Source organism: Brachybacterium endophyticum, assembly GCF_003130585.1.
GTDB classification, from domain to species: domain Bacteria; phylum Actinomycetota; class Actinomycetes; order Actinomycetales; family Dermabacteraceae; genus Brachybacterium; species Brachybacterium endophyticum.
This window is the reverse complement of record NZ_QFKX01000004.1, coordinates 171,424-228,436: the sequence shown is the minus strand read 5'-3', so window position 1 is coordinate 228,436 and position 57,013 is coordinate 171,424. Positions and strand designations below refer to the sequence as shown.

51 protein-coding genes and 1 tRNA gene (2 of these 52 running past the window's edge) are annotated in these 57,013 nt (G+C 71.9%); 46 read left to right on the top strand and 6 right to left on the bottom strand.

Annotation, left to right across the window (positions count from 1 at the left end):
- Both DEO23_RS11525 and DEO23_RS11520 read right to left on the bottom strand, forming a co-directional pair.
- Positions 1–733: the 5' portion of an ABC transporter ATP-binding protein gene (locus DEO23_RS11525; protein WP_165831814.1), read on the bottom strand. Its footprint begins 170 nt before the window's first position; only the first 733 of its 903 coding nucleotides appear in the window; its start codon is at positions 731–733; its stop codon lies off the left edge, out of view.
- Between the two features lie 95 nt (positions 734–828).
- Positions 829–1,881, bottom strand: coding sequence for a glutathione S-transferase family protein (locus DEO23_RS11520; protein ID WP_109276175.1), 1,053 nt, complete (start codon positions 1,879–1,881; stop codon positions 829–831).
- A gap of 255 nt (positions 1,882–2,136) precedes the next feature.
- Here DEO23_RS11520 and DEO23_RS11515 point away from each other — a divergent pair, with 255 nt between their 5' ends.
- Genes DEO23_RS11515 through DEO23_RS11490 form a run of 6 tightly spaced genes read left to right on the top strand, consistent with a single transcriptional unit; the run spans position 2,137 to position 7,188 of the window.
- Positions 2,137–2,895: a helix-turn-helix transcriptional regulator gene (locus DEO23_RS11515; RefSeq protein WP_109276174.1), complete on the top strand. Its 759-nt coding sequence runs from the start codon at positions 2,137–2,139 to the stop codon at positions 2,893–2,895.
- Positions 2,892–4,322, top strand: coding sequence for a Fe-S cluster assembly protein SufB (sufB, locus tag DEO23_RS11510; RefSeq protein WP_109276173.1), 1,431 nt, complete (start codon positions 2,892–2,894; stop codon positions 4,320–4,322). The genes DEO23_RS11515 and sufB overlap by 4 nt, the downstream gene beginning before the upstream one ends.
- Entirely contained in the window at positions 4,322–5,638 is a 1,317-nt protein-coding gene (gene sufD / locus DEO23_RS11505; protein ID WP_109276172.1) for a Fe-S cluster assembly protein SufD, read from the top strand. The genes sufB and sufD overlap by 1 nt, the downstream gene beginning before the upstream one ends.
- Entirely contained in the window at positions 5,638–5,982 is a 345-nt protein-coding gene (locus tag DEO23_RS11500) for a non-heme iron oxygenase ferredoxin subunit (RefSeq protein WP_109276171.1), read from the top strand. Before sufD ends, DEO23_RS11500 begins: the two co-directional genes overlap by 1 nt.
- Positions 5,983–6,037: 55 nt before the next feature.
- Positions 6,038–6,796 (top strand): Fe-S cluster assembly ATPase SufC, encoded by a 759-nt coding sequence (gene sufC, locus DEO23_RS11495; RefSeq protein WP_109276170.1) that lies wholly within the window; start codon positions 6,038–6,040, stop codon positions 6,794–6,796.
- Positions 6,796–7,188, top strand: a complete 393-nt coding sequence (locus DEO23_RS11490) for a metal-sulfur cluster assembly factor (RefSeq protein ID WP_240613367.1) — start codon at positions 6,796–6,798, stop codon at positions 7,186–7,188. Before sufC ends, DEO23_RS11490 begins: the two co-directional genes overlap by 1 nt.
- Positions 7,189–7,260: 72 nt before the next feature.
- On the opposite strand, the gene ald is transcribed toward DEO23_RS11490, so the two are convergent.
- On the bottom strand, positions 7,261–8,376 hold the full coding sequence (gene ald, locus DEO23_RS11485) for an alanine dehydrogenase (protein ID WP_109276169.1): 1,116 nt from the start codon (positions 8,374–8,376) through the stop codon (positions 7,261–7,263).
- Positions 8,377–8,583: 207 nt separating this feature from the next.
- On the opposite strand from ald, the gene DEO23_RS11480 reads away from it, so the two are divergent.
- The 29 genes from DEO23_RS11480 to pyk all read left to right on the top strand — a co-directional run bounded on the left by DEO23_RS11480 (position 8,584) and on the right by pyk (position 41,496).
- Entirely contained in the window at positions 8,584–10,188 is a 1,605-nt protein-coding gene (locus DEO23_RS11480) for an ABC-F family ATP-binding cassette domain-containing protein (RefSeq protein WP_109276168.1), read from the top strand.
- A 172-nt stretch (positions 10,189–10,360) separates the two neighbouring features.
- Positions 10,361–10,987 (top strand): MarR family transcriptional regulator, encoded by a 627-nt coding sequence (locus tag DEO23_RS11475; protein WP_109276167.1) that lies wholly within the window; start codon positions 10,361–10,363, stop codon positions 10,985–10,987.
- A gap of 8 nt (positions 10,988–10,995) precedes the next feature.
- Positions 10,996–11,421, top strand: coding sequence for a hypothetical protein (locus DEO23_RS11470; RefSeq protein WP_109276286.1), 426 nt, complete (start codon positions 10,996–10,998; stop codon positions 11,419–11,421).
- A 262-nt stretch (positions 11,422–11,683) separates the two neighbouring features.
- A complete protein-coding gene (efp, locus tag DEO23_RS11465; RefSeq protein ID WP_109276166.1) occupies positions 11,684–12,241 on the top strand; it encodes an elongation factor P in 558 nt (185 codons plus the stop codon).
- Entirely contained in the window at positions 12,234–12,746 is a 513-nt protein-coding gene (gene nusB, locus DEO23_RS11460) for a transcription antitermination factor NusB (RefSeq protein WP_240613366.1), read from the top strand. The genes efp and nusB overlap by 8 nt, the downstream gene beginning before the upstream one ends.
- Before the next feature lie 103 nt (positions 12,747–12,849).
- The gene (pyrR, locus tag DEO23_RS11455; protein ID WP_109276165.1) at positions 12,850–13,470 is read left to right on the top strand and encodes a bifunctional pyr operon transcriptional regulator/uracil phosphoribosyltransferase PyrR; all 621 of its coding nucleotides are present in this window, start codon (positions 12,850–12,852) and stop codon (positions 13,468–13,470) included.
- Positions 13,467–14,447: an aspartate carbamoyltransferase catalytic subunit gene (locus DEO23_RS11450; RefSeq protein WP_109276164.1), complete on the top strand. Its 981-nt coding sequence runs from the start codon at positions 13,467–13,469 to the stop codon at positions 14,445–14,447. Before pyrR ends, DEO23_RS11450 begins: the two co-directional genes overlap by 4 nt.
- Complete coding sequence (locus DEO23_RS11445; RefSeq protein WP_109276163.1) at positions 14,444–15,778, top strand: dihydroorotase; 1,335 nt, start codon at positions 14,444–14,446, stop codon at positions 15,776–15,778. The genes DEO23_RS11450 and DEO23_RS11445 overlap by 4 nt, the downstream gene beginning before the upstream one ends.
- A 10-nt stretch (positions 15,779–15,788) precedes the next feature.
- Positions 15,789–16,448 (top strand): PH-like domain-containing protein, encoded by a 660-nt coding sequence (locus DEO23_RS11440; protein WP_205678953.1) that lies wholly within the window; start codon positions 15,789–15,791, stop codon positions 16,446–16,448.
- Complete coding sequence (gene carA, locus DEO23_RS11435) at positions 16,445–17,713, top strand: glutamine-hydrolyzing carbamoyl-phosphate synthase small subunit (RefSeq protein ID WP_109276162.1); 1,269 nt, start codon at positions 16,445–16,447, stop codon at positions 17,711–17,713. The genes DEO23_RS11440 and carA overlap by 4 nt, the downstream gene beginning before the upstream one ends.
- A complete protein-coding gene (gene carB, locus DEO23_RS11430) occupies positions 17,713–21,120 on the top strand; it encodes a carbamoyl-phosphate synthase large subunit (protein ID WP_109276161.1) in 3,408 nt (1,135 codons plus the stop codon). Before carA ends, carB begins: the two co-directional genes overlap by 1 nt.
- A complete protein-coding gene (pyrF, locus tag DEO23_RS11425) occupies positions 21,117–22,007 on the top strand; it encodes an orotidine-5'-phosphate decarboxylase (RefSeq protein ID WP_109276160.1) in 891 nt (296 codons plus the stop codon). Before carB ends, pyrF begins: the two co-directional genes overlap by 4 nt.
- Positions 22,008–22,268: 261 nt before the next feature.
- A complete protein-coding gene (gene mihF / locus DEO23_RS11420) occupies positions 22,269–22,595 on the top strand; it encodes an integration host factor, actinobacterial type (RefSeq protein WP_109276159.1) in 327 nt (108 codons plus the stop codon).
- A complete protein-coding gene (gene gmk, locus DEO23_RS11415; protein ID WP_109276158.1) occupies positions 22,592–23,206 on the top strand; it encodes a guanylate kinase in 615 nt (204 codons plus the stop codon). Before mihF ends, gmk begins: the two co-directional genes overlap by 4 nt.
- Positions 23,207–23,327: 121 nt before the next feature.
- The gene (gene rpoZ, locus DEO23_RS11410; RefSeq protein ID WP_109276157.1) at positions 23,328–23,693 is read left to right on the top strand and encodes a DNA-directed RNA polymerase subunit omega; all 366 of its coding nucleotides are present in this window, start codon (positions 23,328–23,330) and stop codon (positions 23,691–23,693) included.
- Positions 23,694–23,703: 10 nt separating this feature from the next.
- Positions 23,704–24,996: a bifunctional phosphopantothenoylcysteine decarboxylase/phosphopantothenate--cysteine ligase CoaBC gene (gene coaBC / locus DEO23_RS11405; protein WP_109276156.1), complete on the top strand. Its 1,293-nt coding sequence runs from the start codon at positions 23,704–23,706 to the stop codon at positions 24,994–24,996.
- Positions 24,993–26,201 carry a methionine adenosyltransferase gene (gene metK, locus DEO23_RS11400; RefSeq protein ID WP_109276155.1) on the top strand — a complete coding sequence of 403 codons (1,209 nt, stop codon included), beginning with the start codon at positions 24,993–24,995 and terminating at the stop codon, positions 26,199–26,201. Before coaBC ends, metK begins: the two co-directional genes overlap by 4 nt.
- Positions 26,198–26,641 carry a phosphoribosyl-AMP cyclohydrolase gene (gene hisI, locus DEO23_RS11395; RefSeq protein WP_109276154.1) on the top strand — a complete coding sequence of 148 codons (444 nt, stop codon included), beginning with the start codon at positions 26,198–26,200 and terminating at the stop codon, positions 26,639–26,641. The genes metK and hisI overlap by 4 nt, the downstream gene beginning before the upstream one ends.
- Entirely contained in the window at positions 26,638–28,227 is a 1,590-nt protein-coding gene (locus DEO23_RS11390; protein ID WP_109276153.1) for an anthranilate synthase component I, read from the top strand. The genes hisI and DEO23_RS11390 overlap by 4 nt, the downstream gene beginning before the upstream one ends.
- On the top strand, positions 28,224–28,832 hold the full coding sequence (locus DEO23_RS11385; protein ID WP_109276152.1) for a Trp biosynthesis-associated membrane protein: 609 nt from the start codon (positions 28,224–28,226) through the stop codon (positions 28,830–28,832). The genes DEO23_RS11390 and DEO23_RS11385 overlap by 4 nt, the downstream gene beginning before the upstream one ends.
- A gap of 33 nt (positions 28,833–28,865) precedes the next feature.
- Positions 28,866–29,105, top strand: coding sequence for an HGxxPAAW family protein (locus DEO23_RS11380; RefSeq protein ID WP_109276151.1), 240 nt, complete (start codon positions 28,866–28,868; stop codon positions 29,103–29,105).
- Positions 29,102–29,527 (top strand): DUF2752 domain-containing protein, encoded by a 426-nt coding sequence (locus DEO23_RS11375; protein ID WP_109276150.1) that lies wholly within the window; start codon positions 29,102–29,104, stop codon positions 29,525–29,527. The genes DEO23_RS11380 and DEO23_RS11375 overlap by 4 nt, the downstream gene beginning before the upstream one ends.
- A gap of 69 nt (positions 29,528–29,596) precedes the next feature.
- Entirely contained in the window at positions 29,597–30,478 is an 882-nt protein-coding gene (trpC, locus tag DEO23_RS11370) for an indole-3-glycerol phosphate synthase TrpC (protein ID WP_109276149.1), read from the top strand.
- Entirely contained in the window at positions 30,475–31,824 is a 1,350-nt protein-coding gene (gene trpB / locus DEO23_RS11365; RefSeq protein ID WP_109276148.1) for a tryptophan synthase subunit beta, read from the top strand. Before trpC ends, trpB begins: the two co-directional genes overlap by 4 nt.
- Positions 31,821–32,699, top strand: coding sequence for a tryptophan synthase subunit alpha (gene trpA / locus DEO23_RS11360; RefSeq protein WP_109276147.1), 879 nt, complete (start codon positions 31,821–31,823; stop codon positions 32,697–32,699). The genes trpB and trpA overlap by 4 nt, the downstream gene beginning before the upstream one ends.
- Positions 32,696–33,622, top strand: coding sequence for a prolipoprotein diacylglyceryl transferase (gene lgt, locus DEO23_RS11355; protein ID WP_109276146.1), 927 nt, complete (start codon positions 32,696–32,698; stop codon positions 33,620–33,622). Before trpA ends, lgt begins: the two co-directional genes overlap by 4 nt.
- 169 nt (positions 33,623–33,791) lie before the next feature.
- On the top strand, positions 33,792–38,360 hold the full coding sequence (gene gltB, locus DEO23_RS11350; protein WP_109276145.1) for a glutamate synthase large subunit: 4,569 nt from the start codon (positions 33,792–33,794) through the stop codon (positions 38,358–38,360).
- Positions 38,353–39,831, top strand: a complete 1,479-nt coding sequence (locus DEO23_RS11345) for a glutamate synthase subunit beta (protein WP_109276144.1) — start codon at positions 38,353–38,355, stop codon at positions 39,829–39,831. Before gltB ends, DEO23_RS11345 begins: the two co-directional genes overlap by 8 nt.
- 192 nt (positions 39,832–40,023) lie before the next feature.
- On the top strand, positions 40,024–41,496 hold the full coding sequence (pyk, locus tag DEO23_RS11340) for a pyruvate kinase (RefSeq protein ID WP_109276143.1): 1,473 nt from the start codon (positions 40,024–40,026) through the stop codon (positions 41,494–41,496).
- An 85-nt stretch (positions 41,497–41,581) separates the two neighbouring features.
- On the opposite strand, the gene DEO23_RS11335 is transcribed toward pyk, so the two are convergent.
- Positions 41,582–41,664: transfer RNA gene (locus DEO23_RS11335), tRNA-Leu, on the bottom strand.
- 235 nt (positions 41,665–41,899) lie between these two features.
- On the opposite strand from DEO23_RS11335, the gene DEO23_RS11330 reads away from it, so the two are divergent.
- Both DEO23_RS11330 and DEO23_RS11325 read left to right on the top strand, forming a co-directional pair.
- Positions 41,900–42,559 (top strand): ANTAR domain-containing response regulator, encoded by a 660-nt coding sequence (locus tag DEO23_RS11330; RefSeq protein WP_109276142.1) that lies wholly within the window; start codon positions 41,900–41,902, stop codon positions 42,557–42,559.
- 67 nt (positions 42,560–42,626) lie between these two features.
- A complete protein-coding gene (locus DEO23_RS11325; protein ID WP_109276141.1) occupies positions 42,627–43,994 on the top strand; it encodes an ABC transporter substrate-binding protein in 1,368 nt (455 codons plus the stop codon).
- 7 nt (positions 43,995–44,001) lie between these two features.
- On the opposite strand, the gene DEO23_RS11320 is transcribed toward DEO23_RS11325, so the two are convergent.
- Positions 44,002–44,511, bottom strand: coding sequence for a hotdog fold thioesterase (locus DEO23_RS11320; protein WP_109276284.1), 510 nt, complete (start codon positions 44,509–44,511; stop codon positions 44,002–44,004).
- 130 nt (positions 44,512–44,641) lie between these two features.
- On the opposite strand from DEO23_RS11320, the gene polA reads away from it, so the two are divergent.
- From polA to aroD, 7 genes are all read left to right on the top strand, one after another.
- Complete coding sequence (gene polA / locus DEO23_RS11315; RefSeq protein WP_109276140.1) at positions 44,642–47,359, top strand: DNA polymerase I; 2,718 nt, start codon at positions 44,642–44,644, stop codon at positions 47,357–47,359.
- 199 nt (positions 47,360–47,558) lie between these two features.
- Positions 47,559–49,046, top strand: coding sequence for a 30S ribosomal protein S1 (gene rpsA / locus DEO23_RS11310; protein ID WP_109276139.1), 1,488 nt, complete (start codon positions 47,559–47,561; stop codon positions 49,044–49,046).
- A gap of 146 nt (positions 49,047–49,192) precedes the next feature.
- Positions 49,193–50,023: an HAD-IIA family hydrolase gene (locus tag DEO23_RS11305; protein ID WP_109276138.1), complete on the top strand. Its 831-nt coding sequence runs from the start codon at positions 49,193–49,195 to the stop codon at positions 50,021–50,023.
- Between the two features lie 93 nt (positions 50,024–50,116).
- Positions 50,117–51,388, top strand: coding sequence for a chorismate synthase (aroC, locus tag DEO23_RS11300; RefSeq protein WP_109276137.1), 1,272 nt, complete (start codon positions 50,117–50,119; stop codon positions 51,386–51,388).
- Entirely contained in the window at positions 51,385–52,044 is a 660-nt protein-coding gene (locus DEO23_RS11295; RefSeq protein WP_240613365.1) for a shikimate kinase, read from the top strand. The genes aroC and DEO23_RS11295 overlap by 4 nt, the downstream gene beginning before the upstream one ends.
- The gene (gene aroB, locus DEO23_RS11290; RefSeq protein WP_109276136.1) at positions 52,041–53,123 is read left to right on the top strand and encodes a 3-dehydroquinate synthase; all 1,083 of its coding nucleotides are present in this window, start codon (positions 52,041–52,043) and stop codon (positions 53,121–53,123) included. Before DEO23_RS11295 ends, aroB begins: the two co-directional genes overlap by 4 nt.
- Before the next feature lie 4 nt (positions 53,124–53,127).
- Positions 53,128–53,919 carry a type I 3-dehydroquinate dehydratase gene (gene aroD, locus DEO23_RS11285; RefSeq protein WP_109276135.1) on the top strand — a complete coding sequence of 264 codons (792 nt, stop codon included), beginning with the start codon at positions 53,128–53,130 and terminating at the stop codon, positions 53,917–53,919.
- Positions 53,920–53,998: 79 nt separating this feature from the next.
- Here the strand turns inward: aroD and DEO23_RS11280 are convergent, their stop codons facing one another.
- A complete protein-coding gene (locus DEO23_RS11280) occupies positions 53,999–54,925 on the bottom strand; it encodes a trimeric intracellular cation channel family protein (RefSeq protein WP_109276134.1) in 927 nt (308 codons plus the stop codon).
- A gap of 100 nt (positions 54,926–55,025) precedes the next feature.
- On the opposite strand from DEO23_RS11280, the gene coaE reads away from it, so the two are divergent.
- Together coaE and uvrB are read left to right on the top strand one after the other, a co-directional pair.
- Positions 55,026–55,763, top strand: coding sequence for a dephospho-CoA kinase (gene coaE / locus DEO23_RS11275; RefSeq protein ID WP_109276133.1), 738 nt, complete (start codon positions 55,026–55,028; stop codon positions 55,761–55,763).
- A 70-nt stretch (positions 55,764–55,833) separates the two neighbouring features.
- Positions 55,834–57,013, top strand: the 5' portion of a protein-coding gene (gene uvrB / locus DEO23_RS11270) for an excinuclease ABC subunit UvrB (RefSeq protein ID WP_109276132.1). It continues 929 nt past the right edge of the window; only the first 1,180 of its 2,109 coding nucleotides appear in the window; it begins with the start codon at positions 55,834–55,836; its stop codon lies beyond the right edge, outside the window.

Sequence of the window (57,013 nt, the reverse complement as noted above, 5' to 3'; positions counted from 1 at the left end):
CGGCGTCCGGGGCGACGCCGCGCGCGCGAGCGGTCACGGTGAGCGTCGCATCGGGAGCGCGATGGGCGGCGATCACCTCGTCGACGGTGCCGGCGGCGACCGTCCGCCCGCCGGAGATCACGACGACCTGGTCGGCGAGCCCCTCGACGTCGTCCATCAGGTGCGTGGTCAGCACGACCGCGGTGCCGGTCCGCGCGAGGGCGCGGATCAGGTCGCGCACGGTGCGTCGGATGCCGGGGTCCATCCCGGCGGTGGGCTCGTCGAGGAACACCAGCTCGGGGCGACCGATGATCGCCAGCGCCAGCGCGAGGCGCTGGCGCTGGCCGCCCGAGAGCCGGCGCACCAGGGTGCCGCCGAAATCCGTGATGCCCAGGTGCTCGGCGACCTCGTCGGCCTCGAGGGGGTAGGCGTAGAGCGAGGCGCCGTAGTGCAGGAGCTGCAGGGCGGTCGCTCCCGAGGCGAGTCCGCCGTCCTGGATCATCACGCCCACCCGGGCGCGCAGGTCCGCTCCGGCCTGCCAGGGGTCCTCGCCGAGCACCTCCACGCTGCCACTGTCGGGCTTCAGCAGGCCGGTGGCGCAGCTGATCGTGGTGGTCTTGCCCGCGCCGTTGGGGCCCAGCAGGGCCGTGACCTCGCCCCGCCGTGCGCACAGACCCGCGCCGTCCAGGGCGCGCACCGAGCCGAAGCTGCGCGTGAGGTCGCGGATCTCGAGGGCGGGGGCGTGGTCGTTCATGTCGCCGACCATGCTAGGCCCCGGCGCCCGAGCGGAACCTGCACCTGTGACCTGGCTTCCGCCCGTGCCCGGAGATCCCGGAGGCGTGGGCCCGCTCAGCGCCCGCTCACGCGCAGAGGCGTGTGGGCCGGGTCGACGACCTCCTCGGCCTTCGGCGGCTGCGGGGCTGTGCCGCCGGGACCCCAGGTGTCGGTCTCGAAGCGATCGCGGTCGTGGTCCTCGAGGAGGATCGAGGCATCCGGGCCCACGGGCACGATCTGCGTGGGGTTCAGATCGGTCTGCACGACGTAGTAGTGCTGCTTGATGTGCTCGACGTCGACGGTGTCGCCGAAGCCGGGGGTCTGGAAGAGGTCCTTGGTGTAGTTCCACAGGTTCGGCATCGTGCGCAGCGGCTGCCGGTTCGCCTTGAAGTGCGAGAAGTAGACGAGGTCGAAGCGCACCAGGGTCGGGAACAGACGCACGTCGGCCTCGGTGATCGAGGAGCCCATCAGGTAGCGCGAGCGGGAGAGACGGTCCTCGAGCACGTCGAGGCTCTCCCACAGGTCGGTGTAGGCCGCCTCGTAGTCCTCCTGGGAGCCGGCGAACCCGGTCTTGTAGACGCCGTTGTTCACGTGGTGGAGCACCCAGTGGTTCAGCTCGTCGATCTGCGCGCGCAGCGGGACCGGGTACAGGTCCGGTGCACCCTCGCGGTGGTGCTCCGTCCACTCGGTCTCGAGATCCAGGGTGATCTGCGAGAAGTCGTTGGTGACCACGCCTCCGCTGGGGACGTCGACGAACGCGGGCACGGTGATGCCGCGCGGGTAGTCGGGGAAGCGGGCGAAGAACGCCTCCTGGAGGCGCTCGATGCCCAGCACCGGGTCGCGGCCGCCCGGGTCCAGGTCGAAGGTCCAGGAGCGCTTGTCGTGCGTCGGCCCGGCCACGGCCATCGAGAGCGCGTCCTCGAGGCCCAGCAGTCGCCGGACGATGATGGTGCGATTGGCCCACGGGCAGGCGCGCGAGACCGCGAGGCGGTAGCGCCCGGCCTCGACCTGCCATCCGCTCGAGCCGTCGGCCGTGATCCGGTCGTCGATGTAGTTCATGTCGCGGGTGAACGGCTTGCCGGCGTGGACGTACGAGCCGGTCTGATCGTGCGATTCCTGTGTGGTCATCGGACACTCCTGACGAAATCGGTGCCCCACCAGGCTAATTGAACGCTGAACTACCGGCAAGGACGGCCGGTGGGGAGCAGGGTGACGACGCGTCCTCGCGCGAGGACCTGAAGGGGCGTGCGGGAAGCCTTGCCTAACGTGCGCAGGCGCACGCCGAACCCGGCCTACCCCCTGCCTTTTCGCAACGTTACGGTTGTAAAATCGGACGGGTCGGCGTCGCCCACGCCGATGCCCGCGAGGGAAGGAGGGCATCCGATGGACTCCCACGACTCGGCTCATGCCACCTGCGGGGACCACCGTGCGTCGAGCGAGGCCCGCGACACCCGCGAGCGCCTGATCGACGCCATCTCCACGCACGGACCGATCTCCGCGCGCGCGCTCGCCGAGATGTTCGGTCTGACCAGTGCAGCCGTACGTCGCCACCTCTCCGCCCTCGAGGCCGACGGTGCGATCGAGGAGCACGAAGTGCCCGTCCACCAGCGCGGGCGCGGACGACCGTCCAAGAGCTTCGTGCTCTCGGCCTCCGCCCACGAGGACCTCGGCAGCGAGTACGACGATCTCGCGATGCTCGCCCTGGACGAGCTCTCCCGCCGTGGCGGGGGAGAGGCCCTCACCCACCTCGCCTGCGCGCGCGTGGCCCCCTGGGAGGCCGAGCTCGCCCAGCGCGTCGAGGAGCTCGAGGCCGCGGGCGAGCACGTCGACCGGGCACGTCGGGTCGAGCTGCTGGCCGACATCGTCACGGCGCGGGGCTACAACGCCACGGTGCGACCCGTGACCGTGACCATCCCGGCCTCGGGGAGCTCGGGCAACCCGCGTACGGTGGAGACGGCCCAGCTGGTCCAGGGCCACTGCCCCATCCAGGACGTGGCGGCGCGCCATCCCGAGCTCTGCGAGGCCGAGACCGCCGCCATCGGTCGGATGGCAGGAGCACCCGTCCAGCGACTCGCGACCCTGGCAGGCGGCGCCCACGCCTGCACCACCCATATTCCGCTCACGGAGGGAAGGACCGCATGACCACCACATCACCGGAGAAGGTGACACAGGAGGACGTCCTCGCGGCCGTCGGCGACTACGCCTACGGCTGGAGGGACGACGACACGGCGGGCCAGAACGCCCGGCGCGGTCTGAACGAGGAGGTCGTCCGCGACATCTCCGCCGCCAAGGACGAGCCCGAGTGGATGCTCGAGCGTCGCCTGAAGGCCCTCAAGCTCTTCGAGAAGAAGCCGATCCCCACCTGGGGCCCGGACATCTCGGGGCTGGACTTCGACGAGTTCAAGTACTTCGTGCGCTCGACGGAGAAGCAGGCCACCAGCTGGGACGACCTGCCCGACGACATCAAGGAGACCTACGACCGCCTGGGCATCCCCGAGGCGGAGAAGCAGAGCCTCATCGGCGGTGTCGCGGCGCAGTACGAGTCCGAGGTCGTCTACCACCAGATCCGTGAGGACCTCGAGGAGCAGGGCGTCCTGTTCCTGGACACCGACACCGCGCTGCGCGAGCACCCGGAGCTGTTCGAGGAGTACTTCGGCACCGTGATCCCCGCGGGCGACAACAAGTTCTCCGCGCTGAACACCGCCTGCTGGTCCGGCGGCTCGTTCGTCTACGTCCCCCCGGGCGTGCACGTGAAGATCCCCGTCCAGGCCTACTTCCGGATCAACACCGAGAACATGGGCCAGTTCGAGCGCACCCTGATCATCGCCGACGAGGGCTCCTACGTGCACTACGTCGAGGGCTGCACGGCGCCGGTCTACACGACCGACTCGCTGCACTCCGCGGTCGTCGAGATCGTCGTGAAGAAGAACGCCCGCGTGCGCTACACGACCATCCAGAACTGGTCGAACAACGTGCTGAACCTGGTCACCCAGCGCGCCACCGTCGAGGAGGGCGCCTCCATGGAGTGGGTCGACGGCAACATCGGCTCCAAGGTGACCATGAAGTACCCGGCCTGCTGGCTGATGGGTGAGCACGCCCGCGGCGAGACCCTCTCGGCCGCCTTCGCGGGCGAGGGGCAGCACCAGGACACCGGCGCCAAGATGGTCCACATGGCCCCGCACACCTCGAGCTCGATCGTCTCGAAGTCGATCTCCCGCGGCGGTGGGCGCTCGTCCTACCGCGGTCTCGTGCAGGTCATGCCGAAGGCCTCCCACAGCGCCTCGACGGTGCTGTGCGACGCGCTGCTGGTGGACCAGAAGTCCCGCACCGACACCTACCCCTACGTCGACGTGCGCGTCGACGACGTCCAGATGGGGCACGAGGCGACCGTCTCGAAGGTCTCCGAGGAGCAGCTCTTCTACCTGATGAGCCGCGGCATGGAGGAGACCGAGGCGATGGCGATGATCGTGCGCGGCTTCATCGAGCCCATCGCGCGCGAGCTGCCCATGGAGTACGCGCTCGAGCTGAACCGCCTGATCGAGATGCAGATGGAAGGAGCCGTCGGCTGATGACGAGCACCGATGTGAAGGGTCCCGAGAGCGCCGGTGACCCTGTCGCCAACGAGGTCGTGGGCGGTGCGGCAGGTGCCGCGCCCGTCCTCGCCCAGGAGGTCATCTCCGAGGAGGACCGCGGCCGCGGCAAGGGGCCGAAGCTGGAGGACGAGGGGATCGCCGTCAAGGACGGCAAGCCCTCGGCCGCGACCCGAGGTGAGCGCCACCGCTCCTTCGACGTCGCGGAGTTCTCCCGCCCCACCTCCAAGAACGAGGAGTGGCGCTTCACCCCGCTGCGCGTGCTCTCGCCCCTGTTCGAGGACCTCGCCACCGAGGACCGCGAGGGCGATCCGGCCGTCGACTACCAGGTGAGCGTGCCCGAGGGAGCCCCCGAGGTCGGGACCCTCGCGCCCGGCCAGTCCCCGCGCGGCGAGGCGCTCGTGCCCGAGGACATCACCTCCGCGGTCGCCTCCGCGCGCACCGATCAGGCCCTGCACCTGCGCGCACCGCGCAACGCCGAGCTCGCCGAGCCCTTCCGGCTGACGGCGCACGGACGGGACGCCGAGCGCCGCTCCAACGCGCACATCGTGCTGCAGACGGAGGAGTCCTCGACCGCGACCTTCGTGCTCGACCACACCGGCAGCACCCGGATGGCCGAGAACGTCGAGATGGTCGTCGGCGACAACTCGCAGATGACCGTGATCTCCCTGCAGAACTGGGAGGACGACGCCCTGCACATCGCGACCCACCACTCGAAGGTGGGTCGGGATGCCCGGCTCAAGCACATCGTGGTCTCCCTCGGTGGCCGCGCCGTGCGCGTCAACGCGATCGGCGAGTTCTCCGCCCCCGGCGGCGAGCTCGAGAAGCTCGGCCTGTACTTCGCCGACGAGAAGCAGTTCCTCGAGCACCGCATCTTCGTGGACCACGCGGCCCCGAACTGCACGTCGAACTCCGCGTACAAGGGCGCCCTGCAGGGCAGCGGCGCACGCTCGGTCTGGGTCGGTGACGTGCTCATCCGCCGTGAGGCCGAGGGCACGAGCACCTACGAGCTCAACCGCAACCTGGTGCTCACCGAGGGGGCGCGCGCCGACTCGGTGCCGAACCTCGAGATCGAGACCGGGGAGATCGAGGGCGCCGGCCACGCCGCCGCCACCGGTCGCTTCGACGACGAGCAGCTGTTCTACCTGCGCGCTCGCGGCATCCCCGAGCTCGAGGCCCGCCGTCTGGTCGTGCGCGGCTTCTTCGCCGAGCTGATCCAGCAGATCGACGTGCCCGAGATCCGCCAGGCCCTCAGCGACTCGATCGAGGACGAGCTGCAGCGGAGCATGAACTGATGAGCGACTCCTTCGTCCGCGTCGCGCGCCTGGAGGATCTCGGCCCCGGGGAGGTCCTCGGCAGCGAGGTCGCCGGTGTCGAGATCGCCCTCGCGCGCGATGAGGACGGGGGAGTCCACGCCCTGTCGGACGTGTGCTCCCACGACGACGTCGCTCTCTCCGACGGCGACGTCGAGGGCTGCACCCTGGAGTGCTGTAAGCACGGCAGCCAGTTCGACCTCCTCACCGGCCGGCCCCTGCAGCTGCCGGCCGTCCGCCCCGTTCCCGTCCATCCGGTCCGCGTCGACGCGGACGGCTCGATCTCCGTGGACCCCGTGCGATCCCTCGCCGGGGCCGACGGCTGAGCCTCCGCCCGCGACCGCCCACCACCTGATCCTCATTCCGAAGGAGACCACCGCCATGTCTGTCCTGGAGATCCACGACCTCCATGCCACCGTCGAGACCCCCGAGGGGACCAAGGAGATCCTCAAGGGCGTCGACCTGACGATCCGCTCGGGCGAGACCCACGCCATCATGGGCCCCAACGGCTCCGGCAAGTCCACGCTCGCCTACTCGATCGCCGGCCACCCCAAGTACGAGATCACCTCGGGCACCGTCACGCTCGACGGTGAGGACCTGCTCGAGATGAGCGTCGACGAGCGCGCCCGCGCCGGCCTCTTCCTGGCCATGCAGTACCCCGTCGAGGTCCCCGGCGTGACCGTCTCGAACTTCCTGCGCACCGCCAAGACCGCGGTCGACGGCGCGGCCCCTGCCCTGCGCACCTGGGTCAAGGACGTGCGCGGCGCCATGGACAACCTCAAGATGGACCAGGTGTTCGCCGAGCGCAACGTCAACGAGGGCTTCTCCGGCGGCGAGAAGAAGCGTCACGAGATCCTCCAGATGGAGCTGCTGAAGCCCAACATCGCGATCCTCGACGAGACCGACTCCGGGCTCGACGTCGACGCGCTGCGGATCGTCTCCGACGGCGTCAACCGCGCCAAGGAGTCGACCGACGTGGGCGTCATGCTGATCACCCACTACACGCGCATCCTCAACTACATCAAGCCCGACTTCGTGCACGTGTTCGTCAACGGCCAGATCGCCGAGCAGGGTGGCCCCGAGCTCGCCGACCGTCTCGAGGCCGAGGGATACGAGCGCTACCTCGCGGGAGCGAAGTGATGACCACCCCGAGCGGATCCACGCAGGACGCGCCGACCGAGGAGGCCGCGCCGGCCGCCGAGCAGGCCGCCGAGGAGCCCTCGGCGTTCGTCGGCGAGGCCGAGGTGATCGAGGCCCTGAAGGACGTCATCGACCCCGAGCTCGGCATCAACGTCGTCGACCTGGGTCTGGTCTACGGGGTCCATGTCGACAAGGGCGATGCCGTGGTCGACATGACGCTGACCTCGGCCGCCTGCCCGCTGACCGACGTGCTCGAGGAGCAGACCTTCGCGGCGCTGGACCCGATCTGCGAGTCCCACCGCATCAACTGGGTCTGGATGCCGCCGTGGGGCATGGAGATGATCACCGAGGACGGCCGCGAGCAGCTGAGGGCCATCGGCTTCAACCTCTGACTGCCTCCCGGGAACATCCCTGACGTGCATGTCTGCAGGTCAGCGGTGTTCTTCGTCCCGCGGGCGGCGCGCTCAGGCGAGGAGGTCGGTCACCTCGACCGTCTCGATGCCGTGCGCCTCGCCGACGCCGGCGTTGGTCAGCGTCCCGCCGTGGGCGTTCAGTCCCTTCGCGAGCGCCGGGTCCGAGCGCAGCGCCTCTCGCCACGGCGCGGAGGCGAGCCGCAGCACGTAGGGGAGCGTGGCGTTGGTCAGCGCCGCGGTCGCGGTCTGCGGGACGCTGCCGGGCATGTTCGCCACGCAGTAGTAGTTCGTGTCGTGGACCGCGAAGGTTGGGTCGTCGTGCGTGGTGGGGCGTGAGCCCTCGAAGCACCCGCCCTGGTCGATGGCGACGTCGACGAGCACGGAGCCGGGCTTCATGGTGCTGACCATGTCGTCGGTGACGAGCTTGGGGGCGCGTCTGCCGGGGATCAGCACCGAGCCGATCACCACGTCGGCCTCGCGGATCTTCTCGGCGAGGTCCAGACGCGTCGAGTAGCGGGTGAGGATCGAGCCCGCGTGCACGGTGGCGATCTCCTGCAGACGTGCGAGGTTCACGTCCATCACGGTCACGTCCGCGTGCAGGCCCATCGCCATCATCGCGGCCTGCTCGCCGACCACGCCGCCGCCGATCACCAGCACGTTCGCCTCGCGCGTGCCCGGCACGCCGCCCATCAGCACCCCCGAACCGCCCAGCGGGCGCATCAGGTGGTAGGCCGCGACCTGGGTCGCGAGACGGCCGGCGATCGCGCTCATCGGAGCGAGCAGGGGGAGCGAGCGATCGGCCCGCTCCACGGTCTCGTAGGCGATCGCCGTGGTGCCGGAGTCCAGGACCGCGCGGGTGAGGCCCTCGTCGGCCGCGAGGTGGAGATAGGTGAACAGGGTCTGCCCCTCGCGCAGGTACGGGCGTTCCTCGGGGAGCGGCTCCTTGACCTTCACGATCATCTCGGCCCCGGCCCAGACCTCGTCGGCGCTGCCGACGATGCGTGCGCCCGCGGTCTCGTAGTCCGCATCGGCGATGCCGGCCCCGAGACCGGCCGTCGTCTCCACGAGGACCTGATGGCCGGCATGGCACAGCTCGTGCACGCCCGCGGCCGTCAGGCCCACCCGGTACTCGTTGTTCTTGACCTCACGGGGGACTCCGATGATCATGCTGCTCCTTCGACGACGGGGAGTGCCCCCGGGCTGCACGCGGCCGGGCCGGCGGAGGACCACGATGTCCTCCTCACCACATCACAACACATCCGCGCAGTATTCGGGGGCGTCCGGCGGGGCTGACTGGCTAGGGTGGTCCGGGCCCCGACGCGGGGCCGCGATCGTGCCCGACACACCCCAGCCCCGTCCGCGAGGAGCCCCGCCGTGATCACCGTCTCCGACCTCGAGATCCGCCTGGGAGCGCGGCAGCTCATGAGCGGAGTGAGCTTCCAGGTGAGCCCCGGCGACCGCATCGGCCTGGTCGGCCGCAACGGCGCGGGGAAGACCACGCTGACCAAGGTGCTCTCGGGCACGCTGCAGCCCAGCGAGGGCCGCGTCGAGGTCAGCGGCGAGCTCGGCTACCTCCCGCAGGACACCCACACCGGTGACCCGCAGCAGCGGGTCGTCGACCGGATCCTCTCGGCCCGCGGCCTCGACGACATCATGGAGCGCCTCCACCGCGCCGAGAGCGACATGGCCGACATGACGATCTCGGACACCAAGCGCCAGAAGGCCATGGACCGCTGGGCCCGCATCGACGCCGAGCTCACCAGCCGCGGCGGCTACGGCGCGGAGTCCGAGGCGCGACGCATGGCCGCGAACCTGGGTCTCGAGGACCGCCTGCTCGAGCAGGAGCTGGGCACCCTCTCCGGCGGTCAGCGCCGCCGCGTCGAGCTCGCTCGGATCCTGTTCTCCCAGGCCGACACGATGATCCTCGACGAGCCCACCAACCACCTCGACGCGGACTCGGTGCTCTGGCTCCGCGACTACCTGATGGGCTTCAAGGGCGGTCTGATCGTCATCAGCCACGACGTCCAGCTCGTCGAGCAGGTCGTCACCAAGGTGTTCTACCTCGACGCCAATCGCGCCACCATCGACATCTACAACATGGGGTGGAAGCTCTACCAGCGACAGCGCGAGGACGACGAGAAGCGCCGCAAGCGCGAGCGCCAGAACGCCGAGAAGAAGGCCACCCAGCTCACCGCCCAGGCCGAGAAGATGCGAGCGAAGGCGACGAAGGCCGTCGCCGCGCAGAACATGCTGCGGCGCGCCGAGCGCATGCTCGACGGCGTCGAGGGCGAGCGCCAGAGCGACCGGGTCGCCTCGCTGCGCTTCCCCAAGCCCGCGCCGTGTGGGAAGACCCCGCTGATGGCCGAGGACCTCTCGAAGTCCTACGGGAGCCTCGAGATCTTCACCGGGGTGGACCTCGCGATCGACCGCGGCAGCCGCGTCGTCGTGCTCGGGCTCAACGGCGCCGGCAAGACCACCCTGCTGCGCGTCCTCGCCGGCGTCGACGCCCCGGACACCGGCGGCATCGTCCCCGGCCACGGCATGCGGGTGGGGTACTACGCGCAGGAGCACGAGACCCTCGACCCGGCGCGCACCGTGCTCGAGAACATGATGAGCGCCGCGGTCGAGCTGCCCGAGGTCGAGGCACGCAAGATCCTGGGCTCGTTCCTGTTCACGGGCGACGACGTCCACAAGCCCGCGGGCGTGCTCTCGGGCGGGGAGAAGACCCGGTTGGCCCTGGCCACCCTCGTGGTCTCGAGCGCCAACGTCCTCCTGCTCGACGAGCCGACGAACAACCTCGACCCCGCGAGCCGCGAGGAGATCCTGGGGGCGCTGGCCGCCTTCGAGGGTGCCGTGGTGCTGGTCTCCCACGACCCCGGCGCGGTGCGCGCGCTCGCCCCCGAGCGCGTCCTGGTGATGCCGGATGCCGTCGAGGACCTCTGGAACCAGAGCTACGAGGAGCTCATCGAGCTCGCCTGATCGCCGCTCACCTCCTCCCCGCGCCCGCAACCGCGGGCGGGGTCCCGTCGCGGCCCCTGCCCGAAGAGTCACGGCCGCTCGTGCACAGCGTTCATGGCGCGTGACGCTCAGGACAGCGTTTAGAGCGCGTACTGTGCGGCATCGACATTCCCGGGTGTCTAGACTGGGCGGCATGTTCGTCCTCACCGTCGACCAGCACGACAGTCGTCGCACGACCGATCGCGTCCCCGAGCTGCTGACGGCGCTCGAGGGTCTCGGGATGCGTCTGCCTCCCGAGCGCACGGCGGGTGACGAGGTGCAGATGCTGGCCGACTCCTCGGACGTCGCCCTGTCGGCGGTCCTGCGGATCCTGGAACTCGGGGGATGGAGCATCGGGCTGGGCATCGGCCCCGTGGAGCACCCGCTGCCCGGATCCGTGCGCGAGGGCCGGGGCGACGCGTTCGTCTCGGCGCGGCTCTCGGTGGAGACCGCGCGCCGCACCAGCTCGGTGCCGGTGAGCGTGCGCACCACCGATCCCCGGCAGCGGGAGCAGACGGAGGAGCTCGAGGCGCTGCTGCGCCTGATCGGGCGGGAGATCCTCTCCCGCAAGCCCGGGCAGTGGCGCGTGGTGCGGGCGATGCGGGAGGACCCGTCGGCGACCCAGGGGGACATCGCCGAGCGCCTGGGGATCACCCAGCAGACGGTCTCACGGGCGTACACCACGAGCGGCTGGCGCGAGGAGCAGATGGTCCACCCCCTGGCCCGCCGACTGCTGGCCATGCTGGACCTGACCTCCGACCGTCCCTCACCCGTGTCATGATCCCCGGCATGCTCGAGTCCCTGCTCGCCCTGCTCGTCGTGCTGCTCGCCCTCGCCGTCGCCTCGCTCGGCGGGTGGCCGGTCTCCGCGCTGGTCCTGCGCTGGTCCCGCTCCCCGCGGCGTGCCCGCCCGGAGCCCGCGACCCGGGAGCTGCCCGTGCTCGAGGTCCCCGAGCGGGAGTGGAAGACCCCGGAGCTGCTGCGCGGCGGCCTGTGGATCGGCCTCCTCGAACGCCTCGCGGTGACCGCCACGGTTCTCGCCGGCCACCCCGAGCTGATCGCCATCGTGGTCGCCCTCAAGGGGCTCGGGCGCTACCCGGAGCTGCGGGCGCACGCGGGCGCCTCCGAGCGCTTCCTCGTGGGCACCTTCGCCTCGATGCTGTGGGCCGTCGGCGTCGGCGCCGTGGGCGTGGCGGCGCTGCACGCGCTCGGCTGACGGAGCGCTCACAGGGGAGCGCACCCAGGCGCCGCACGGGAGTCCGCGCGGCATCCCGGGCGCCTGCTCGAAGGCGCCCGGGGCTGCCCGTCGTGCGAGCTTGGCAACGTCGGGGCGTCCGCGCGCGACCACGACGTCGGGAACAGTGGACGTGGGCGGTAAAGTGGGCGAGCCTGCGGCGTGAGCACCATCGCGCCGCATCCCACGCAAGGCGCGAGAGCGCACCGAGGGCAGCACCGCCCGACGACTCCCGAGGAGACCCATGGCCACGACCAACGACCTCAAGAACGGCCTCGTGCTCAACCTGGACAACCAGCTCTGGCAGGTCGTCGAGTTCCAGCACGTCAAGCCGGGCAAGGGCCCTGCGTTCGTGCGCACCAAGATCAAGAACGTGCTCTCGGGCAAGACCGTCGACAAGACCTTCAACGCCGGTGTGAAGGTCGAGACGGCGACGGTCGACAAGCGCGACATGCAGTTCTCCTACATCGACGGCGACCTGTACGTCTTCATGGACACCAGCACCTGGGAACAGACCAACGTCCCCGCCGACATCGTGGGCGACGCCAAGGACTTCATGCTCGAGGGCTCCGACGTCGTCGTCGCCTTCCACGACGAGAAGGTGCTCTACGTCGAGCTGCCCGCGAGCGCAGTCCTGGAGATCACCCACACCGAGCCCGGCCTGCAGGGCGACCGCTCCTCGGGCGGCACCAAGCCCGCGACGCTCGAGACCGGCCGGGAGATCCAGGTGCCGCTGTTCCTCGAGCAGGGCACCAAGGTCAAGGTCGACACCCGTTCCGGCGACTACCTCGGTCGTGCCTGACGTGCCCGATCCGCTGAACCTCCCCCTGCCCGGTCGCGAGGGCGAGGAGGTCGAGCTGCTGGAGACGCGCCCTGCCAATCCCAAGCGCCTGACCTCCCGCTCCCGCGAACGGGTGCGGGCCATCGACGTCGCCTTCGAGGCCGACGCCCGTGAGCGCGACCTGCTCGACGTGCTCGCCGAGCGCAGGCAGCGCACGGCCGCCCAGACCGCGCTGCCCGAGCGTGCGGTGCACCTGGTCGAGACCCTCGCCGCGCACGCCGAGGAGATCGACGAGCAGCTGTCCACGCACAGCCGCGACTGGCCGCTGCACCGGATGCCCGCGGTGGACCGCGCGATCCTGCGCACCGGCGCCGCGGAGATCCTCCACGACGCCCCGGCCGACGGCATCGGCGCGGTGATCGGGGAGTACGCGACGATCGCCCGCGAGCTCTCCACCGAGGACTCCCCGCGCTTCGTCAACGGCCTCCTGCAGCGGTTGGGAGAGCTTCGCGACATCCTGGGCTGAGACGCCTGCGCGGGCCACCGTCGCTCGCGCTACGATCATGCCGATCGCACCGATCCACCACCCTTTAACCTCGCGTCCCGTGAGACGCGGAAGGGAGAAGATCATGACCGCAGATCGACCGGGCACCACCGCGCCCGGGAGCGAGAAGACCGTCCTGTCCGGGGACGACATCTCCCGCTCCCTCGTGCGCATCGCCCACGAGATCATCGAGACCGGCCACGGCGCCGACGACCTCGTGCTGCTGGGCATACCCCACCGCGGCGTCCCGCTCGCGAGCAGGATCGCCCGCACCATCGCCGAGTCGGAGGGCACCGGGCGCGACCCCGAGTCCCTCGCCGGTTCCCTCGACATCACCCTGTACCGCGACGACCTGCGTCGCAGCCCCGCACGGCTCCCGCATCCCACGCACATCCCAGCCGGCGGGATCGACGGGAAGATCGTGGTCCTCGTCGACGACGTCCTCTACTCGGGCCGCACCGTGCGCGCCGCCCTGGACGCGCTCTCGGCGATCGGGCGCCCCGCCGTCGTGCGCCTCGCCGTCCTCGTCGACCGCGGCCACCGCGAGCTGCCCATCCGCGCCGACCACGTCGGCAAGAACCTGCCCACCTCGCGCAGCGAGAGGGTGGGCGTGCAGCTGGCGGAGACCGACGGCCTGGACGCCGTGGTGATCTCCGGCGCCGCGGCCGGCGGAGCGGATGCCGAGGCCACGGAGGTGCAGCGATGAAGCACCTGATCAGCATCGGCGACCTCGATCGCGCGAGCGCCATCGAGCTGCTGGACACCTCGAGCCGCATGGTCGCCACCCAGGAGCGACAGATGCGGAAGCTCCCCACCCTGGTCGGCACCACCGTGGTGAACCTCTTCATGGAGGACTCCACCCGAACCCGGATCAGCTTCGAGGCCGCCGCCAAGCGGCTGTCGGCCGACGTCATCAACTTCTCCGCCAAGGGGTCCAGCATCTCCAAGGGGGAGTCCCTGAAGGACACCGCGCTGACCCTGCGGGCGATGGGAGCGGACGCCGTCGTGGTCCGCGCTCCCTCCTCCGGCGCGGCGCACAAGCTCGCCCACTCGGGATGGATCGACGTCCCCATCATCAATGCCGGCGACGGCACCCACCAGCACCCCACGCAGGCTCTCCTGGACACCTTCACGCTGCGCCGCCACCTCGGCGGTGAACAGAAGCAGGGGGAGTGCTCGGGCAGCGTCGACGGCAGCGGCCTGGACGGCCTGCACGTGGTCGTCGTCGGCGACATCATGCACTCGCGCGTGGCCCGCTCGAACGTGCAGCTGATGACCCTGCTGGGCGCCCACGTCACCCTCGTCGCGCCGCCCTCGCTGGTCCCGGTCGGCGCCGACGTCTGGCCCTGCGACGTCCTCTACGACCTCGACGAGGCCATTGCCCTGCAGCCCGATGCCGTGATGATGCTGCGGGTGCAGCGCGAGCGGATGCTCGGCGGCGGGTACTTCCCGAGCGCCGCGGAGTACACCCGGCGCCTGCAGCTGACGACGGAGCGCGCCCACCGTCTGCCCGAGCACGCCATCGTCATGCACCCCGGCCCGATGAACCGGGGCTTCGAGATCGCCGGGGGCGTGGCCGACGGCCGCCGCAGCGTGATCGTCGAACAGGTCGCCGCGGGCGTCAGCGTCCGCATGGCCGTGCTCTTCCACCTGCTGGCCTCCAATGCGAGGGAGGAATCATGACCCCCACCGCCGCCGGCTCCACCGCCGACACCACCCCCGACGCCCTGCTGATCCGCGGCGCACGCCCCTACGGCGAGGAGGCCGCCGACGTCCTCGTGCAGGACGGACTGATCGCGGCCGTCGGCCACGATCTCGAGGCGCCGGACGGCGCCGAGGTGATCGACGCCGAGGGCTGCGTCCTGCTGCCCGGCCTCGTCGACCTCCACACCCACCTGCGCGAGCCCGGCGGCGAGGAGGCCGAGACCGTCGAGACCGGCACCCGAGCCGCCGCCCGCGGCGGCTTCACCGCCGTGCACGCGATGGCCAACACCACGCCCGTCGCCGACACCGCAGGCGTCGTCGAGCAGGTCCTGCAGCGCGGGGAGGACGCCGCCTGGTGCGCCGTCGTCCCGATCGGCGCCGTCACCGTGGGACTGGGCGGCGAGCGTCTCGCCGAGCTCGACGCGATGGCCCGCTCGCGGGCCCGCGTGCGGGTGTTCAGCGACGACGGCAAGTGCGTCTCGGACCCGGTGCTCATGCGCCGCGCGCTCGAGTACGTCAAGACCTTCGACGGCGTCATCGCCCAGCACGCCCAGGACCCACGCCTGACCGAGGGCGCCCAGATGCACGAGGGGCGGGTCTCCGCCGAGCTCGGGCTGACGGGATGGCCGAGCGTCGCCGAGGAGTCGATCATCGCCCGCGACGTGCTGCTCGCCGAGCACGTCGGCTCGCGCCTGCACGTGTGCCACCTGTCCACCGCGGGAAGCGTCGAGATCATCCGCTGGGCCAAGCAGCGCGGCGTCGACGTCACCGCGGAGGTCACCCCGCACCACCTGCTGCTGACCGACGACGAGGCCCGCGGCTACGACGCGGTCTACAAGGTGAACCCGCCGCTGCGCACCCGGGCCGACGTCGAGGCGGTCCGGGCGGGCCTGGCCGACGGCACCATCGACATCGTCGCCACCGACCACGCCCCGCACCCGCACGACGCGAAGGACCGCGAGTGGGACACCGCGGCCTTCGGGATGACCGGGCTGGAGACCGCGCTCGGCATCGTCCAGCACACGATGGTCGACACCGGGGCACTGACCTGGAGGGACGTGGCGAGGGTGCTCTCGGAGACACCTGCCCGGATCGCCCGTGACACGGACCAGGGACGCCCCCTCGAGGCCGGTGAGGTCGCGAACCTGCTGGTGTGGGACCCGCGCCCCTCGGCCGAGGTCGATCCCGAGGCGCACGCCTCACGGGGCCGCAACTCACCGGTCGCCGGCCGTTCCCTGCCCGGGGCCAACCGTCTCACCCTGCTCGGCGGGCGCCCCACGGTGCGCGACACCCAACTCGTGGCGCGCTGAGCGGCCCGGCATGGATCTCACGCGCTACCTCCCGCCCGTCCTCGCCCTGCTCGTCCTCCTGATCGTCCTGGTGCTGCTGGCCCTGTGGGGCTGGCGTCGCCGCGCCGCCCGACAGGGCGACCTCCCCGCACTCCCGCAGCCGATCGGCGGCGGGAAGGCGCTCACGGGGGAGCAGGGCGCCGTCGGCGCCTCCGGCGTCTACGTCGCCACCACCGTCGCCGGCGAGCCCCTCGAGCGGGTCACCGCCCGCGGGCTCGGGGCGCGCAGTCGCGCCGTGCTGGGTGAGGCCGAGGACGCCGGCAACGCCGTGCTGACCGTCGGTCGCCAGGGCGCCCCGGACTTCCTGATCCCCTGGGACGACGTCCGCTCGGTGCACACGGCCCCCGGCATGGTCGGCAAGTGGATCGGGGGCGACGGCCTCCTCGTGATCCGCTGGCAGCTGGGGGAGCGGCTCCTGGACACCGGCTTCCGCCCGGACAGCGCCGAGGACCAGGACCGCTTCCTCGCCCTCGGCCGGGAGCGACGACGTACGGACCTCGGAGGGGAGCGACGACCTGCCGCGCCCGCCTCCGAGGACCGCTCCGATCACCCCGCCACCCCCGACGCCTCCGCGCCGACCCCCTTCACGCCCGAAGCCCGGGCCCCGCAGCCCCGGAAGGAGCAGCCATGACCACCACCGCCCCCGACACCACCGTCGGCCGTGCGCGTCGTGCCGCCGACCCCGCCCTCCTCGTCCTCGAGGACGGCACCGTCCTGCGCGGGGAGGCCTACGGTGCGCGCGGCGCACGCCTGGGCGAGGTCGTCTTCGCGACCGGCATGACCGGCTACCAGGAGACCCTCACCGACCCCTCCTACGCCGGCCAGATCGTCGTCCAGACGGCACCGCACATCGGCAACACCGGAGCCAACGCCGAGGACATGGAGTCCCGCACCGTCTGGGTGCGCGGGTACGCCGTGCGCGAGGCCAGTCGCGTGGCCTCCAACTGGCGCAGCGAGCAGAGCCTGGACGACCTGCTGGCCGAGTCCGACGTCGTCGGGATCTCCGCCATCGACACCCGCATGCTCACCCGCATCCTGCGCGAGCACGGCTCGATGCGCGGCGGCATCTTCTCCGGCAGCACCCTGGCGGAGGCGAGCGAGCAGCAGCTGCTCGAGCGGGTCCAGGCCGAGCCCGCGATGGCGGGCGCGAGCTTCGTGGAGGAGGTGACGATCCCTCAGCCCGTGGTGCTGGAGCCCGAGGGGGAGGCGATCGGCACGGTCGCCGCCGTGGACCTCGGCATCAAGGGCGCGACCCCGCGCAACATGGTCGCGCGCGGCCTGCGGGTGCACCTGCTGCCGGCGACCACGACCCTCGAGGAGCTGCTGGCGACCGAGCCCGACGCGGTCTTCTTCTCCAACGGGCCCGGTGACCCGGCGAGCGCCGAGGACCAGGTCGAGCTGCTGCGCGGCGTCCTCGACGCCGGAGTGCCGTTCTTCGGCATCTGCTTCGGCAACCAGCTGCTGGGACGCGCCCTCGGATTCGGCACCTACAAGCTGAAGTACGGCCACCGCGGCATCAACCAGCCGGTGCTGGACCGCGAGACCGGCAAGGTCGAGATCACCGCCCAGAACCACGGCTTCGCCGTCGACGTCCCCCTCGAGGGCGAGCACACCGCGCCGCACGACGGGGGCCGCTACGGACGCGTGGTGGTCTCCCACGTGGGGCTGAACGACGACGTCGTCGAGGGCATCCGCTGCCTCGACCGACCCGCCTACTCCGTCCAGTACCACCCCGAGGCGGCGTCGGGACCGCACGACGCCTCGTACCTGTTCGACCGCCTCGTCGACATGGTCCGCGCGCGCCACGCCGATGCGTCCGCGTCCGACACCGGTTCCGGGGCCGCCACCGCCCCGGCCTCCGCGAACACCGCCGCCTCCGAGAAGAAGGACTCCTGATGCCCCGCCGCGACGACATCTCCTCCGTGCTCGTGATCGGCTCCGGGCCGATCGTGATCGGCCAGGCCGCCGAGTTCGACTACTCCGGCACGCAGGCCTGCCGCGTGCTGCGCGAGGAGGGCCTGCGCGTCATCCTCGTCAACTCCAACCCCGCGACGATCATGACCGACCCCGACATCGCGGACGCCACCTACATCGAGCCCATCGATCCCGACGTGATCCGCTCGATCATCGAGAAGGAGCGCCCCGACGCGGTGCTGCCGACCCTGGGCGGACAGACCGCGCTGAACGCGGCGATCGCCCTCGAGGACCGCGGCATCCTCGCCGAGTACGGCGTGGAGATGATCGGCGCCTCGACCGAGGCGATCCAGAAGGCCGAGGACCGCCAGCGCTTCAAGGACGTCGTGGAGTCCGTGGGCGGGGAGTCCGCGCGCTCACGGATCTGCCACACCATGGACGATCTCCTGGAGGCCGCCGAGGACCTCGGCTACCCGATGGTCGTGCGCCCGAGCTTCACGATGGGCGGGCTGGGCTCCGGCATGGCCTACGACGAGTCGGACCTGCGCCGCATCGGCGGCGACGGCCTGCACTACTCGCCGACCACCGAGGTGCTCCTGGAGGAGTCGATCCTGGGCTGGAAGGAGTTCGAGCTCGAGCTGATGCGCGACCGCAACGACAACTGCGTCGTGGTCTGCACGATCGAGAACGTCGACCCGGTCGGCGTGCACACGGGCGACTCCGTCACCGTGGCCCCCGCGCTCACGCTCACCGACGTGGAGCAGCAGCGCCTGCGCGACCTCGGCATCGGCATCATCCGCGAGGTCGGCGTGGACACCGGCGGCTGCAACGTGCAGTTCGCGATCCACCCCACCACCGGCCGGATCGTCGTCATCGAGATGAACCCGCGTGTCTCGCGCTCCTCGGCGCTGGCCTCGAAGGCCACCGGCTTCCCGATCGCGAAGATCGCGGCCCGCCTGGCGCTGGGATACACCCTCGACGAGATCCGCAACGACATCACCGGCACCACCCCGGCGAGCTTCGAGCCCACGCTCGACTACGTCGTGGTGAAGATCCCGCGCTTCGCCTTCGAGAAGTTCCCCGCCGCCGATCCCACGCTGACCACGACCATGAAGAGCGTGGGCGAGGCGATGGCCCTGGGCCGCAGCTTCACCGAAGCCTACGGCAAGGCCCAGCGCTCGCTGGACGTCGGCACCTCGACCGTCGACTACGCGGGGCCCGCGCCGGACGCCGCCGAGGTCGCCGAGCTGATCGAGTCCTCCCGCGTCCCCTCGGACACCCGCATGGTCGCCATCGCCCGCGTGCTGCGGGCCGCGGCGGCCGGCATCGTCGATCCCGCCGAGACCATCGAGCACCTCTACGACGCCACGGCCATCGATCGCTGGTTCCTCGACCAGTTCCTGCTGGTCGCCGAGATCGCCGAGGAGGTGCGCGGGGCGGACGTGCTGGACGTCGAGCTGCTGGCGCTCGCCAAGCGCCACGGCATCTCCGACGACCAGATCGGGCAGCTGCGCAGCGTCTCCGGCGAGGTCGTCAAGGGCGTGCGCGAGGCCCTGGGCATCAACCCCGTCTTCAAGACGGTCGACACCTGCGCCGCCGAGTTCGCCTCGGCGACCCCGTACCACTACTCGAGCTACGACCAGGAGAACGAGGTCGAGCCCCGGACGAAGCCCGCCGTGCTGATCCTGGGCTCCGGCCCCAACCGCATCGGTCAGGGCATCGAGTTCGACTACTCCTGCGTGCACGCCGCGATGGTGCTGGGACGCGAGGAGTCCGAGGGTGGCGGCGGCTTCGAGACCGTCATGGTCAACTGCAATCCCGAGACCGTCTCGACCGACTACGACGTGGCCGATCGTCTCTACTTCGAGCCGCTCACCTTCGAGGACGTCCTCGAGGTCTACGAGGCCGAGCGCGCCGTGGGCCCCGTCGCCGGGGTCATCGTGCAGCTGGGCGGCCAGACCCCGCTCGCCCTCGCGCGCCGGCTCGAGAAGGCCGGGGTGCCGATCATCGGGACCTCCCCGGGGGCGATCGACATGGCCGAGGACCGGGGCGCCTTCGGCGGCGTGCTCTCCCGCGCGGACCTGCCCGCCCCGCCCTACGGCACGGCCTGGGCGCTGGGCGACGCGATCGAGACCGCTCGCGAGGTCGGGTACCCGGTGCTCGTGCGCCCCAGCTACGTGCTGGGCGGCCGGGGCATGGAGATCGTCTACGACGAGGCGGGCCTGGTCGACTACGTGGGGCGCAACCTCCCCGAGGGCGGCCGCGCCGAGGCGCCGATCCTGATCGATTCCTTCCTGGACACCGCCACGGAGATCGACGTCGACGCGCTCTACGACGGCACCGAGATGTACCTGGGAGGCATCATGGAGCACATCGAGGAGGCCGGCATCCACTCCGGCGACTCGGCCTGCACCCTGCCGCCGGTGACGCTCGGCAGCGCCGTGATCGAGCAGATCCGCCGCTCCACCGAGGCGATCGCCGAGGGCGTGGGCGTGCGCGGGCTGCTCAACGTCCAGTACGCCCTGGCCCACGGGGTGCTCTACGTGCTCGAGGCCAATCCTCGTGCCTCGCGCACCGTCCCGTTCGTCTCCAAGGCCACCGGCGTCCACCTCGCCCAGGCGGCCTCGCTGATCATGGCGGGTCGCTCGATCGCCCAGCTGCGCGCGCAGGGTGCCCTCCCTCGCGAGGGCGACGGCGGTGCGCTGCCCGAGGACACCCCGATCAGCGTCAAGGAGGCCGTGCTGCCCTTCAAGCGCTTCCGCACCCGCACCGGCCACAGCGTCGACGCGCTGCTCGGCCCCGAGATGCGCTCGACCGGCGAGGTGATGGGGATCGACACCACGTTCCCCCTCGCCTTCGCGAAGTCGCAGCTGGCGATCTCCGGTCAGGGTCTGCCCACCTCGGGCAGCGTCTTCGTCTCGGTCTCGGACCGGGACAAGCGCGGTGTCGTGCTGCCGGTCGCGCGGCTCGCGGCGCTCGGCTTCGACATCATCGCGACGGTCGGCACCGCCGGTGTGCTGCGCCGTTCGGGGGTCCCCTGCCGCACGATCGCCAAGGCCTCGGACTCCGACGCCTCGGGCAGCGTGATCGAGCTGATCGAGGGCGGGCAGGTCGTGCTCGTGCTGAACACCCCCTCGGGTTCCGATGCACGCGCAGACGGCTACGAGATCCGCGCGGCCGCGACCGCGGTGGACGTCCCGATGATCACCACCCTGCAGGAGTTCCAGGCCGCGGTGCAGGCGATCGAGGCGCTGCCCAGCGGGTCCTTCGGCGTGCGCAGCCTCCAGGAGCACATCGGGGAGCTGGCCCGCCACCGCGCGGACCAGGGCGCGCCGTCGGCGCACGGCAGCTCCGAGCACGCCACCGCAGCCGGCACGGTGCGGGCATGAGCGGTGCGAAGGACTCGGAGACCTTCGGGCGGAGGCTGCGCGAGGCCGTCCGGGCGCGCGGGCCGCTCGTGGTCGGCGTCGACCCCCACGAGACCCTGCTGAGGGACTGGGGGCTGGCCGACGACCCCGCCGGCCTGCGCAGCTTCTCCCTGCGGGTGCTGGAGGCCTGTGCGGAGCACGCCTGCGCGCTGAAGCCGCAGTCGGCGTTCTTCGAGCGTCATGGTGCCGCCGGCATCGACGCGCTCGAGGAGCTCCTCGCGCTCGCCCGCGAGCGCGGTCTGCTGACCGTGCTCGACGTGAAGCGCGGAGACATCGGGTCGACCATGGCGGGCTATGCCGATGCCTACCTGCGGCCGGGGGCCCCGCTCGAGGCCGATGCGATCACGCTCAGCCCGTATCTGGGGTTCGGATCGCTCGCGCCCGCGCTCGAGCTGGCGGCGGAGCACGGCAAGGGCGTGTTCGTGCTCGCCCTGACCTCGAACCCCGACGGGCCCGAGGTCCAGCACGCCGTCACCGCGGAGGGCACGGCCATCGCGCGAGCGGTCGCCGAGAGCGCGGGCGAACGCAATCTCGCCGAGCTCTCCGCGACGGGCGCCGAGGACGAGCACGGGTGGGGGAGCACGGGGCTGGTGGTCGGCGCGACCGTCGGCGCCGCCCCGGCGGAGCTCGGCATCGACCTCGCGGCGACCAGGGCGCCCCTGCTCGCCCCCGGGTTCGGCGCCCAGGGCGCGGGGCCCCGGGAGCGTGACGAGGTCTTCGGGCCGGCCGCCGAGCGCGTGCTGGTGTCGATCTCGCGCGGCGTCCTCGCGGCCGGTCCCGCGACCGCGGCGCTCGAGGCCAGGACCCGTGAGCTCGCCGCCGCGTACGCCGTGCCGTCCGCCGGCTGAGGTACCGGATTTCGACACGACGACCCCGAGGAGCGTCAGAAAACGGCGTCTCCGAGCGTGCGAACTGGAGCGACGCGCCGAGAAGAGACGAAATCCGGCGTGCATCGGGTTACAGTCGTGCCACCGCTCCCGCCCGGGACGTGCAGGTCCGCGACGATCCGCGAGGATCAGGGCCGATCGGTCGGACGGCGCGGTGGGACCCGGTCCCCGGGACCCTGGCATCAGGACACCCGTCACCGAACCAAGAACTGAGGTACGACAGTGGCTCTCCCTCCTCTCTCCCCGGAACAGCGCGCCGAGGCCCTGAAGAAGGCCGCGGAGGCTCGCCGCGAGCGCGCCGCCATCAAGTCCCGTCTCAAGGAGTCCACCGGTCGCCGTGGCGAAGAGATCGCCAAGGTGCTCAAGGAGGCCGAGAAGAACGAGGTCATCGGCCGTCTCCGTGTCGCCGCCCTCCTCGAGGCCCTGCCGGGCGTCGGTAAGGTCAAGGCGCAGCAGATCATGGAGGAGATCGGGATCTCGCCCTCTCGCAAGGTGCGCGGCCTCGGCTCGCACCAGGCTGAGAAGCTCATCGCCCACTTCTCCGAGTGACGGGGGAGTCCGCGACCGGCGCCGAGGGCGCCCGCCGCGTCCCGGTGACGGTCCTCGCCGGGCCCACCGCCGTCGGCAAGGGAACCGTGTCCGCAGCCATGCGGGCACGGTTCCCCGACGTGTGGCTGTCGGTCTCCGCGACGACCAGGCCCCCTCGCCCCGGTGAGATCGACGGGGTGCACTACTCCTTCGTGAGCGAGGAGGAGTTCACCCGCCTCGTGGAGAGCGGGCAGATGCTCGAGTGGGCGGTCGTCCACGGCCGCCACCGCTACGGCACGCCCCGGGCGGCCGTCGAGCAGAAGATCGCGCAGCACCGGCCGGTGCTGCTCGAGATAGATCTCGCCGGCGCCCGCCAGGTCCGCGAGAGCATGCCCGAGGCCCTCTTCGTCTTCCTCGCCCCGCCGGACTGGGAGACGCTCGTGCACCGGCTCGTCGGCCGCGGCACCGAGAGCGCCGAGGAGCGCGAACGACGCCTGGCCACGGCCCGCGTCGAGCTCGCCGCCGAGAGCGAGTTCGACGTCACGATCGTCAACGACACGATCGAGGACGCCACGAACCGTCTCGCCACCCTGATCGGGATCCCACCCGCATCCGCCCCCGCCGACGACTGAGTCGCCGGCGTCGTGACCAACCCCGCCCCCGCACGCCTGGCCCCCCGACGTCACGGGGCGTATCCTGGGTGGTCGCACGCGGCACGTCCGTCGTGCACATCGTCAATCGAAGGGACCCTCCGTGTTCGGAACCGAAGCCCAGCCCGAGGGCATCACGAACCCTCCGGTCGACCGCCTCCTCGAGGACGTCGACTCGAAGTACGCGCTCGTGCTCTACTCGTCCCAGCGCGCCCGTCAGATCAACGCCTACTACTCGCAGCTGTCCGAGGGCCTGCTCGAGTACGTCGGCCCCCTCGTGGACGTCGAGAACCAGGAGAAGCCGCTGTCGATCGCGCTGCGCGAGATCGACGAGGGCCTGCTGGTCGCCCGCGAGATCGACGAGGCCGAGCTCGAGGCCCGGAAGCAGGCCGAGTCCGAGTCCTCGCTCGCCCCGCTGCAGCTCGGCGCGGACGCTCCCGAGCCGCCGGTGACCGACCTCTCCTTCTGAGGTCACGTCGATGACTCCCGACGCCGACGTCCTGCGCGGAGCGCGGATCGTCCTCGGCGTGAGCGGCGGTATTGCCGCGTACAAGGCCGCGCACGTGCTGCGCGGCCTTGATGCGTCCGGTGCCGATGTCCGGGTGATCCCCACCCGCAGCTCGCTGGAGTTCGTGGGCGCCGCGACCTGGGAGGCCCTCAGCCACCACCCGGTGACCACGAGCGTCTTCGAGGACGTCGACGAGGTCGCCCACGTGCGCATCGGTCAGCAGGCCGATCTGGTGTTGGTGGTGCCCGCCACCGCCGACCTGCTCGCGCGCGCCCGGACCGGACGTGCCGACGACCTGCTCACGGCGACCCTGCTGATGGCCGGGCCTCGCGCGATGATGGTGCCCGCCATGCACACCGAGATGTGGCAGCACCCCGCGACGCGCGAGAACGTCGCACTGCTGCGCGAGCGCGGAGTGCGTGTGCTCGAGCCGGAGGTCGGTCGACTCACCGGTCCGGACTCGGGACCGGGGCGGCTGCCCGAGCCCGAGGCGATCCTGGCGGCGGCGCGCGCTCAGCTGAGCGCGCCGCGCGACGAGCACGGGGGAGTGGTCCGGGACCTCGTCGGCCGACGGGTGCTGATCACCGCCGGTGGCACCCGCGAGGAGATCGACCCCGTCCGCTTCCTCGCCAACCGCTCCTCGGGCAAGCAGGGCTGGGCGCTCGCGCACGCCGCGCTCGCCCGCGGCGCCGAGGTCACCCTGATCGCGGCCAACGTCGGCCTGGAGACGCCCCCGGGGGCCCGCCGTGTGGACGTGGGCGACGCCGCCGAGCTCGCCGCCGCCGTCGCCGCCGAGCGGGAGAGGGCCGATGCGCTGGTGATGGCCGCGGCCGTGGCCGATTTCACCCCTGCCTCCCGAGCCGTCTCCAAGATCAAGAAGACGGGCGAGGACGACGTCCCCACCCTCGATCTCGTGCGCACCGAGGACGTCCTGGCGACCACGGTCCGCGCCCGCGAGGAGCAGCGGAGCCGACAGGGTGCCGATGTGTCCCCGCATGTCATCGTCGGTTTCGCGGCCGAGACCGGCCAGGAGGGCTCGAGCTCCCGTGAGCTCGCGGAGTCCAAGGCGCAGCGCAAGGGCGCCGATCTGCTGGTGTTCAACGACGTCAGCGCCGGGGTCTTCGGCGCCGAGGACACGGCGGTGGAGATCCTGGACGCCCGGGGCCAGGAGGTCGCCCGCGCCGAGGGCACCAAGACCGTGGTCGCCCACACCCTGCTCGCGCAGGTCGCGAGCAGGCTGGGGCACGTACCCTGGTCCGCATGACATCGCACGATCTGCGCAGCTTCACCTCCGAATCGGTCACCGAGGGGCACCCCGACAAGATCTGCGACCAGATCTCCGACGCGATCCTCGACGACATGCTCGGCCAGGACACGGGGTCGCGGGTCGCGGTCGAGACGATGGTGACCACCGGCCTGGTCCACGTCGCCGGGGAGGTCCGCACCTCGGGGTACACCGACGTGCAGAAGATCGTGCGCGACACCATCCGCCAGATCGGCTACGACTCCTCGGAGAAGGGCTTCGACGCCGACAGCTGCGGCATCGAGGTCTCCATCGGCTCCCAGAGCGCCGACATCGCCGCGGGCGTCGACTCCTCGTTCGAGCAGCGCGGCGGGGGTGCGATCGAGCGCTTCGCCGACCTCGGTGCGGGCGATCAGGGCCTGATGTTCGGCTACGCGTGCGATGACACCCCCGAGCTGATGCCGCTGCCGATCCACGCCGCCCACCGGCTCTCCGCCAACCTCTCGGAGTCCCGTCGCAACGGCGTCCTGCCGTACCTGCGCCCGGACGGGAAGACCCAGGTCACCATCGGTTACGACGAGGACGACGTCGCCCGCAGCGTCGAGGCGGTGGTGGTCTCCACCCAGCACGACGAGGACGTCGACGTCGCCGCGCAGCTCGAGCCCGGCATCCGTCAGGTCGTCGTGGCGCCGGTGCTCGAGGAGCTCGCCGGTCTGGGGCTGGACGTCAGCGACGTGAAGTACCACATCAACCCCTCGGGCCGGTTCGTGATCGGCGGGCCCAAGGGCGATGCCGGGCTCACCGGCCGCAAGATCATCGTCGACACCTACGGCGGCATGGCACGCCACGGCGGCGGCGCGTTCAGCGGCAAGGACCCCAGCAAGGTCGACCGCTCCGGCGCCTACGCGATGCGCTGGGTCGCCAAGAACGTCGTCGCCTCCGGGCTCGCCGCTCGCTGCGAGGTGCAGGTCGCCTACGCCATCGGCGTCGCCGCCCCGGTGGGCCTGTACGTCGAGACCTTCGGCACCGGCACGGTGCCCGACCACCAGATCGCCCGCGCGGTGCGCAAGGTCTTCGACCTCCGCCCCGCCGCGATCATCGACGCCCTGGACCTGCTGCGCCCGATCTACGCGCGCACCGCCGTGCACGGCCACTTCGGTCGCGAGCTGCCCGAGTTCACCTGGGAGCGCACCGACCGCGCCGACGAGCTCGCGAGGGCGCTGTGACGGCCGAGCGGCCCGCAGCGGGCCCCAGCCTCGACCCCGACATCGCCGCGCGCCTGACCCACGACGCGAACGGGCTGGTGGCGGCCGTCGTCCAGGACGCCGTCGACTCGCGTGTGCTGATGGTCGGCTGGATGGACGACGAGGCGCTGCGGCGCACGCTCGAGGAGGGACGCGTGAGCTTCTGGTCCCGCTCGCGCCAGGAGTACTGGCGCAAGGGTGACACCAGCGGCCACGTGCAGTTCGTGCGCTCGGTCGCCCTCGACTGCGACGGCGACACGCTGCTGGTGCGCGTGGACCAGGTGGGTCCTGCCTGCCACCGCGGCACCGAGACCTGTTTCGTGGGCGGCGAGCTGCCCGCGACGGTCCTGAGCCGAGCCGAGCGACGCTCCCACACGGATCCGTCCGAGCCGCCGAACCCGAAGGAGGACACCGCCCGATGACCACGACCGAGGAGTCCTCCCCGGAGGAGGGCGTCTACCCCGAGCTCGTCGCCGGGATCGAGGGGGACGCCCTGGGCGTCGTCCAGCCCGACCGAGAGACCTTCCGCGCCCTCGCGGCGCGCCAGCGGATCGTCCCGCTGACCCTGCGGCTGCTCGTGGACGAGGACACCCCGCTCTCGCTCTACCGTCGGCTGACCGATCCCGACGATCCGCGCGGCACGTTCCTCCTGGAGAGCGCGGGGGAGGGCGAGGGTTCCCGCTGGTCGATCATCGGCAGCAGGGCGAAGTCCGTGCTGACCGAGTCCGACGGCAGCGCCCGCTGGGTCGGCGAGACGCCCGCGGGCGTCCCCACCGACGGCGACCCGATGCAGGCGCTGGCCGCCCTCACCGATGCCTTCCGCTCCGCGCGCCTGCCGCAGCTGCCTCCGTTCACCGGCGGGCTCGTCGGCTTCGTCGCCTACGACGCCGTGCGGTACTGGGAGAAGCTGCCGGACGCCCCGGCCGACGAGATCGGCATCCCCGACATCTCCCTGCTGCTCGCGCAGGACGTGGCCGTCCACGACTCCCACGACTCGACCGTGCTGCTGGTCGCCAACGCCCTGAACCTCGACGGCACGGACGAGCGCGTCGACGAGGCCTACGACGACGCCCTCGCCCGACTGGGCGCGATGCGCGAGGCGCTGCACCGTGAGCTGCCGGCCCGCCCGGCGGTCTACGACGCCGTCTCCGAGGTCTCCCCGAAGGCACGCACCAGCCGGCTCGAGTACGAGGAGGCCGTGCGCGAGGCCGTGCGCGACATCGTGGACGGCGAGATCTTCCAGGTCGTGCCCTCCCAGCGGTTCTCGCTGCCCACGGCGGCCGATCCGCTGGACGTCTACCGGGTCCTGCGCCGGGTGAACCCGAGCCCCTACATGTTCCTGCTGCGCACCGTCGACGGGGAGGGCGCGCCGATCGACGTGGTGGGTGCGAGCCCGGAGGCCCTGGTGACCGTGCGCGGTCGCAGCGCCGGCACCCACCCGATCGCGGGCTCGCGTCCGCGCGGCACCTCTCCCGAGGAGGATGCGCGTCTGGCCGAGGAGCTGCTGGCCGACCCCAAGGAGTGCAGCGAGCACCTGATGCTCGTCGACCTCGCACGCAACGATCTGCAGAAGGTGTGCGAGCCCGGCAGCGTCACGGTGCGCGACCTCATGCACATCGAGCGTTTCAGCCACATCCAGCACATCTCGAGCGACGTCACCGGCGTCCTGCGCGAGGACGCGACGGCGTGCGACGCCCTGCGTGCGACCTTCCCGGCCGGCACCCTCTCGGGCGCCCCGAAGCCCCGCGCGCTGCAGATCATCGACCGTCTCGAGCCCGTGCGCCGCGGCGTCTACGGCGGCACCGTCGGCTACATCGACTTCGCCGGTGACATGGACATGGCCATCGCGATCCGCACCGCCGTGATCAAGGACGGCACCGCGCACGTGCAGGCCGGCGGCGGTGTCGTGGCGGACTCCCGGCCGACCATGGAGCACCGCGAGTCCCAGGCCAAGGCGGCGGCCGCGCTGCGTGCCGTCGCCTCCGCGCAGACGGTGCGTGAGGCATGAGGCGCCTGCTCTCACGGCGCGCCGTGGTCCTGCTCGCCCTGCTGGCCTCCCTCGTCCTGGCCGCGACGTCCCGGGCGACCTGGACCACCGCGAAGGCCGCCGGCTTCACGGGGACCCAGGAATCCGTCGCAGTCACCGGCCAGGACGCGGCCCCCGCCGTCCTCGCCCTCGCCCTGGTGGGCGCCGCGGCAGCCGTCGCGACCACCCTCGCGGCGCGGTGGGTGCGGTTCGTCGCCGGTCCCGTGCTCGTGCTCGTCGGCGTCGGCGCCGCGGTCAGCGCCCTCGGCGTGAGCACCGACACGGTCGCCGCGTCGCGGTCCGCCGTGGCGGAGAAGACGGGCGTCGTGGGCGGGTCGATCAGCGCCGGCGCCACCAGCTGGCCGCTGCTGGCCGTGATCCCCGCTGCGCTGCTGATCGCGACCGGTCTCGCGGTGCTGCTGGTGGGCGGACGATGGCCGCGTCGCCCCTCCCGCTATCAGCGCGACGCGGCCCGCAGCCGTGTGGCGCGCGAGACGGACCCGAGCGAGGACCCCGCCGCCGCCTGGGACGCACTCAGCCGCGGCGAGGACCCGTCCTCTGGTGGTCCTCCGCGCGTGGCAGAATGAAGGCCACCACCCGCACGTCCCCGAGAGGTCTCCATGCCCAGCCTGCACGCCGTCCCGCCGCCGCCCCCGGAGAACGAGGGCAACACCGTCGCCGCCTGGGTCTGCACGGTGGGGGTCGTCCTCGGGTCGATCGTCGCGGCCCTCGGCCTCGTCCTGGTGGACGTGCCGATCATCATCGGCGGTGCGATCGTGATCGTGCTCGCCCTGATCGTGAGCCTCGTGCTGCGGATCGCCGGCTTCGGCCAGAAGAGCCGCCGGGCCCAGGCACGGTGAACGCACCGGCGGGCGCGAGGGGCGCGGTCCTGCCGCTCGCCCTGCTCGCGGCCGCCGGCGCCGCGGCGATCGGCCTGCAGGCGGTCTTCGACCCCTTCACGCAGGACGTGCCGCTGTGTCCCTTCCATCTGCTGACCGGGCTGGACTGCCCCGGCTGCGGGGCCACGCGCGCCGTCCACGCCCTGCTGGCGGGAGATCCCGTGCTCGCGCTGCGATCGAACGCGATGATCGTGATCGCCCTGCCCGTCGCCCTCGCGCTGTTCGTGCGCTGGGGCCACGCCCGGGTGCGGGGCCGCAGCGCCCCGCTGCGGCCCTCGAACACCCTGATGATCGCCCTCGGCGCGCTGGTCCTGGCCTACTCGATCGCCCGCAACCTGCCCGGTCTGGAATTCCTCGCCGCGCCCTCGTTCATCGGGGCGTGAGCCCCGGGGCGGTGCCGCACGCGGCCCCGCCCATCGTCCGATCCGCTTCCGTCTCCCACAGGAGGGTCCGTGAGAACGACAGGAACCGTCCTCGACAGCATCATCGAGGGAGTCCGCGAGGACCTCGAGGTGCGTCGCGAAGAGCTCCCTCGCCCCGCCCTCGAGCGCCTCGCCTCCCAGACCGCGCCCGCGCGGGACGCCCGTTCCGCCCTCGCGGGCGACGGCACCACGCTGGGTCTGATCGCGGAGGTCAAGCGCCGCAGCCCCTCCAAGGGCGACCTCGCCGAGATCGCCGACCCCGCCGCGCTCGCCCGCATCTATGCGGAGGCCGGGACCAGCGCCATCAGCGTGCTCACCGAGGCCCGCCGCTTCGGCGGGTCGCTCGTGGACCTCGACGCCGTGCGCGGCAGCGTCGACGTGCCGGTGCTCCGCAAGGACTTCACCGTCGAGGAGTACCAGGTGCTCGAGGCCCGCGCCCACGGCGCCGACATGGTGCTGCTGATCGTGGCCGCCCTCGACGACGCCCAGCTGCGCGATCTGCACGCCCTCACCCGCGAGCTCGGCATGCACGCGCTCGTGGAGGTGCACACCGGGCCCGAGCTCGAGCGGGCCCTGGCCCTGGACCCCGAGCTCGTGGGCGTCAACGCCCGTGACCTCACCACCCTCGACGTCCACCTCGACCGGGCGACGGAGCTGCTGGGCCGGGTCCCGGCGGAGGTGCTCGCCGTCGGCGAGTCGGCCGTCGCCTCGATCGCCGACGTCGAGGCCTACGCCCGGGCCGGCGCCGATGCGGTGCTGGTGGGCGAGGCGCTGGTCACCGGCGCGGACCCGCGGCGCAGCGTGCAGGACTTCCGGGCCGTAGCCCGCCGGGGCCGGGACGGCGCGGACGCGACACGTACAGCGAGCAGCACCGAGCCCACCCAGGGCCCGCAGGAAGGTGGAGACGCATGAGCGAAGGTCTGTTCCCGCGGCCCGGGACCCCGCTGCGCAGCGAGGCCGGTCCGTACTTCGGCGACTTCGGCGGGCGGTTCCTGCCCGAGGCCCTGGTCCCCGCGCTCGACGAGATCCGCGAGGCCTTCGAGAAGGCCATCGTCGACCCCGAGTTCACCGACGAGCTGCAGCGCCTGAGCCGTGAGTACACCGGCCGCCCCTCCCTGCTGAGCGAGGCCCCGCGGTTCTCCCGCCTGGCCGGCGGAGCCCGGATCCTGCTCAAGCGGGAGGACCTCAACCACACCGGTAGCCACAAGATCAACAACGTCCTGGGCCAGGCCCTGCTGACCAAGCGCATGGGCAAGACCCGCGTGATCGCCGAGACCGGCGCCGGGCAGCACGGGGTCGCCACGGCGACCGCGGCCGCCCTGTTCGGGCTGGACTGCACGATCTACATGGGGGAGGAGGACACCGAGCGCCAGGCCCTGAACGTCGCGCGCATGCGCCTGCTGGGCGCCGAGGTCGTCCCCGTCACCCACGGCTCGCGCACCCTCAAGGACGCGATCAACGAGGCGTTCCGCGACTGGGTGACCAACGTCGAGACCACGCACTACCTGCTCGGCACCGTCGCCGGCCCCCACCCGTTCCCGGTGATGGTCCGCGACTTCCATCGCGTGATCGGCGAGGAAGCCCGTGAGCAGGTCCTCGAGCGTGTCGGCGGCCTGCCCGACGCGGTCGTCGCATGCGTCGGCGGCGGCTCGAACGCCATGGGCATCTTCCATGCCTTCCTGGACGACGAGGACGTGCGGCTGATCGGCTGCGAGGCCGGCGGCGACGGCGTCGACACCGGCCGCCACAGCGCCACCATCGGCGGCGGGACCCCGGGCGTGCTGCACGGTGCCCGCAGCTTCGTGATGCAGGACGAGGACGGCCAGACCATCCCGTCGCACTCCGTGAGCGCGGGGCTGGACTACCCGAGCGTCGGCCCCGAGCACGCCTGGCTCTCCGCGATCGGACGGGCCGAGTACCGCGCCGTCGACGACACCGCGGCGATGGAGGCCTTCGCGCTGCTGTCGATGACCGAGGGGATCATGCCCGCCCTCGAGTCCGCCCACGCCGTGGCCGGGGCCCTCGCCCTGGGCAAGGAGCTGGGGGAGGACGCCACCATTCTCGTCAGCCTCTCCGGGCGCGGTGACAAGGACGTGGACACCGCCTCGACCTGGTTCGGACTGCTGGAGGACACCACACCTCGCGGCGATCTCGACGCCCTGCGGGAGCTGGCCCGTTCCACCGCCGATGCCGCACCCGATGGCAGCGGCCCGGCCAGCACCGCAGCGGACGCCACCGACCGGAAGGACGCACGATGAGCGCCGCCCACGACACCGCAGGATCCCGTCTGCGCGCGGGCGACGCCCTCGAGCGCGCCCGCGCGGAGGGCCGCGCCGCCCTCGTCGGCTACCTGCCCGTGGGATACCCCGACCAGGAGCGGTTCGTGGCCGCCGCGCGCACCCTGGTCGACAACGGCGTGGACATCCTCGAGCTCGGCCTGCCGTACTCCGATCCGGTGATGGACGGGCCCGTCATCCAGGAGGCGGCGACCGCCGCCCTGGCGGCCGGCACGCGCACCCACCACGTGCTCGAGGCCGTCGACGCGCTGCGGGGCAGCGGTGCCGCGGTGCTGGTGATGACCTACTGGAACCCGGTGCTCGCCCAGGGGGTCGATTCCTTCGCGAGGCGTCTCGCAGACGCCGGCGGTGCCGGTCTGATCACCCCCGACCTGATCCCCGACGAGGCCGAGGAGTGGATCGCCTCGAGCGAGCGGGAGGGGCTGGACCGCGTGTTCCTGGTCGCCCCCAGCTCGCCGCGCGAGCGTCTCGAGCACGTGGTGCGCCACGCCTCCGGGTTCGTCTACGCCGCCAGCACGATGGGCGTGACCGGGACCCGGGCATCGGTCAGCGGGACCACGGCGGGGCTGGTGGAGCGCACCCGCGCCGCGGGGGCCCGCAACGTCTGCGTCGGCCTCGGGGTCTCCACCGGGGACCAGGCCGCCGAGGTCGGCGCGTACGCGGACGGTGTGATCGTCGGCTCGGCCTTCGTCAAGGCGCTGAAGACCGACTTCGAGGCCGGGGACGAGTCCCTGAGCACCCTGGCCCGCACCGCCCGCGACCTGCGCGCGGGGGTCGAGAGGTCACGGACGTCCCTGCCCGCCTCCGACAGCGCTGCGCACGGGATGCGCCCGTGATCCTCGCCGACATCCCCAGCCCCACCGTCTCCGCCCTGCACCTCGGTCCGCTGACGATCCACTTCTACGCGCTGTGCATCCTCGCCGGCATCGGTATCGCCCTGTGGTGGGCCACCCGCCGCTGGGAGGCCCGCGGCGGCGCCGCGGAGGACATGTTCGACATCGTCTTCGCCGCCGTGGTCGCCGGCATCGTCGGAGCCCGGATCTGGCACGTGCTCTCGTCGCCGGAGCCCTACTTCGGGCCGGACGGGGACCTGCTGAGCGTGCTGAGGATCTGGGAGGGCGGCCTGGCGATCTACGGGGCCGTGGCCGGCGGTGCACTGGCCGTCTGGTTCATGGCACGCCGCAAGGGCGTCTCCTTCGCGGCGCTGGCCGACACGATCGCGCCCACCCTGATGGTGGCCCAGGCCATCGGCCGTCTGGGCAACTGGTTCAACCAGGAGCTCTTCGGGCCGCCCACGACGCTGCCGTGGGGGCTGGACATCAGCTGCCTCCAGAACGGCGGGACCATCCCCGGCTGCGAACCGGGCACGTACCATCCGACCTTCCTCTACGAGCTGCTGTGGAACCTGGTGGGCGTGCTCGTGCTGCTCGCCCTCGCGCGCCGCTTCGACCTGGGCGGGGGCCGCGTGTTCTGGCTGTACGCCGCGATCTACTCGGCCGGGCGCGCCTGGGTCGACGCGATGCGCACCGAACCGGTGATGATGATCGGTCCGCTGCGCATCCACACGGTGCTCGCGATCCTCGTGCTCGTGCTCGCGATCGTGATGCTGGTGGTGCTCACCCGGCGACGCCGCCGTCGCGGGGGAGAGGTGCGTGCGGCCGACGGCTCCTGGACGCTGCCCGCCGCGGATGTGCCGGCAGCGGCCAGGGCCGCGGGGTCGCCGTCCGCCCACGGCCGCCGTCGCTCCCGGGAGGAATGACCCCGGAGCGCGGCACACCGTGCCTGCGCGTCTCACCATATGACGCCCGCGGGGTCGCACAGCGGACGCAGGCAGTAAGGTGTCCCGACGGCAATCGGGGCCAGGACGGCTCCGCGCCTTCCCGGAACCTTGCCACGGTCCATCGCACCGGCCCCCGGAAGGAACGCCCATGATCCCCCTGCGTTCGCGCTTCTCCGCGCAGCCCGCTGCCACCGGTCTGTACAGCCCCGATGACGAGCACGACGCCTGCGGCGTGGCCATGGTCGCGACCACGCGACGCCAGCCCGGTCACGACATCGTCGACCACGCCCTGCGGGCCCTGGAGAATCTCGACCACCGCGGCGCCGTGGGCGCAGAGGAGACCACGGGCGACGGCGCCGGGATCCTGCTCCAGGTGCCGCACCGCTTCCTCTCCGAGGTCGCCGCCGAGGCCGGCATCGACCTCCCCGCGCCCGGTGCCTACGCCGTGGGCCAGGCCTTCCTGCCCCAGGACGCCCAGGAGCGCGCCCTCGACGTCGAGCGCATCGAGCGGATCGCCGCCGAGGAGGGCCTGCGGGTGCTCGGATGGCGCGACGTGCCCGTGGTCGACTCCCTGGTGGGCCCCAGCGCCCGCGCCGTCCAGCCCCACTTCGCGCAGGTCCTCCTGGAGGACGAGGGCCGTGAGCGCACGGGTCTGGAGCTCGAGCGGGCCGCCTTCGCCGTGCGTCGCCGCGCCGAGCACACCACCGGCGTCTACTTCGCGAGCCTGTCGAGCCGCACCATCGTCTACAAGGGCATGCTCACGACGATCCAGCTCGAGGAGTTCTACCCCGATCTCGGCGACGAGCGCCTGGAGACGACCGTCGCGATCGTGCACTCGCGCTTCTCGACCAACACCTTCCCGGCCTGGCCGCTGGCCCACCCGTTCCGGATGCTCGCGCACAACGGCGAGATCAACACGGTGGTGGGCAACCGCAACCGCCTGCGGGCGGCCGAGGGCCGCCTGGCCTCCCCGCTGTTCGGGGACGACCTGGGCCGGTTGCTGCCGGTGAACACCCCGGGCGCCTCGGACTCGGCGAGTCTGGACGAGGCGCTCGAGCTGCTGAACCTGGCGGGTCGCTCGGTGCCCCACGCGATGATGATGCTGGTGCCGGAGCCGTGGGAGAACGACGCCACGATGGACCCGGAGCTGCGCGCGTTCTACGAGTACCACGCGATGCTCCAGGAGCCGTGGGACGGCCCCGCCGCCCTCGTCTTCTCCGACGGCGACATGGTCGGGGCGAAGCTCGACCGCAACGGCCTGCGCCCCCTGCGGTACTGGGTCAGCGACGACGGGCTCGTCGTCCTCGGCTCCGAGGCCGGGATGATCGAGATGGACAGCGAGCGCGTGGCCCTCAAGGGCCGGGTCGCTCCCGGCGAGCTGTTCGCGGTCGACCTCGTGGGCGGTCGTGTGCTGACCTCCGAGGAGGTCAAGGACGAGGTCGTCGCGAGTCGCCCGTGGCGGCGCTGGCTGAACGAGCAGAAGGTCGACATCGCCGACCTTCCCCAGCGCGAGCCGATCTGGCACTCGCGCTCCTCCGTCGTGCGCCGGCAGCAGACCTTCGGGTACACCGAGGAGGAGCTGCGGATCCTGCTGGGTCCGATGGCAGCCAAGGGCGCCGAGCCGATCGGCGCGATGGGGACCGACACCCCCACCGCGGTGCTCTCGGACCGTCCGCGCCTGCTGTTCGACTACTTCACCCAGCAGTTCGCCCAGGTGACGAACCCGCCGCTGGACTCGATCCGCGAGGCGGTCGTGACCAGTCTCGGCGTCGCGGTGGGGGAGTCGCGCAACCTCCTGGACGCGACCGCCCTGCACGCCCGCCAGCTCTCGCTGCCCATGCCCGTGATCGACAACGAGCAGCTCGCCCGCATCCTCACGATCGACGCGGACCCGGCCACCGCCGACTTCCACACCGCCAAGCTGCGCGGTCTCTACCGCGTCAGCGGCGGTGCCCAGGCCCTCGAGGAGCGTCTGGTGGAGGTCTGCGAGGAGGCGGTGCGCGCCATCGACGAGGGCGCGACCTTCCTCGTGCTCTCCGACCGCGACTCCAACTCCGAGCTCGCGCCGATCCCTTCGCTGCTGCTGACCAGCGCCGTCCAGCACCACCTCATCCGCACGGGTCGTCGCACCCACGCCGCGCTGCTGGTCGAGGCGGGCGACGTGCGCGAGGTCCACCACCTCGCCCTGCTGATCGGCTACGGCGCGAGCGCCGTGAACCCGTACCTCGCGATGGAGACCGCCGAGGACATGGTCACCCGCGGCGTCGTCGGCGGGGTGAGCAGCGACGAGGCGGTCGCGAACCTCCTGCAGTCGCTCGCCAAGGGCGTCCTGAAGATCATGTCGAAGATGGGGATCTCGACGGTCGCCTCCTACCGCGGCAGCCAGCTCTTCGAGGCCGTCGGCCTCTCGCGCGAGCTCGTGGAGCGCTGGTTCCCCGGCACCACCAGCCGCATCGACGGCATCGGCCTCGAGGTCATCGCCGAGGAGAACGCCGCCCGCCATGCGCTGGCCTACCCGCGCGACGGCCTGCGTAACTCCCACCGGCGCCTCGAGGTGGGCGGGGAGTACCAGTGGCGACGCGAGGGTCCGCCGCACCTGTTCACCCCCGAGACGGTGTTCCGCCTGCAGCACTCCACGCGCTCGCGCCAGTACGAGGAGTTCCGTCAGTACACCGACCTCGTGGACGACCAGTCCGCGAGTCTGAAGACCCTGCGCGGTCTCATGCGTCTGCGCACCGACGAGGTCACCCCGATCCCGATCGACGAGGTCGAGCCGGTCTCGGCGATCGTGAAGCGCTTCATGACCGGTGCGATGAGCTACGGCTCGATCTCCCGGGAGGCGCACGAGACCCTCGCGATCGCGATGAACCGGCTGGGCGGGATGTCGAACTCCGGGGAGGGCGGCGAGGAGCCGGACCGCCTGCACGACGCCGAGCGCAACAGCGCCATCAAGCAGATCGCCTCCGGTCGCTTCGGCGTGACCAGCGAGTACCTCGCCTTCGCGCGCGACATCCAGATCAAGGTGGCGCAGGGGGCGAAGCCCGGCGAGGGTGGCCAGCTGCCGCCCGAGAAGGTCTACCCCTGGATCGCGCGCACCCGGCACTCGACGCCGGGCATCGGGCTGATCTCGCCGCCGCCCCATCACGACATCTACTCGATCGAGGACCTCGCGCAGCTGATCCACGACGCGAAGTCCGCGAACCCGGATGCCCGCATCCACGTCAAGCTGGTCTCCCGCTTCGGGGTCGGGACGGTGGCGGCCGGGGTGTCCAAGGCCCATGCCGACGTGGTGCTGATCTCCGGCCACGACGGCGGCACCGGCGCGAGCCCCCTGAACTCGCTCAAGCACGCCGGCACGCCCTGGGAGCTCGGCCTGGCCGAGACCCAGCAGACGCTGCTGATGAACGGCCTGCGCGACCGCATCACCGTGCAGGTCGACGGGCAGATGAAGACCGGTCGCGACGTCATCATCGGGGCCCTGCTGGGCGCCGAGGAGTTCGGCTTCGCGACCGCGCCGCTGGTGGTCTCCGGCTGCATCATGATGCGTGTGTGCCACCTGGACACCTGTCCGGTCGGCGTCGCGACGCAGAACCCCGAGCTGCGCTCTCGCTTCACCGGCCAGGCCGACTTCGTGGTGACCTTCTTCGAGTACATCGCCGAGCAGGTCCGCGAGCACCTGGCCTCCCTCGGCCTGCGGTCGATCGACGAGGCCGTGGGCCGCATCGACCTGCTGGACGTCGAGGACGCGCGCCGTCACTTCAAGCAGCAGGGCCTGGATCTCTCCCCGGTCCTCGCCGAGCCCGAGATCTTCGAGGGCGACCACGTCCGCCGCGAGCGCGGCCAGGACCATTCCCTCGACAAGGCGGCCGACGTGCCGTGGATCGAGGCCGCGGCCGCGGCGCTGGAGGCCGGGGAGCCGGTCGTCATCCGCGACCGGGTGCGCAACGTCCAGCGCACCGTGGGGACGCTGCTCGGTCACCAGGTGACCAAGCGCTACCGCGCCGAGGGGCTCCCGGAGGAAACGATCCGCCTCGAGCTCACGGGCACCGGCGGCCAGTCGCTGGGGGCGTTCCTGCCCAGCGGCATCACCATGGAGCTGCGGGGCGACGCGAACGACTACGTGGCCAAGGGGCTCTCGGGCGGTGTGCTCGCCATCGGCCACGGCAGGGGCACCCCGGCGTCGCTGACCTCGGCGACGATCGCCGGCAACACCTGCGGGTACGGCGCGACCAGCGGCAGGCTGTTCCTGGCCGGCGCCGCGGGGGAGCGGTTCGGCGTCCGCAACTCGGGCGCGACGATGGTCGTCGAGGGCATCGGCGACCACGGCGCCGAGTACATGACCGGCGGCGCCGTGATCGTCCTCGGACCGACCGGGCGAAACCTGGGAGCGGGCATGAGCGGCGGCACCCTGTTCGTCCTCGATCTCGACCGGGAGGACCTCAACCCCGCTGACGCCGCGACCTTCTCGATCACGTCGGTGCGCGAGGAGCATCGCGAGTTCGTGCTCGAGGCCGTGCGCGAGCACGAGCGCCGCACCGGCTCCGACCGCGCCGATGCGCTGCTGTCCGACGAGGAGGACCTGCTGTCGCGGATCGTCGAGATCGCCCCGCGCGCCTTCCTGCGCGTCACCGACATCAGAGACCGTGCCCAGGAGGCCGGCATCGACCCCGATTCCCACGAGGTGTGGAACGAGATCCTGGAGGGTTCCCATGGCTGATCCCCGCGGCTTCCTGAAGACCCGCGACCGCGAGCTCCCCGCCCGCCGGCCCGTGCCCCTGCGCCTGATGGACTGGCGCGAGGTCTACGAGGTCCGTGAGAAGGGCCAGCTCGGCGTGGTGTCGCGCCAGGCGGGACGCTGCATGGACTGCGGCATCGCGTTCTGTCACGAGGGCTGCCCCCTGGGCAACCTGATCCCCGAGTGGAACGAGCTGGTGTACCGGGAGGACTGGCGCGACGCCTCCGAGCGCCTGCACGCGACCAACAACTTCCCCGAGTTCACCGGGCGCGCCTGCCCCGCCCCGTGCGAGTCCAGCTGCGTGCTGGGCATCAACCAGCCGCCGGTGACCATCAAGAACATCGAGGTCTCGATCATCGACCGGGCCTTCGAGGAGGGCTGGGTGACGCCCCAGGAGCCCGAGCGCCAGACCGGCCGCTCGGTCGCCGTGGTCGGCTCGGGCCCGGCAGGCCTCGCCGCGGCCCAGCAGCTCACCCGCGCCGGTCACTCGGTCGTGGTGCTCGAGCGTGACGACCGCATCGGCGGCCTGCTGCGCTACGGCATCCCCGAGTTCAAGCTCGAGAAGCGCCACGTCGAGCGGCGGCTCGAGCAGATGCGCGCCGAGGGCACCCGCTTCCGCACGGGCGTCGACGTCGGCGGCAGCGGGGAGGGGGCGATCTCCGTCACCGAGCTCCGTCGTCGCTTCGATGCCGTGGTCCTCGCGACCGGATCGCAGATCCCGCGCGAGCTGCCGGTCCCCGGCCGCGAGTCCGAGGGCATCCATCCGGCGATGGACTACCTCACGCAGGCCAACCGTCGGGTCGAGGGCGACGAGGTCCCCGGGCAGATCACCGCCGAGGGCAAGGACGTGATCGTGATCGGCGGCGGCGACACCGGAGCGGACTGCCTGGGGACCGCACTGCGCCAGGGCGCGCGCTCCGTCACGACGCTCGCGATCGGCTACCAGCCGCCCACCGAGCGCGACGAGGCCCACCCGTGGCCCACGCATCCCGTGCTCTTCGAGGTCAGCGGCGCCCACGAGGAGGGCGGGGAGCGCAGCTACCTCGCCTCCACGACCGGCTTCGAGCTCGACGAGACCGGTGCGGTCAGCGGCATCCACGTCGCCCGCACCAGCGTGCAGGACGGCCGCCGGGTGCCGACGCCGGGCACGGAGAAGGTGCTTCCCGCGCAGCTCGTGCTCATCGCGATGGGCTTCACGGGACCGCGCCGCGAGGGCGCTCTCGAGGAGCTCGGGCTCGAGATCGATCAGCGCGGCAACATCGTCCACGACCAGAACTGGCGCACGAGCGTCGACAACGTGTTCACGGCCGGTGACTGCGCCCGCGGGCAGAGCCTCATCGTGTGGGCGATCGCCGAGGGCCGCTCGTGCGCGGCAGCGGTCGACGCCCACCTGATGGGCTCGAGCGCGCTGCCCACCCCCGTCCCGCCGCACTCCCGGGCGCTCTCGGCCTGAGCCGGCACGGCCGCGCGGCGGGGCCCGGCGACGGGCACCGCCGCCAGTCGGTCGCGGCGCCCCGCGTCCTCGCGCGGACAGTACACTGGGAGCGACGGATCACAGCGGTGCGACCCGTGGCAGCGCGAGGCCCGGATGCACCCTCGCTGCGACGGGGTGCGCGCCCCACTTACCTCCGATAGATGGGTTGACATGCGAAAAGCCAAGATCGTCTGCACACTGGGCCCGGCGACGAGCTCCTATGAGCAGATCCGCACCCTGATCGACGCCGGGATGAACGTGGCCAGGATGAACCTGAGCCACGGCACGCACGACGACCACGAGAAGGTCTATGCGAACATCCGGCGCGCGGCCGACGATCTCGGCCGCAACGTCGCGGTGCTGGTCGATCTGCAGGGTCCCAAGATCCGGCTCGGGAACTTCGCGGACGGCCCGCACCAGCTCGAGGTGGGCGACGAGTTCACGATCACCACCGAGGACGTCGAGGGCACCAAGGAGCGTGTCTCGACGACGTTCAAGGGCCTGCCCGGCGACTGCCGTCCCGGCGACGTCCTGCTGATCGACGACGGCAAGGTCTCCGTGCGCGTCACCGACGTGAGCGACACCGAGGTGCGCACGATCGTCGAGGTCCCCGGACCGGTCTCGAACCACAAGGGCATCAACCTGCCGGGCGTCGCCGTCTCCGTCCCCGCGATGAGCGAGAAGGACATCGCCGACCTGCGCTGGGGGCTGAACCTCGGCTGCGACCTGGTCGCGCTGTCCTTCGTGCGCGACGCGCACGACATGGACGACGTCCTGCGCATCATGCAGGAGGAGGGCCGCCGGGTCCCGGTCGTCGCGAAGATCGAGAAGCCCCAGGCCGTGCGCGCCCTGCGGGCGATCGTGGGTGCCTTCGACGGCATCATGGTCGCGCGCGGCGACCTCGGCGTCGAGCTCCCGCTCGAGCAGGTCCCGCTCGTGCAGAAGCGCGCGATCGAGCTCGCCCGTCGCAACGCCAAGCCGGTCATCGTCGCCACGCAGGTGCTCGAGTCGATGATCGAGAGCCCCCGCCCCACCCGCGCCGAGGCCTCCGACTGCGCCAACGCGATCCTCGACGGCGCCGACGCGGTCATGCTCTCGGGCGAGACCAGCGTGGGCAAGTACCCCTTCGAGGCCGTGCGCACCATGGCGCGCATCGTCACCAACACGGAGGAGAACGGCGCCGACCGGATCCTGCCGCTGGGCACCATCCCGCACACCCGCGGCGGCGCCATCACCCGCGCCGCGGCGGAGATCGGCGGTCAGCTCTCCGCGCAGTACCTGGTGACCTTCACCGAGTCCGGCGACACCGCCCGGCGCCTGGCCCGTCTGCGCCCGAACATCCCCCTGCTCGCCCTCACCCCCTACGAGCACGTGCGCCATCAGCTCTCGCTGTCCTGGGGCATCGAGGCCCATCTGGTCCCGATGCAGAAGGACACCGACGAGATGGTCATGGTGGTCGACGAGCTGCTGCGCGAGCACAAGGGTCTGCAGAAGAACGACCTGGTGATCGTCGCGGCCGGATCGCCCCCCGGCGTCCACGGGTCGACCAACACGCTGCGCGTGCACCGCATCGGCGACCTGGACGGCGCCGAGTCCGCGCGCATCGAGGCCGACAGCATCGCCTCGGGGACCAACGAGAGCTGAGACCAGCTCCTCGAGCCGCTCCAGCCGCTCGAACCACGTCAGCAGGGCCCGCACCGACCGGTCGGTGCGGGCCCTGCTGCATGCGTGCCGGGTGCGGGACTCGAACCCGCACGCCCTTGCGGACAGCGCATTTTGAGTGCGCCGCGTCTACCATTCCGCCAACCCGGCCTGTGGTCACGGGGCAGGTCCTCGGACCCGGCCCCGGGCCGTCGGCCCATGACGTGACGCTGCTCGCCGGAGCCCCGGCTGTGACCGCTCACGCACGTCCCCGCCGAAGCGGCTGGTCTAGGATAACGCGTGGGCGGCACGCGCCGGACGGGTCCGGAAGCGCGTCGCCCCCGCATGCATCAGCGCTGACCGGGCAGGTCCCGTCAGCGAGCCACAGGAAGCGAGCGCCACCCCCATGAACGACGTCACCCCCGCAGAGGTCCCCGAGGACCTCGACTCCGCCGCAGCTGCCGAGGAGGCCCCGGTGAAGGGGACGCGCACCGCGGTCGTCGCCGAGGACGAGAGCCTCATCCGGATGGACATCGTCGAGACCCTGACCGAGGCCGGCTTCGAGGTCGTCGCGGCGGTGGGCGACGGCGTCAGCGCGGTCGAGAAGACCCGCGAGCTGCGCCCCGACGTGGTGGTCCTCGACGTCAAGATGCCCAAGGCCGACGGCGTCACCGCGGCCGAGAAGATCGGCGAGGACAACCTGGCCCCGGTCGTCATGCTCACCGCGTTCTCGCAGGGCGAGCTCGTCGAGCGCGCCCGCGACGCCGGCGCCATGGCGTACGTCGTCAAGCCCTTCACCGCGGCGGACCTGCTGCCCGCCATCGAGATCGCGATCTCCCGCCACGCGCAGATCGTCGAGCTCGAGAACGAGATCGAGGACCTCGGCGAGCGCTTCGAGACCCGCAAGCGCGTGGACCGCGCCAAGGGGCTGCTGCAGTCGAACATGGGCCTGAGCGAGCCCGAGGCCTTCCGCTGGATCCAGAAGACCTCCATGGACCGCCGTCTGACCATGCGCGAGGTCGCCGACGCCGTCGTCGACCAGCTCGGCGGGCGCGGCAAGGACTGAGCGGGGCCGGGCCCGCGGCCCGACACCGGGAGGGCCGGGCGCGGCCCCTGACGCGAGGGAGACGTCGATGAGCCTTTCCCGGCGCACCCTCGTGCGCGGTCTCGGCGCGAGCGTCCTCGGGGCGTCCACGCTGGTCGGCTGTCGGACCGACGATCCCTCGAAGCCCACGGACCCGGCGTCCGGTGAGGGCCCGCCCACGGACGCCGCTCCCGAGGACCCGCTGCGGATCGCACTGGTCACCACCTCCCTGGGGCCGGTCGGGGACGTCCGCCGGCAGGTCGAGGACGCCGTCGCGGAGGGGATCCGCGAGATCAACTACGACGGCGGTGTCTTCGGACGCGACGTCGAGCTGTTCGATCCGCACGTGGTCGAGCACGCGGACGAGGACCTCGGAGCCGTCGCGAAGGAGCTCGGGCCGGACGGGGAGGGCGCGAGCGCCCTGATCCTCGCCGTCGACGACGCCCAGCTCGTCGACGCCCTGCCGGACATCGCGGCCACCGGCATGGTGATCCTCTCCCCGACCTCGAGCTCCACCCGGGTGCGGGCCGAGGGCGGCGACGCCGGACTGCTCTTCCGCCTGGCGCCCACCCAGGAGGCCGTGGCCACCGTCCTCGTCGAGGAGGCCGTCGGGACCGACCCGAAGGACCGCGGGGGCGAACCCGGCACGATCGCCTTCCTGGGCACCGACGACGAGGCCTCGAACGACCTGCGCGACCAGCTGGTGGCCCAGGGGCGCCCCAAGGGCGCGAAGCTGGTCCTGGAGAAGACCTACGGCGAGGGCGAGCTCGGGGACGTGGCAGGCAGGGCGAGGGCGATCGCGAAGGCGAAGCCCGCGATGCTCGTCCTCACCGGTGGGGCGGAGACCACCGACCTCCTGCGTGCTCTGCACACCGAGATCGCCGACGATCGCGGACGCCCGGAGATCGAGATCGCGGTGCGCCTCGTGGGCCCCGCCGTCCGTGACCATGCGCAGGACCATCTGCCCAAGGACGCGCTGTCCGGTGCGAGCGGTCTGCAGGCGGGTGGCCCCGTCCCGGAGACCTTCCGACTGTGGATGCTCAACCGCGACTCCTCGCTGCTGGAGCTGGGGCCTCCCGGGATGGCCGCGGCCACCCAGGCCTACGACAGCCTGGCGCTGATCTGCCTCGCGGCGCGGCAGGCGCAGAGCCTCGAGGGGGCGACCATCGCGGGGGCCGTCCCGGGCGTGCTCACCGGCAGCGAGGAGTGCACGAGCCTCGAGGCGTGCACCACCGAGCTGAGCTCCCAGCAGCAGGTGGGGGAGACGCCCTCGATCGCCTACCGGTGCGCCAGCGGTGACCTCGCCCTCGGTGAGGACAGGGATCTGGTCAGCGGCCAGCTGCGCAGCTTCGACTACTCCGAGAGCGGCGCTATCGGCTCTCCCCAGGCGACCGACTTCGAGCTCGCCGGCGACTGACCGCGGATCAGGACGCCGGGCGCGGCGCCAGCAGCATCGTGGACACCTGGACCGTCGAGAGCAGGCGCTCGTCCTCGTCGCGGACCTCCACCAGGTAGGACGCGACCTGCCGCCCCAGGTGCAGCGCGCTGCAGTGTGCGGTGACCAGGCCGCGGCGGCCCGATCGGTGGTGCGTCGCCGAGACCGACGTGCCCACCGCCTGGGCACCGGCCCCGTGGACGGTGCGGGCCTGCACGTACGCCGCCATCGAGGCGATGGTCTCCGCGAGCGCGATGGTCGCCCCGCCGTGCAGCAGCGCGGCCGGCTGCGTGTTGCCCTCGACCGGCATCGTCATCTCGCCGCCGTCGGCCGCCAGGCGCAGGCACCGGATCCCCAGGCGTTCGGCGAGGGTCCCCTGCAGCACGGCGTCGGCCCGACTGATGTCGGGATCGGGGCCGAGGATGTCGAGCGGTGCGCCGTCGGCGGCGGGCGCCGCAGGGTCGGCGGAGGGAGCGGAGACGGGATCGGAGGAGGTCATGTCCCCAGCGTGCCACAGCACACGTCGCAGCAGGAGGCGCGTGAGCACGGTCCGGCCGAGGCGAGCGCCCAGGGCGTGGACCCGGGGGAGCGGCCGGGCGGGCGTCCCCCGCGCGTGCGAGACTTGGACCATGACCTCGAGTGAGCATCCCGGCAACGCCGCGGCCCCGACCCGGCTCCTTCTCATCGACGGCCATGCGATGGCCTTCCGTGCCTTCTTCGCGCTCCCGGCCGACGGGTTCACGGACGGTCGCGGGCAGTCGACGAACGCCGTCTACGGCTTCGCCCGGATGCTGTTCAACGTGGTCGCCTCCGAGCAGCCCACGCACGTGGCGGTCGCCTTCGACATGGCCGGCGGCACCTTCCGTGACCGGATCTACGACCAGTACAAGGCCGGGCGCGAGGAGACGCCGCAGCAGTTCATCGGCCAGATCGCGCTGATCCAGAAGACGCTGGACGCGCTCGGGGTGAGCTGGCTCGAGGTCCCCGACTACGAGGCCGACGACATCATCGCCTCCCTCGCCACCCGCATGCGCAGCCGGGGTCAGGAGGCGCTCATCGTCTCCAGCGATCGTGACGCGCTCCAGCTGGTGGGGCCCGGCGTCACCCTGCTGCAGCCGGTCAAGGGCGTCACCGAGCTGCGCCGCATGGATCCTGCCGCGGTCCAGGAGAAGTACCAGGTCGACCCCGAGCACTACCCGGACCTCGCGGCCCTGGTGGGCGAGAGCGCGGACAACCTGTCCGGCGTGCCCGGTGTGGGCCCCAAGACCGCCGCGAAGTGGCTCGGGAAGTACGGCTCCCTCGAGGGTCTGCTGGAGCACGCCGAGGAGATCACCGGCAAGGCCGGGCAGTCCCTGCGCGACCACGTCGAGGACGTGCGCCGCAACCGCGTCATGAACGCCGCCGTGACGGATCTCGAGCTGCCCGACGACGACATCGTCTTCACGCTGGGCCGCGGCGACCGGGCGGCCGTCAACGAGGTCTTCGACGACCTCGCCTTCGGGCCCACGATCCGCCGGGACCTGCCGGCCGTGTTCCTGCCCGAGGGCGCCGCGGACGAGGAGCCCGGGGCCGCCGACGTCGAGATGCCCGAGCTGGTCCGTCCCCGCGGCGCCGAGATCGCCACCGCGCTGTCGGGTCCCTTCTCGGGCGGTGCTGCGCTCGCGATCGACGGCAGCTGGGAGCTGGGGCTGGGGGAGGCGACCCGGCTCGCCCTGGCCACCGCCACCGATCTCGCGGTCCTCGACCTCACGGACCTCGACGGGGACGCGGAGCAGGCGCTCGCGAACTGGCTGAGCGACCGCTCGATCCCCAAGACCGCCCACGACACCAAGTACGCGGTCCACGAGCTCTCGCCCCGTGGGCTGCAGGTCGACGGCTGGCGGACCGATCTGGGGCTCGCCGAGTTCCTGTGCCGTCCGGACCAGCGCCCCACCGACCTCGCGGGGCTCGTCATGCGCCATCTGCAGGAGGAGCTGGAGACCACCGCCTCCGGGAGCCAGCAGACGCTCGACCTGGACGGCGGTGGATCCGCCGCGGCCGACGAGGCCCTCGCCCGGGCCGCCCATGCGGTGCACCGCCTGGAGCCGCTGCTGCGTGCGGACCTCGAGGAGCACGAGGCACAGGCCCTGCACGACGATCTCGAGCTGCCGCTCGCCCAGGTGCTCGGTCAGATGGAGGCGGTCGGCATCCAGGCCGAGGACTCGGTGCTCGCCGAGCTCGACGCCGAGCACGAGCGGCAGCAGACGCAGGTCGCCGAGTCCGCCTTCAGCCACATCGGCGGGGACCGCATCAACCTGGGCTCGCCCAAGCAGCTGCAGGAGGTCCTCTACGAGCGGCTCGAGATGCCCAAGGGACGGCGGACCAAGACCGGGTACAGCACCAACGCCGAGACCCTCACCGACCTGTTCGAGAAGACCCAGCACCCGTTCCTGGCGGATCTGCTCGCCCACCGCGACGTCACCAAGATGCGTCAGATCATCGAGACCCTGCGCCGCTTCATCGCCGAGGACTCGCGCATCCACACCACCTTCCACCAGAACATCGCGGCCACCGGTCGGCTCTCCTCGAACAACCCCAACCTGCAGAACATCCCCATGCGCACCGAGGAGGGTCGACGCATCCGCGGCGCCTTCGTGGTCTCCGAGGGGTACGAGCAGCTGCTGACCGCCGACTACTCGCAGATCGAGATGCGGATCATGGCGCACCTCTCGGGCGACGAGGGGCTGATCGAGGCGTTCCGCTCGGGGGAGGACCTGCACAACTTCGTCGCCTCCCGCGTCTTCGACGTCGAGCCCGACCAGGTCGACGGCGCCATGCGCTCGAAGACCAAGGCGGTCAGCTACGGGCTCGCCTACGGGCTCAGCGCCTTCGGGCTCTCCCGGCAGCTGCGCATCTCCCAGGCGGAGGCCACCGCGCTGCGCGACGGCTACTTCGAGCGCTTCGGCGGCGTGCGCGACTTCCTGCGCGAGAGCGTCGAGCAGGCGAGGAAGGTCGGGTACACCCAGACCATCCTGGGCCGACGCCGCTACCTGCCGGACCTGACCAGTGACAACCGTCAGCGGCGGGAGAACGCCGAGCGGGTCGCGCTGAACTCCCCGATCCAGGGCAGCGCCGCGGACATCATCAAGCTCGCCATGCTGCGGGTCGATGCGGACCTGCGCGCGGCGGGTGTCGCCAGCCGCGTCCTGCTGCAGGTGCACGACGAGCTCGTGCTCGAGGTCGCCCCGGGCGAGCTCGAGCAGGTGCGCGATCTGGTGGTCACCGGGATGGGCGACGCCTACGAGATCTCGGTCCCGCTCTCGGTGGGCGTGGGCGTCGGACGCACCTGGCTCGAAGCGGCCCACTGAGAGGGACGCGCGGACTCGGCGCAGGACGGCACGGGGTCGGGAGGCGCCGCGCGGGGAGACGCAGCGCACCCGCTCCGCACCGGGAACGCCCTCGCACGCCGCAGGGGAGGCTGGTACTCTTGACGGGTCTGTGCGCACGCGCGTTCGGACATCCGCTTGTCCACCCACTCATATCTGTCCCGACGGAGTTCCGACCTACATGACCGAGACCACGACCCCCCAGATCGCCATCAACGACATCGGTGACGCCGATGAGATCATGGCCGCCATCGATTCGACCATCAAGTACTTCAACGATGGTGACATCGTCGAGGGCACCGTGGTGAAGGTCGATCACGATGAGGTCCTGCTCGACATCGGCTACAAGACCGAGGGCGTCATCCCCTCCCGCGAGCTGTCCATCAAGCACGACGTCGACCCCGGTGAGGTCGTCGAGGTCGGCGACGAGATCGAGGCGCTCGTCCTCCAGAAGGAGGACAAGGAGGGTCGGCTGATCCTGTCCAAGAAGCGCGCCCAGTACGAGCGCGCCTGGGGCACGATCGAGCAGATCAAGGAGGACGAGGGCGTCGTCACCGGTCACGTCATCGAGGTCGTCAAGGGTGGCCTCATCGTCGACATCGGTCTGCGTGGCTTCCTCCCCGCCTCCCTCGTCGAGATGCGCCGCGTGCGCGACCTGCAGCCGTACGTCGGCCAGGAGATCGAGGCGAAGATCATCGAGCTCGACAAGAACCGCAACAACGTGGTCCTCTCGCGTCGCGCCTACCTCGAGGAGACCCAGTCCGCGGTCCGCTCGGACTTCCTGCAGACCCTGCAGAAGGGCCAGGTCCGCGAGGGCGTCGTCTCCTCGATCGTCAACTTCGGTGCGTTCGTCGACCTGGGCGGCGTGGACGGCCTCGTGCACGTCTCCGAGCTGTCCTGGAAGCACATCGACCACCCGAGCGAGGTCGTCGAGGTCGGTCAGCAGGTCAAGGTCGAGGTCCTGGACGTCGACATGGACCGTGAGCGCGTCTCCCTGTCGCTGAAGGCGACCCAGGAGGACCCGTGGCAGCTGTTCGCCCGCACCCACGCCATCGGCGAGGTCGTGCCCGGCAAGGTCACCAAGCTGGTTCCCTTCGGCGCCTTCGTCCGCGTCGAGGACGGCATCGAGGGCCTGGTCCACATCTCCGAGCTGGCCCAGCGCCACGTCGACCTCCCCGAGCAGGTCGTCTCGGTCGACCAGGACGTCTTCGTCAAGGTCATCGACATCGATCTCGAGCGTCGCCGCATCTCGCTCTCGCTCAAGCAGGCCAACGAGGGTGTCGACCCCGAGGGTGACGACTCGACCTTCGACCCGGCGCTGTACGGCATGTCCGCCGACTACGACGAGAACGGCGAGTACAAGTACCCCGAGGGCTTCGACCCGGAGACCAACGAGTGGCTCGAGGGCTACGACGCCCAGCGCGAGGAGTGGGAGGCCCAGTACGCGGCCGCCTACGAGCGCTGGACCGCTCACAAGCAGCAGGTCGCCGACGCCATCAAGGCCGACGAGGAGTCGGCCGAGCAGGGTGGTGGCGCCCAGCAGACGAGCACCTCCTCGCCGGCCCCGGCGGCGGCTCAGTCCTCCTACCAGTCGGCGCCGACCGACGAGGGCACGCTGGCCTCCGATGAGGCTCTGGCCGCGCTGCGCGCGAAGCTCACCGGCAACTGATCCGCGTGATCGGCTGCGCACCGATCCGCTGATCGGTCGCACGGACGACGGGCGCCACCCCTCGGGGTGGCGCCCGTCGTCGTGTGTGACGGGCGTCCGGGCAGGTGCGGTGCCACCGGGCCGCGCCGACAGGGCACACTAGGGGCATGACCACAGTGCTCGAGGACCATCCGATCCACTCCTGGCTGACCGACATGGACGGGGTGCTCGTCCACGAGCAGTCCGCCCTGCCCGGGGCATCGGACTTCATCGCCGCGCTCCAGCGCTTCGGGCGACCGTTCCTGGTGCTCACGAACAACTCGATCTTCACGCCCCGCGATCTGAGGGCGAGGCTCTCGCGCAGCGGCATCGACATCCCCGAGGAGGCCATCTGGACGAGCGCCCTGGCGACCGCCAGGTTCCTCGCCGAGCAGGCCCCCGGATCCTCCGCGTACGTGATCGGCGAGGCAGGACTGACCAGCGCCATGCACGAGGAGGGGTTCATCCTCGCCGACACCGACGTCGAGTTCGTCGTGCTGGGGGAGACCCGCACGTACTCCTTCGAGTCGATCACCCGCGCGATCCGCCTGATCTCCAAGGGCGCGAAGTTCATCGCCACCAATCCCGACGTCTCCGGACCCAGTGCGGAGGGGCCGTTGCCGGCCACCGGGTCGGTGGCGGCCATGATCACCGCCGCCACCGGCATCCAGCCCTACTACGTGGGCAAGCCCAACCCGCTGATGATGCGCACCGCCCTGAACCGCATCGGAGGGCACTCGGAGACCTCCGTGATGATCGGCGACCGCATGGACACCGACGTGAAGTCCGGGCTGGAGGCGGGTATGCGCTCGGTGCTGGTGCTCACCGGCTCCACCCTCGAGGCCGACATCGAGAAGTACCCCTTCCGCCCCACCACGGTGCTCTCCGGCATCTCGGACCTGGTCCCGCTCGTCGAGCAGCTCACCCCGCTGGAGTCCGTGGAGCTCGACGAGGACTGAGCGGCACCGGCCGGGCGCCGCGCCGCCGCTCCGACCCGACTGGGGCGCGGACGGCGGCGTGCCCTGCCGTGCCCGCGTGAGAGAATCGGGATCATGCTGCGCTGGCTCACGGCCGGGGAATCCCACGGCCCCTCCCTGATCTCCCTGCTCGACGGCGTCCCCGCCGGGATCGAGCTGACCAGTGACGACCTGCGTGCGGCGCTCGCGCGCCGCCGGCTCGGCCACGGCCGCGGGAGCCGCCAGAAGTTCGAGCAGGACGTGGTGCGCATCCCGGGCGGTCTCCGTCACGGGCGCACCATCGGCTCGCCGCTCGCGATCGAGATCGCGAACTCCGAGTGGCCGAAGTGGGAGAAGGTGATGTCGGCCGATCCGGTGGCCCGCGAGGACCTGCTCGTCGACGCCGGGACGGGCGACGAGCGCGAGATCGCCCGCAACCGCCCGCTCACCCGGCCCCGCCCCGGTCATGCCGACCTCTCCGGGATGCTCAAGTACGGCTTCGAGGACGCCCGCCCGGTGCTCGAGCGCGCGAGCGCCCGTGAGACCGCGGCGCGTGTCGCCGCCGGCCGCGTGGCCGCCGCGCTCCTCGAGCAGGCCGCGGGCATCCGCCTGGTCTCCCACACGCTCGGGGTCGGCGGTGTCCGCGTTCCCGACGGGGCCGCGCTGCCCACGCCCGAGGACGCCGAGGCACTGGATGCCGATCCGCTGCGCTGCTTCGACGAGCAGACGTCGGCGGCGATGGTGGCCGAGGTCGACGACGCCAAGGCCGACGGCGACACCCTGGGCGGCGTCGTCGAGGTCCTCGCCTACGGCGTGCCGGTGGGGCTCGGGTCCCACACCCAGTGGGACCGCAAGCTCGACGGACGTCTCGCCCAGGCGATCATGTCCATCCAGGCGATGAAGGGCGTCGAGATCGGCGACGGCTTCGCGACTGCTGCTCGCCGCGGCTCCCGCGCCCACGACGAGATCCTGCCGATCGGCCGCGACGCGGGCGAGGGCGACCCCGCCCTGCCCTCCCACGACGACCGCGAGTACCCTCGCGTGACCAACCGCGCCGGCGGCCTCGAAGGGGGCATGAGCAACGGCCAGGTGATCCGCGTCCGCGGAGCGCTCAAGCCCATCTCGACGGTCCCGCGTGCCCTGCGCACCGTGGACGTGGCGACCGGCGGCGAGGCCACCGCCAACCACCAGCGCTCCGACGTGTGCGCGGTCGCCCCCGCAGCCGTCATCGCCGAGGCCGTGGTCGCGCTGACCCTCGCCGACGCCCTGCTCGAGAAGACCGGTGGGGACAGCGTCGAGGAGATCCGCGCCCACCTGCAGGAGACGACCGAGCTGCAGGCGAGCCGCGGTCACGGCGGCGATTCGTGAGCTCGGAGTCCGCGGAGTCCCCGGAGCGGCCGGAGCACACCGCCCGCCACCCGCTGCCCTCCCCGCCACCGGTGCACGGGCCGCGTCTGGTGCTGATCGGCCCGATGGGCGCGGGGAAGACCACGGTCGGGCGCGAGGTCGCCCGGCGCCTGGGCGTCCCCTTCGCGGACCTCGACGCCCTGATCGTGGATCGGGACGGGCGCAGCATCCCCGAGATCTTCGCCGCCGACGGGGAGGAGGCCTTCCGCCGTCTCGAGGCGCGCGTTCTCGCGCACGCCCTGGCCACCCACGCCGGTGTGCTCGCGCTGGGCGGGGGAGCGGTCGGCGACCCTGCGTCCCGCGCGCTGGTGGCGTCCCACCCGACGGTGCTGCTCGAGATCGACGAGAGCGCGGCCCTGCGGCGCGTGCACGCGGGACGCGGACGTCCGATGCTCGCCGGGGAGGACCCGCTCGAGCGCTGGCGCACCCTCACCGCGGAGCGGCTCCCTCTGTACCGCGAGGCGGCCCGGTGGAGCATCGAGGCGAGCCGCGGGGACGTCCCCGCGGTGGCGCGTCGCGTGATCGCGGCGGTCCGCGAGACGGAGCGCGACCACGAACCCGGCACGACGATCGACCAGGTGGGCGCCGCCGCGCCCGGCACGAAGGAGGACGCATGAGCACGACGGTCATCCCGGTGGGCACGCCGCAGGGGAGCTACGAGGTGCAGGTGGGCCGTGGCCTTCTCCCCGGCATCCCCGCCCAGCTGCCCGAGCGGGCGCGACGGGTCGTGATCGTGCACCAGCCGAGCCTGCGCACGGTCGCCGACGAGTTGTGCGAGGCGATCACCGCGACCGACCGCTCGGCGTTCCTCGCGGAGGTCCCCGACGGCGAGGAGGCCAAGACCGCGCAGGTCGCCGGATTCCTCTGGCAGGTCTGCGGTCAGGCCGAGCTCTCCCGCCAGGATCTCGTGATCGGCCTGGGCGGCGGTGCTGCGACCGACCTCGCGGGCTTCGTCGCCGCGACCTGGCTGCGCGGCATCGACGTGCTGCAGGTCCCCACCACGGTCGCCGCGATGGTCGATGCCGCCGTGGGCGGGAAGACGGGCATCAACACGGCCGAGGGCAAGAACCTCGTGGGCTCCTTCCATCCGCCCATCGCCGTCGTCGAGGACCTCGACGTCCTCGCGGGGCTGGGCGCGAACGACGTCACCGCCGGTCTCGCCGAGGTGGTCAAGATCGGGCTCATCGAGGACACCCGGATCCTCGAGATCGTCGAGGAGGACCCGGCCGCCGTTCTCGACATCGCCACACCCGCCTTCCGCGAGATCATGGAGCGCGCGATCCGCGTGAAGGCCCGCGTGGTCTCCGAGGACCTCACCGAGACCGGTGAGCGGGAGATCCTGAACTACGGGCACACCCTGGGCCACGCGATCGAGCACAACGAGCGCTACCAGTGGCGCCACGGCGCCGCCGTCTCGGTGGGCATGATGTTCGTGGCCGAGCTCTCCCATCTCGCGGGCAAGCTCTCCGAGGCCGACGTCGACCGCCATCGGTCCGTGCTCACCTCGCTGGGGCTGCCCACCACCTACCGTGACCGCCAGTGGCCCAAGCTCGAGGACGCGATGAAGCGCGACAAGAAGAGCCGGGCCGGGGTGCTGCGCTTCGTCGTCCTGGACCGGATCGGCCGCGTCTCCCGGCTCGAGGGGCCCGACCCGGCGCTGCTGTTGGCCGCCTACGCCGCGATCACCGCGGAGTGAGCCGATGAGCTCGCGCAGCGTGCGGATCCGGGACGCGGTCCTGGGAGAGGGGACGCCCGAGATCATCGTCCCGCTCACCGGGACCACACCGCAGTCCGTCCTCGAGCAGGCGGACCTGGCGCTGACCGGGCCTGCCCGCCTCGTCGAATGGCGCGCGGACCTGTTCGCCCCTGATCTCCCCGGGGATCGGCACCGCGAGGAGCTGCTCTTCCTGCTCCCGCTCCTGCGCGAGCGGATCGGGCCCGGGCGCGGCCTGCTGCTGACGGTGCGGACAGCGGCCGAGGGCGGGGGCCGCACGATCGACGACGGCACACTCGAGAAGACGCTGCTGGCGGGCATCGACGCCTCGGCCGATGACGGGAGCCCCCTCGTGGACGCCGTGGACATCGAGACCGCGCGTGGTCGCCGTGCGGTCGACCGCGTGATCGAGGCGGCCCATGGGCGCTCCCTGGCCGTCGTCGGCTCCTCCCACGACTTCGAGCGCACGCCTGCACACGTGCGGATCACGGCTCACCTGCGCGAGGCGCGGGAGCGGGGCGCGGACGCCCCCAAGATCGCCGTCACCCCGCGTCGGGCCGAGGACGTGCTGACCCTGCTCGGCGCGAGCCTCGAGGTCGCCCGCGAGGGGCACGGCCCCCACATCGCGATCTCGATGGGGCCCCTGGGCGCGGTCAGCCGCGTCGCGGCCGAGACGTTCGGGTCCGCGGCCACCTTCGCCAGCGCCGGCGAGGCCTCGGCCCCCGGACAGCTCGCCGCCGAGGACGTGGCGGGGATGCTCGAGGCGCTGCGCCCCTGAGCGAGGGACCCCGTTCAGCGGCACGCGAGCGGCGCCCGGGGGCCAGGGGGCCTCGCGGGGCCAGGAGTCCTCGCAGTACTCACGAGTCCTCGCGGCGCTCCGGCTCCTGAGCGGTGTCCTCGCCCTCCTCGGGCCGGAACCTGGTGGGGGCGAACGATCCGCTCTCGGGATCCAGCACGTCGGCATCGGTGCCCAGGGCTCGGCGCTCGTAGCCGGCGGCATCGACGTCCTCGCTCGTGGAGTCCTCGGCGAAGTCGTCGACGCTCTCGTCGACCACGGGGATCGCACCGGTCTGCAGGGCGACCCGCTGACGCTCGTCCTTGCGCACGCGCCGCACGAGCGACTTCATCTGCGAGGCCGAGAGCGTCACCTGCCATTCGCGCCCGCCGGGCAGGCGCCAGCGCCGCCAGGCCGCGAGGATCGCCAGCAGCGCCCCGAGGGCGACGGCGACCAGCACGGCGGCCGAGGGCAGGCCGAGGCGCACCACCACCCACGTCGCGATCGCGGTCACCAGCGCCCCGGTCGCGTACAGGGGACCGCCGCCGAAGATCGCCGGTACGCGGCCGACGAGGACGTCGCGGATGACACCGCCGCCCACCGCGCTGGTCACCCCCAGCAGGACCGCCGGCAGCGGCTCGAGACCGAAGCCGATCGACTTCGCGGTTCCCGTCGCCGCCCACAGGGCCATCGCGATGATGTCCAGCAGCGTGACCGTGCGTCGCCACCAGGTGGCCTCGGCGGAGACCAGCAGGGAGAACGCCGAGCCCGCGAGAGCGCACGCGAGGTACCAGGGGCCGTCGAAGGCGGCGGGGACGTCCACGCCGATGATGAGGTCACGCACGAGACCGCCGCCGAGCCCGGCGACGATGCCGATGATCGCGAAGCCGACCGCATCGAAGTCCAGACGCGCGGCGAGGGCACCCGCCGCCACGCCCATGATGAACACGCCCAGCAGGTCCAGCCCGCGCAGGAGGTCGTTGGTGACCAGCAGTTCGAGGGGATCCACGGTGACGACGGTACTGCCCCCGGGCGCGCCGTGCGACGGCCTGTGACGCCGATGACCGGTGAGCTGCCGCCCGCGGCCGTCACCCCTCTACGATCGGTGCATGGCCTCCGCACCCGACCCCGCGACCGACCCGGCGGCGGATCCCGCCACGTCTGGCGACCGCCGATCCTCGCGCGATGACGCCACGGGGAAGTCGTCCGCTCCGGCGCGCATCGGCCTGACCGGGGGCATCGGCGCCGGGAAGTCGACCGTCGCACGGACCTGGCGCGAGGCGGGCCTGACCGTGATCGATCTGGACGCCCACTCACGGGCCGTCCTGGACACGCCGGGCGACGGCCTCGAGGAGGCCGTCGAGCGTTTCGGGGAGGGCATCCGCGCCGCCTCGGGCACCGTCGACCGGCCGGCCCTCGCCCGTCTGGTCTTCTCCGACCCCGCGGCGCGGGCCGATCTCGAGGCGATCGTGCTGCGCCGCGTCGACGAGGCGGTGATCGCGGAGGAGGTCGCGGCGCTGCAGGCCGGCGAGACGCTGGTGGTGCACGACAACCCGCTGCTGCTCGAGAAGCGTCGGGAGGACGAGTACGACGCCGTCGTCGCGGTCCTCGCGCGCCGCGAGGACCGCATCGAACGGGTGGTGCGCGACCGCGACAGGGACCGCGCCTACGTCGAGTCCGTGATGGCCGCCCAGGTCAGCGATCTCGAGAGGATCCGTCGGGCCGATCATCTGCTGCTGAATACGGCCGCACCGGAGATCCTGCGTGCGAGGTCCCTGGTCCTGCTCGAGCGTCTGCGGCAGCAGCGGACGGGGACCGCAGACCTGGGGGAGACCCCGCGCCGCTGATCGCGATCAGCGGACAGGATCCGACCGCTGCGGTGCCCCGTGCGCGCGGACGGGGTCGTAGGCTCGTGCCATGCGCCCCGTCACCGATCTCACCCGCTCCGTCCACCCCTTCGAGGTGGTCTCGGAGTACCGACCCTCCGGCGATCAGCCGCAGGCGATCGACGCGCTCGCGCGGAAGATCAACGACGGCGAGCAGGACGTCGTGCTGCTGGGCGCGACGGGCACTGGAAAGAGCGCGACCACGGCCTGGCTGATCGAGAAGCTGCAGCGCCCGACCCTGGTGATGGCCCACAACAAGACCCTCGCCGCGCAGCTGGCGAGCGAGTTCCGGGACCTGCTGCCCAACAACGCCGTCGAGTACTTCGTCTCCTACTACGACTACTACCAGCCCGAGGCCTACGTCCCCCAGTCGGACACCTACATCGAGAAGGACTCCTCGATCAACGCCGAGGTCGAGCGTCTGCGGCACAGCGCGACGAACTCGCTGCTGACCCGTCGTGACGTGGTCGTGGTCTCCTCCGTCTCGTGCATCTACGGCCTGGGCACCCCGCAGGAGTACGTGGACCGGATGGTGCGCCTGGGCCGCGGGGACGAGGTGGACCGCGACGACCTGCTGCGCCGCTTCGTGGACATGCAGTACGACCGCAACGACGTGGAGTTCGTGCGCGGCACCTTCCGGGTGCGCGGCGACACCGTCGAGATCATCCCGATGTACGAGGAGCTCGCGATCCGCATCGAGTTCTTCGGCGACGAGGTCGACGCGATCTACACCCTCCACCCGGTCACCGGTGAGGTGATCCGGGAGGAGGAGGACATCCACATCTTCCCCGCCTCCCACTACGTCGCCGGGCCCGAGCGCCTGGCCCGGGCGATCGACTCCATCGAGTCCGAGCTGGGGGAGCGGCTCACGGAGCTCGAGGGCCAGAACAAGCTGCTCGAGGCGCAGCGCCTGCGCATGCGCACCGCCCACGACCTCGAGATGCTGCGCCAGGTGGGCACCACCAACGGTGTCGAGAACTACTCGCGCCACCTCGACGGCCGCGGACCGGGCACCGCGCCGAACACGCTCATGGACTACTTCCCCGAGGACTTCGTGCTGGTGATCGACGAGTCCCACGTGACGGTCCCGCAGATCGGCGCGATGTACGAGGGCGATCGCTCGCGCAAGCGCACCCTCGTGGACTTCGGGTTCCGTCTGCCCAGCGCGCTGGACAACCGCCCGCTGACCTTCGGGGAGTTCACCGAGCGCA

What these genes read in the sequence shown, in the direction of transcription:
- DEO23_RS11380 (WP_109276151.1), top strand. Translation starts at nt 28,866, where the DNA reads ATGCCCAGCCTGCACGCCGTCCCGCCGCCGCCCCCGGAGAACGAGGGC.
- DEO23_RS11345 (WP_109276144.1), top strand. Translation starts at nt 38,353, where the DNA reads ATGGCTGATCCCCGCGGCTTCCTGAAGACCCGCGACCGCGAGCTCCCC.
- carA (WP_109276162.1), top strand. Translation starts at nt 16,445, where the DNA reads ATGACCACCACCGCCCCCGACACCACCGTCGGCCGTGCGCGTCGTGCC.
- DEO23_RS11520 (WP_109276175.1), bottom strand. Translation starts at nt 1,881, where the DNA reads ATGACCACACAGGAATCGCACGATCAGACCGGCTCGTACGTCCACGCC.
- DEO23_RS11330 (WP_109276142.1), top strand. Translation starts at nt 41,900, where the DNA reads ATGAACGACGTCACCCCCGCAGAGGTCCCCGAGGACCTCGACTCCGCC.
- aroD (WP_109276135.1), top strand. Translation starts at nt 53,128, where the DNA reads ATGAGCTCGCGCAGCGTGCGGATCCGGGACGCGGTCCTGGGAGAGGGG.
- rpsA (WP_109276139.1), top strand. Translation starts at nt 47,559, where the DNA reads ATGACCGAGACCACGACCCCCCAGATCGCCATCAACGACATCGGTGAC.
- DEO23_RS11515 (WP_109276174.1), top strand. Translation starts at nt 2,137, where the DNA reads ATGGACTCCCACGACTCGGCTCATGCCACCTGCGGGGACCACCGTGCG.
- pyrR (WP_109276165.1), top strand. Translation starts at nt 12,850, where the DNA reads ATGACCGCAGATCGACCGGGCACCACCGCGCCCGGGAGCGAGAAGACC.
- trpB (WP_109276148.1), top strand. Translation starts at nt 30,475, where the DNA reads ATGAGCGAAGGTCTGTTCCCGCGGCCCGGGACCCCGCTGCGCAGCGAG.
- sufD (WP_109276172.1), top strand. Translation starts at nt 4,322, where the DNA reads ATGACGAGCACCGATGTGAAGGGTCCCGAGAGCGCCGGTGACCCTGTC.
- DEO23_RS11445 (WP_109276163.1), top strand. Translation starts at nt 14,444, where the DNA reads ATGACCCCCACCGCCGCCGGCTCCACCGCCGACACCACCCCCGACGCC.
- aroC (WP_109276137.1), top strand. Translation starts at nt 50,117, where the DNA reads ATGCTGCGCTGGCTCACGGCCGGGGAATCCCACGGCCCCTCCCTGATC.
- pyk (WP_109276143.1), top strand. Translation starts at nt 40,024, where the DNA reads ATGCGAAAAGCCAAGATCGTCTGCACACTGGGCCCGGCGACGAGCTCC.
- DEO23_RS11470 (WP_109276286.1), top strand. Translation starts at nt 10,996, where the DNA reads ATGCTCGAGTCCCTGCTCGCCCTGCTCGTCGTGCTGCTCGCCCTCGCC.
- DEO23_RS11475 (WP_109276167.1), top strand. Translation starts at nt 10,361, where the DNA reads ATGTTCGTCCTCACCGTCGACCAGCACGACAGTCGTCGCACGACCGAT.
- trpA (WP_109276147.1), top strand. Translation starts at nt 31,821, where the DNA reads ATGAGCGCCGCCCACGACACCGCAGGATCCCGTCTGCGCGCGGGCGAC.
- carB (WP_109276161.1), top strand. Translation starts at nt 17,713, where the DNA reads ATGCCCCGCCGCGACGACATCTCCTCCGTGCTCGTGATCGGCTCCGGG.
- DEO23_RS11450 (WP_109276164.1), top strand. Translation starts at nt 13,467, where the DNA reads ATGAAGCACCTGATCAGCATCGGCGACCTCGATCGCGCGAGCGCCATC.
- coaE (WP_109276133.1), top strand. Translation starts at nt 55,026, where the DNA reads ATGGCCTCCGCACCCGACCCCGCGACCGACCCGGCGGCGGATCCCGCC.
- DEO23_RS11325 (WP_109276141.1), top strand. Translation starts at nt 42,627, where the DNA reads ATGAGCCTTTCCCGGCGCACCCTCGTGCGCGGTCTCGGCGCGAGCGTC.
- gltB (WP_109276145.1), top strand. Translation starts at nt 33,792, where the DNA reads ATGATCCCCCTGCGTTCGCGCTTCTCCGCGCAGCCCGCTGCCACCGGT.
- polA (WP_109276140.1), top strand. Translation starts at nt 44,642, where the DNA reads ATGACCTCGAGTGAGCATCCCGGCAACGCCGCGGCCCCGACCCGGCTC.
- DEO23_RS11385 (WP_109276152.1), top strand. Translation starts at nt 28,224, where the DNA reads ATGAGGCGCCTGCTCTCACGGCGCGCCGTGGTCCTGCTCGCCCTGCTG.
- DEO23_RS11500 (WP_109276171.1), top strand. Translation starts at nt 5,638, where the DNA reads ATGAGCGACTCCTTCGTCCGCGTCGCGCGCCTGGAGGATCTCGGCCCC.
- sufC (WP_109276170.1), top strand. Translation starts at nt 6,038, where the DNA reads ATGTCTGTCCTGGAGATCCACGACCTCCATGCCACCGTCGAGACCCCC.
- DEO23_RS11305 (WP_109276138.1), top strand. Translation starts at nt 49,193, where the DNA reads ATGACCACAGTGCTCGAGGACCATCCGATCCACTCCTGGCTGACCGAC.
- DEO23_RS11390 (WP_109276153.1), top strand. Translation starts at nt 26,638, where the DNA reads ATGACCACGACCGAGGAGTCCTCCCCGGAGGAGGGCGTCTACCCCGAG.
- sufB (WP_109276173.1), top strand. Translation starts at nt 2,892, where the DNA reads ATGACCACCACATCACCGGAGAAGGTGACACAGGAGGACGTCCTCGCG.
- DEO23_RS11320 (WP_109276284.1), bottom strand. Translation starts at nt 44,511, where the DNA reads ATGACCTCCTCCGATCCCGTCTCCGCTCCCTCCGCCGACCCTGCGGCG.
- DEO23_RS11440 (WP_205678953.1), top strand. Translation starts at nt 15,789, where the DNA reads ATGGATCTCACGCGCTACCTCCCGCCCGTCCTCGCCCTGCTCGTCCTC.
- metK (WP_109276155.1), top strand. Translation starts at nt 24,993, where the DNA reads ATGACATCGCACGATCTGCGCAGCTTCACCTCCGAATCGGTCACCGAG.
- DEO23_RS11490 (WP_240613367.1), top strand. Translation starts at nt 6,796, where the DNA reads ATGACCACCCCGAGCGGATCCACGCAGGACGCGCCGACCGAGGAGGCC.
- coaBC (WP_109276156.1), top strand. Translation starts at nt 23,704, where the DNA reads ATGACTCCCGACGCCGACGTCCTGCGCGGAGCGCGGATCGTCCTCGGC.
- pyrF (WP_109276160.1), top strand. Translation starts at nt 21,117, where the DNA reads ATGAGCGGTGCGAAGGACTCGGAGACCTTCGGGCGGAGGCTGCGCGAG.
- ald (WP_109276169.1), bottom strand. Translation starts at nt 8,376, where the DNA reads ATGATCATCGGAGTCCCCCGTGAGGTCAAGAACAACGAGTACCGGGTG.
- aroB (WP_109276136.1), top strand. Translation starts at nt 52,041, where the DNA reads ATGAGCACGACGGTCATCCCGGTGGGCACGCCGCAGGGGAGCTACGAG.
- efp (WP_109276166.1), top strand. Translation starts at nt 11,684, where the DNA reads ATGGCCACGACCAACGACCTCAAGAACGGCCTCGTGCTCAACCTGGAC.